Annotated in this window: 51 protein-coding genes and 1 pseudogene (2 of these 52 only partly in view); 29 read left to right on the top strand and 23 right to left on the bottom strand. The window is 74.6% G+C overall.

Going from position 1 to position 57,671, the window contains the following annotated elements; all coding sequences use genetic code 11:
- From GD880_RS09015 to GD880_RS09000, 4 genes are all read right to left on the bottom strand, one after another.
- Positions 1–471, bottom strand: partial view of an alpha/beta fold hydrolase gene (locus tag GD880_RS09015; protein ID WP_152231282.1) — the 5' portion only. 327 nt of this gene lie to the left of the window's left edge; the window shows 471 of its 798 coding nt (coding positions 1–471); its start codon is at positions 469–471; the stop codon falls past the left edge of the window.
- Between the two features lie 86 nt (positions 472–557).
- Positions 558–2,444: a Na+/H+ antiporter NhaA gene (gene nhaA, locus GD880_RS09010; RefSeq protein WP_226909505.1), complete on the bottom strand. Its 1,887-nt coding sequence runs from the start codon at positions 2,442–2,444 to the stop codon at positions 558–560.
- Positions 2,445–2,453: 9 nt separating this feature from the next.
- A complete protein-coding gene (locus GD880_RS09005) occupies positions 2,454–2,942 on the bottom strand; it encodes a nitroreductase/quinone reductase family protein (RefSeq protein WP_152231281.1) in 489 nt (162 codons plus the stop codon).
- A gap of 18 nt (positions 2,943–2,960) precedes the next feature.
- A complete protein-coding gene (locus GD880_RS09000; protein WP_226909504.1) occupies positions 2,961–3,389 on the bottom strand; it encodes a VOC family protein in 429 nt (142 codons plus the stop codon).
- A gap of 183 nt (positions 3,390–3,572) precedes the next feature.
- Between GD880_RS09000 and hrpB the strand changes: the two genes are divergently transcribed.
- Positions 3,573–6,059: an ATP-dependent helicase HrpB gene (gene hrpB / locus GD880_RS08995; RefSeq protein WP_152231346.1), complete on the top strand. Its 2,487-nt coding sequence runs from the start codon at positions 3,573–3,575 to the stop codon at positions 6,057–6,059.
- A gap of 192 nt (positions 6,060–6,251) precedes the next feature.
- Complete coding sequence (locus GD880_RS08990; RefSeq protein ID WP_152231345.1) at positions 6,252–6,623, top strand: RNA-binding S4 domain-containing protein; 372 nt, start codon at positions 6,252–6,254, stop codon at positions 6,621–6,623.
- A gap of 11 nt (positions 6,624–6,634) precedes the next feature.
- Here GD880_RS08990 and GD880_RS08985 read toward each other — a convergent pair whose 3' ends face one another.
- Positions 6,635–7,573 carry a S1C family serine protease gene (locus GD880_RS08985; protein ID WP_152231280.1) on the bottom strand — a complete coding sequence of 313 codons (939 nt, stop codon included), beginning with the start codon at positions 7,571–7,573 and terminating at the stop codon, positions 6,635–6,637.
- Positions 7,574–7,678: 105 nt separating this feature from the next.
- Between GD880_RS08985 and GD880_RS08980 the strand changes: the two genes are divergently transcribed.
- From GD880_RS08980 to GD880_RS08970, 4 genes and pseudogenes are all read left to right on the top strand, one after another.
- Positions 7,679–9,307 (top strand): LuxR family transcriptional regulator, encoded by a 1,629-nt coding sequence (locus GD880_RS08980; RefSeq protein ID WP_152231279.1) that lies wholly within the window; start codon positions 7,679–7,681, stop codon positions 9,305–9,307.
- Between the two features lie 143 nt (positions 9,308–9,450).
- Positions 9,451–10,560, top strand: a complete 1,110-nt coding sequence (locus GD880_RS08975; RefSeq protein WP_152231278.1) for a flavin-containing monooxygenase — start codon at positions 9,451–9,453, stop codon at positions 10,558–10,560.
- A gap of 6 nt (positions 10,561–10,566) precedes the next feature.
- Positions 10,567–10,704, top strand: a pseudogene (locus GD880_RS20695) (DUF5701 family protein); the annotation flags it as partial.
- Positions 10,705–10,833: 129 nt separating this feature from the next.
- On the top strand, positions 10,834–11,757 hold the full coding sequence (locus GD880_RS08970) for an LLM class flavin-dependent oxidoreductase (RefSeq protein WP_152231277.1): 924 nt from the start codon (positions 10,834–10,836) through the stop codon (positions 11,755–11,757).
- 16 nt (positions 11,758–11,773) lie between these two features.
- Here GD880_RS08970 and GD880_RS08965 read toward each other — a convergent pair whose 3' ends face one another.
- The 6 genes from GD880_RS08965 to GD880_RS08940 form a co-directional block, all read right to left on the bottom strand.
- Positions 11,774–13,705, bottom strand: coding sequence for an HNH endonuclease signature motif containing protein (locus GD880_RS08965; protein WP_152231276.1), 1,932 nt, complete (start codon positions 13,703–13,705; stop codon positions 11,774–11,776).
- Positions 13,706–13,812: 107 nt separating this feature from the next.
- Positions 13,813–14,727 (bottom strand): chitosanase, encoded by a 915-nt coding sequence (locus tag GD880_RS08960; RefSeq protein ID WP_152231275.1) that lies wholly within the window; start codon positions 14,725–14,727, stop codon positions 13,813–13,815.
- 110 nt (positions 14,728–14,837) lie between these two features.
- Positions 14,838–15,314 (bottom strand): methyltransferase family protein, encoded by a 477-nt coding sequence (locus GD880_RS08955; RefSeq protein WP_152231274.1) that lies wholly within the window; start codon positions 15,312–15,314, stop codon positions 14,838–14,840.
- Between the two features lie 11 nt (positions 15,315–15,325).
- Positions 15,326–15,754, bottom strand: a complete 429-nt coding sequence (gene arfB, locus GD880_RS08950; RefSeq protein WP_152231273.1) for an alternative ribosome rescue aminoacyl-tRNA hydrolase ArfB — start codon at positions 15,752–15,754, stop codon at positions 15,326–15,328.
- 3 nt (positions 15,755–15,757) lie between these two features.
- Positions 15,758–16,255, bottom strand: coding sequence for a DUF6328 family protein (locus GD880_RS08945; RefSeq protein ID WP_152231272.1), 498 nt, complete (start codon positions 16,253–16,255; stop codon positions 15,758–15,760).
- Between the two features lie 95 nt (positions 16,256–16,350).
- Positions 16,351–17,235, bottom strand: coding sequence for a universal stress protein (locus GD880_RS08940; protein WP_152231271.1), 885 nt, complete (start codon positions 17,233–17,235; stop codon positions 16,351–16,353).
- A 155-nt stretch (positions 17,236–17,390) separates the two neighbouring features.
- Between GD880_RS08940 and pepN the strand changes: the two genes are divergently transcribed.
- The 4 genes from pepN (at position 17,391) to GD880_RS08920 (ending at position 26,180) form a co-directional block, all read left to right on the top strand.
- The gene (gene pepN / locus GD880_RS08935) at positions 17,391–20,030 is read left to right on the top strand and encodes an aminopeptidase N (RefSeq protein WP_152231270.1); all 2,640 of its coding nucleotides are present in this window, start codon (positions 17,391–17,393) and stop codon (positions 20,028–20,030) included.
- Positions 20,031–21,287: 1,257 nt separating this feature from the next.
- On the top strand, positions 21,288–23,582 hold the full coding sequence (locus GD880_RS08930) for a bifunctional polysaccharide deacetylase/glycosyltransferase family 2 protein (RefSeq protein WP_226909501.1): 2,295 nt from the start codon (positions 21,288–21,290) through the stop codon (positions 23,580–23,582).
- A 129-nt stretch (positions 23,583–23,711) separates the two neighbouring features.
- Complete coding sequence (locus GD880_RS08925) at positions 23,712–24,887, top strand: acyltransferase family protein (protein ID WP_226909500.1); 1,176 nt, start codon at positions 23,712–23,714, stop codon at positions 24,885–24,887.
- A gap of 129 nt (positions 24,888–25,016) precedes the next feature.
- Positions 25,017–26,180 carry a glucose-1-phosphate adenylyltransferase family protein gene (locus GD880_RS08920; RefSeq protein WP_152231267.1) on the top strand — a complete coding sequence of 388 codons (1,164 nt, stop codon included), beginning with the start codon at positions 25,017–25,019 and terminating at the stop codon, positions 26,178–26,180.
- Between the two features lie 8 nt (positions 26,181–26,188).
- Here the strand turns inward: GD880_RS08920 and GD880_RS08915 are convergent, their stop codons facing one another.
- Complete coding sequence (locus GD880_RS08915) at positions 26,189–28,264, bottom strand: elongation factor G (RefSeq protein WP_152231266.1); 2,076 nt, start codon at positions 28,262–28,264, stop codon at positions 26,189–26,191.
- A 292-nt stretch (positions 28,265–28,556) separates the two neighbouring features.
- Between GD880_RS08915 and GD880_RS08910 the strand changes: the two genes are divergently transcribed.
- Complete coding sequence (locus GD880_RS08910; protein ID WP_226909499.1) at positions 28,557–29,315, top strand: ribonuclease H family protein; 759 nt, start codon at positions 28,557–28,559, stop codon at positions 29,313–29,315.
- Between the two features lie 197 nt (positions 29,316–29,512).
- Here GD880_RS08910 and GD880_RS08905 read toward each other — a convergent pair whose 3' ends face one another.
- Both GD880_RS08905 and GD880_RS08900 read right to left on the bottom strand, forming a co-directional pair.
- Positions 29,513–30,502: an LLM class F420-dependent oxidoreductase gene (locus GD880_RS08905; RefSeq protein WP_152231343.1), complete on the bottom strand. Its 990-nt coding sequence runs from the start codon at positions 30,500–30,502 to the stop codon at positions 29,513–29,515.
- A 20-nt stretch (positions 30,503–30,522) separates the two neighbouring features.
- Positions 30,523–31,122: a DUF4126 domain-containing protein gene (locus GD880_RS08900; RefSeq protein WP_152231265.1), complete on the bottom strand. Its 600-nt coding sequence runs from the start codon at positions 31,120–31,122 to the stop codon at positions 30,523–30,525.
- Positions 31,123–31,209: 87 nt separating this feature from the next.
- Between GD880_RS08900 and GD880_RS08895 the strand changes: the two genes are divergently transcribed.
- The 9 genes from GD880_RS08895 to GD880_RS08855 all read left to right on the top strand — a co-directional run bounded on the left by GD880_RS08895 (position 31,210) and on the right by GD880_RS08855 (position 38,556).
- Positions 31,210–31,824, top strand: coding sequence for a CDP-alcohol phosphatidyltransferase family protein (locus tag GD880_RS08895; RefSeq protein WP_226909498.1), 615 nt, complete (start codon positions 31,210–31,212; stop codon positions 31,822–31,824).
- Positions 31,821–32,867: a DUF881 domain-containing protein gene (locus GD880_RS08890; protein WP_152231264.1), complete on the top strand. Its 1,047-nt coding sequence runs from the start codon at positions 31,821–31,823 to the stop codon at positions 32,865–32,867. The genes GD880_RS08895 and GD880_RS08890 overlap by 4 nt, the downstream gene beginning before the upstream one ends.
- Positions 32,867–33,199 (top strand): small basic family protein, encoded by a 333-nt coding sequence (locus tag GD880_RS08885; protein ID WP_152231263.1) that lies wholly within the window; start codon positions 32,867–32,869, stop codon positions 33,197–33,199. The genes GD880_RS08890 and GD880_RS08885 overlap by 1 nt, the downstream gene beginning before the upstream one ends.
- 608 nt (positions 33,200–33,807) lie before the next feature.
- A complete protein-coding gene (locus GD880_RS08880; RefSeq protein ID WP_152231262.1) occupies positions 33,808–34,473 on the top strand; it encodes a DUF881 domain-containing protein in 666 nt (221 codons plus the stop codon).
- Positions 34,474–34,574: 101 nt separating this feature from the next.
- Positions 34,575–35,054 carry an FHA domain-containing protein gene (locus tag GD880_RS08875; RefSeq protein WP_152200508.1) on the top strand — a complete coding sequence of 160 codons (480 nt, stop codon included), beginning with the start codon at positions 34,575–34,577 and terminating at the stop codon, positions 35,052–35,054.
- Complete coding sequence (gene ftsR, locus GD880_RS08870) at positions 35,051–35,842, top strand: transcriptional regulator FtsR (RefSeq protein ID WP_193314433.1); 792 nt, start codon at positions 35,051–35,053, stop codon at positions 35,840–35,842. The genes GD880_RS08875 and ftsR overlap by 4 nt, the downstream gene beginning before the upstream one ends.
- Before the next feature lie 59 nt (positions 35,843–35,901).
- Entirely contained in the window at positions 35,902–36,582 is a 681-nt protein-coding gene (locus GD880_RS08865) for a bifunctional nuclease family protein (protein WP_226909497.1), read from the top strand.
- Positions 36,583–36,850: 268 nt separating this feature from the next.
- Positions 36,851–37,372 carry a MerR family transcriptional regulator gene (locus GD880_RS08860; RefSeq protein ID WP_226909515.1) on the top strand — a complete coding sequence of 174 codons (522 nt, stop codon included), beginning with the start codon at positions 36,851–36,853 and terminating at the stop codon, positions 37,370–37,372.
- Positions 37,373–37,521: 149 nt separating this feature from the next.
- Entirely contained in the window at positions 37,522–38,556 is a 1,035-nt protein-coding gene (locus tag GD880_RS08855; protein WP_152231260.1) for a quinone-dependent dihydroorotate dehydrogenase, read from the top strand.
- 73 nt (positions 38,557–38,629) lie between these two features.
- Here GD880_RS08855 and GD880_RS08850 read toward each other — a convergent pair whose 3' ends face one another.
- A complete protein-coding gene (locus tag GD880_RS08850; protein ID WP_152231259.1) occupies positions 38,630–39,646 on the bottom strand; it encodes an aldo/keto reductase family protein in 1,017 nt (338 codons plus the stop codon).
- Between the two features lie 67 nt (positions 39,647–39,713).
- Complete coding sequence (locus GD880_RS08845; RefSeq protein ID WP_226909496.1) at positions 39,714–40,295, bottom strand: DUF3043 domain-containing protein; 582 nt, start codon at positions 40,293–40,295, stop codon at positions 39,714–39,716.
- A gap of 112 nt (positions 40,296–40,407) precedes the next feature.
- Here GD880_RS08845 and GD880_RS08840 point away from each other — a divergent pair, with 112 nt between their 5' ends.
- From GD880_RS08840 to GD880_RS08810, 7 genes are all read left to right on the top strand, one after another.
- Complete coding sequence (locus GD880_RS08840; protein ID WP_152231257.1) at positions 40,408–41,772, top strand: dipeptidase; 1,365 nt, start codon at positions 40,408–40,410, stop codon at positions 41,770–41,772.
- Between the two features lie 2 nt (positions 41,773–41,774).
- Positions 41,775–42,986 (top strand): glycerate kinase, encoded by a 1,212-nt coding sequence (locus tag GD880_RS08835; RefSeq protein ID WP_193314432.1) that lies wholly within the window; start codon positions 41,775–41,777, stop codon positions 42,984–42,986.
- A gap of 162 nt (positions 42,987–43,148) precedes the next feature.
- Positions 43,149–43,499, top strand: coding sequence for an iron-sulfur cluster insertion protein ErpA (erpA, locus tag GD880_RS08830; protein ID WP_152231255.1), 351 nt, complete (start codon positions 43,149–43,151; stop codon positions 43,497–43,499).
- A 114-nt stretch (positions 43,500–43,613) separates the two neighbouring features.
- Positions 43,614–44,588 carry an FKBP-type peptidyl-prolyl cis-trans isomerase gene (locus GD880_RS21100; RefSeq protein WP_152231254.1) on the top strand — a complete coding sequence of 325 codons (975 nt, stop codon included), beginning with the start codon at positions 43,614–43,616 and terminating at the stop codon, positions 44,586–44,588.
- A gap of 404 nt (positions 44,589–44,992) precedes the next feature.
- Complete coding sequence (gene ctaC / locus GD880_RS08820; RefSeq protein ID WP_226909495.1) at positions 44,993–45,895, top strand: aa3-type cytochrome oxidase subunit II; 903 nt, start codon at positions 44,993–44,995, stop codon at positions 45,893–45,895.
- Positions 45,895–47,673 (top strand): aa3-type cytochrome oxidase subunit I, encoded by a 1,779-nt coding sequence (ctaD, locus tag GD880_RS08815; protein WP_152231253.1) that lies wholly within the window; start codon positions 45,895–45,897, stop codon positions 47,671–47,673. The genes ctaC and ctaD overlap by 1 nt, the downstream gene beginning before the upstream one ends.
- Positions 47,670–48,119 carry a cytochrome c oxidase subunit 4 gene (locus GD880_RS08810; RefSeq protein WP_226909494.1) on the top strand — a complete coding sequence of 150 codons (450 nt, stop codon included), beginning with the start codon at positions 47,670–47,672 and terminating at the stop codon, positions 48,117–48,119. The genes ctaD and GD880_RS08810 overlap by 4 nt, the downstream gene beginning before the upstream one ends.
- A gap of 485 nt (positions 48,120–48,604) precedes the next feature.
- On the opposite strand, the gene GD880_RS08805 is transcribed toward GD880_RS08810, so the two are convergent.
- The 5 genes from GD880_RS08805 to ctaE all read right to left on the bottom strand — a co-directional run bounded on the left by GD880_RS08805 (position 48,605) and on the right by ctaE (position 53,764).
- A complete protein-coding gene (locus tag GD880_RS08805) occupies positions 48,605–49,231 on the bottom strand; it encodes a superoxide dismutase (protein WP_152231252.1) in 627 nt (208 codons plus the stop codon).
- A gap of 206 nt (positions 49,232–49,437) precedes the next feature.
- A complete protein-coding gene (qcrB, locus tag GD880_RS08800) occupies positions 49,438–51,162 on the bottom strand; it encodes a cytochrome bc1 complex cytochrome b subunit (RefSeq protein ID WP_152231337.1) in 1,725 nt (574 codons plus the stop codon).
- A gap of 50 nt (positions 51,163–51,212) precedes the next feature.
- Positions 51,213–52,271, bottom strand: a complete 1,059-nt coding sequence (gene qcrA, locus GD880_RS08795; RefSeq protein ID WP_193314431.1) for a cytochrome bc1 complex Rieske iron-sulfur subunit — start codon at positions 52,269–52,271, stop codon at positions 51,213–51,215.
- Positions 52,268–53,053 carry a cytochrome bc1 complex diheme cytochrome c subunit gene (qcrC, locus tag GD880_RS08790; RefSeq protein WP_152231250.1) on the bottom strand — a complete coding sequence of 262 codons (786 nt, stop codon included), beginning with the start codon at positions 53,051–53,053 and terminating at the stop codon, positions 52,268–52,270. Before qcrC ends, qcrA begins: the two co-directional genes overlap by 4 nt.
- A gap of 69 nt (positions 53,054–53,122) precedes the next feature.
- Positions 53,123–53,764 (bottom strand): aa3-type cytochrome oxidase subunit III, encoded by a 642-nt coding sequence (ctaE, locus tag GD880_RS08785; protein WP_152231249.1) that lies wholly within the window; start codon positions 53,762–53,764, stop codon positions 53,123–53,125.
- Positions 53,765–54,126: 362 nt separating this feature from the next.
- Here ctaE and GD880_RS08780 point away from each other — a divergent pair, with 362 nt between their 5' ends.
- Together GD880_RS08780 and trpD are read left to right on the top strand one after the other, a co-directional pair.
- Positions 54,127–54,561 carry a response regulator transcription factor gene (locus GD880_RS08780; protein WP_152231248.1) on the top strand — a complete coding sequence of 145 codons (435 nt, stop codon included), beginning with the start codon at positions 54,127–54,129 and terminating at the stop codon, positions 54,559–54,561.
- Complete coding sequence (trpD, locus tag GD880_RS08775; protein ID WP_152231247.1) at positions 54,558–55,634, top strand: anthranilate phosphoribosyltransferase; 1,077 nt, start codon at positions 54,558–54,560, stop codon at positions 55,632–55,634. The genes GD880_RS08780 and trpD overlap by 4 nt, the downstream gene beginning before the upstream one ends.
- Before the next feature lie 145 nt (positions 55,635–55,779).
- On the opposite strand, the gene GD880_RS08770 is transcribed toward trpD, so the two are convergent.
- Together GD880_RS08770 and GD880_RS08765 are read right to left on the bottom strand one after the other, a co-directional pair.
- Positions 55,780–56,058: an Lrp/AsnC family transcriptional regulator gene (locus GD880_RS08770; protein ID WP_152231246.1), complete on the bottom strand. Its 279-nt coding sequence runs from the start codon at positions 56,056–56,058 to the stop codon at positions 55,780–55,782.
- Positions 56,059–56,093: 35 nt separating this feature from the next.
- Positions 56,094–57,671: the 3' portion of a DEDD exonuclease domain-containing protein gene (locus GD880_RS08765; protein ID WP_152231245.1), read on the bottom strand. The gene runs 201 nt beyond the window's last position; the window shows 1,578 of its 1,779 coding nt (coding positions 202–1,779); its start codon lies off the right edge, out of view; it ends in the stop codon at positions 56,094–56,096.

Below are 57,671 nucleotides of genomic sequence, written 5' to 3'. Positions count from 1 at the left end.
GACGTGCGCGGACCAGCCCAGGTAGTTGTCGTCCATCGTCTCGAGCAGCTCGTCGATCTCGGCCTGGGTGAACCCGCCGCGGTACCCGTCCTCGTCGATGTAGCGCGGGCTGGGGCCGACCAGGACGAGGCGGTCGAACAGCTCCGGGCGCTCGCGCGCCGCGAGCACGCCGATCATCGCGCTGACCGAATGGCCCACGAAGGTGACCGGGCCGGCGTCGAGGGTGTCGAGGATCTCGACGACGTCGGCGGCGTACCCGCCCAGGCTGCTGTAGCGCACCGGGTCGAACGTCGCGGCGTCGGAGCCGCCGGCACCGACGTGGTCGAACAGCACCACCCGGTGCGTGGCCTCGAACTCCGGCGCGACGTAGCGCCACATGCCCTGGTCACAGCCGAAGCCGTGGGCGAAGACCATCGTCGGGGCGTCGGCCCGGCCGCTCGACCGGACGTTGTGGCGTGCCAGGGCGTTCATGGGGCGAGGTTACGGGACGAACCGGGCCGGGCCGGCCGCGTGGCGGGATCGTTGTCGTCCGCCGGCGGGTGGCGGAGGCGGCGCCGTCAGCCGGGCGACGGCGGGGGCGCGGCGACCGGCTCGCGCGCGGCCTCCAGCGCGGGGATGAGGGTCTGGGCGTCGTAGGGCCCGATGTGACGCCGGGAGCCGACGAAGAACGTGGGGGTCCCGCGCGCCCCGCTCGCCTCCGCGCTGGCGACGTCCTCCCGGATCCGGGCGGCGTGGCGTTGGCCGTCGATGTCGCGGAGGAAGGTCTCGACGTCGAGGCCCAGCTCGCCGGCGTACCCGGCCAGGTCGGCGAGCTCGAGCTCGTCCTGGTGGGTGAAGAGGAGGTCGTGCATCTCCCAGAACATCCCCTGGGCGCCGGCCGCCTCCGCGGCGGCCGCGGCCAGCTCCGCGTGCGGGTGCACGTCCGGCAGGGGCAGGTGCCGGAAGACGTAGCGCAGGTCGCCGCCGAAGTGGGCCCGCACCTCCCGGGCCGCGCCGGTGGCCTTGGCGCAGAAGGGGCACTCGAAGTCGCCGTACTCGACCAGCGTGACCGGCGCGACCGCCGGGCCGCGGACGTGGTCGCGGGCGGGGTCCACCGGCCGGTCGAGGACCGTGGGCAGGTCCGCCGTCGTCTCCCCGTGCAGCACGGCCGCGAGCCGGAACACCAGCCAGCCCAGTCCGGTGGCCAGCGGCAGGGCGAGCAGGACGCCGACCGTGGCGTCGTCGCGCAGCGCGCTGCGGTCGAAGGCGAGGCCGGCGATGAGCAGGGCGACGGTGAACCCGATGCCGGACAGGGCCGCCCCGCCCAGCGCCTGGCCCGGCCCCACGCCCTGGGGCAGGCGGCCGAGGCCGAGGGCCGCCCCGCCGAGCGTCGTCGCCCCGATGCCGACGAGCTTGCCCACGACCAGCCCGACGACGACGGCCCAGGTGAGGGCGGAGGCGAGCGCCGCCCCGAGCACGCCGCCGCGCAGGTCCACCCCGGCGTTGGCCAGGGCGAAGAGCGGCACGACGACGTAGCTCGCCCACGGGTGCAGCGCCAGCTGGAGCCGCTCGTTGACCGGCACCGCCCGGGCGAGCGCGACCTGGGCCGAGCGCCCGACGTCGGCCAGCGGCGACTGCCGGAAGGCCCGGAACCGCCCGGCCGCCGTCTCCACCTCGGCGCGGCGCGGCGGGTACGCGGGGATGAGCAGCCCGGCCACCATGCCGGCCAGCGCGCCGTGCACGCCCGCGGCCAGGGTGGTGCCCCACAGCGCCAGGGTGGCCAGCGCGTAGGGCCAGGTGCGCCACACCCCCGCGCGGGCCATGACGGCCAGGACGACGACGCAGGCGGCCGCCGCGGCGAGCCCGGCGACCTCCGGCGGGCCGGAGTAGGCCACGGCGATGACGGTGACCGCGACGATGTCGTCGACGACGGTGAGGGTGAGGAGGAAGACGCGCAGCTGGGTCGACGCGCTCGGGCCCACGAGGGCGAGCGTGCCGAGCAGGAAGGCGGTGTCGGTGCCGATGACGACGCCCCACCCGGCCGCCGCCTCCCCGCCGCGCACGACGAGCAGGTAGAGCACGGCCGGGACCACCATCCCGCCCACGCCGGCGACCAGCGGCAGGACCACCCGACGGCGGTCCGTCAGCTCCCCGACCGCCAGGTCGCGGCGCACCTCCAGCCCGATGACGAGGAAGAACACCGCCATGAGGCCGTCGTTGACCCAGTGGCCCAGGTCCATCGCCAGCGTGGCCTCGCCCACCCGCAGCGCGACCGGGGTGGCCCACAGCCCCGCGTACGCGTCGGACCACGGCGAGTTCGCCCAGAGCAGCGCGAGGACGGTGGCCGCCAGCAGCAGCGTGGCACCGCCGGACTCCGTGCGCAGGTAGCGGCGCAGCGGCTCGGACAGCTGGCCCAGGAGCTGCCGCCGACGCGTCTGGCCACCGCCGTCGCGGGTGAGCCTCACCCGGACAGGCTAGTCACCGCCGACCCGCCCCGGCCCCTCCGGCTCCAGCACCACGAGCGCGATCTCGCGTGCCGTGCGCTCCTGGTAGGCGCGGTAGCCGGCGTAGGTCGCGGTGATGAGGGGCCACCAGGCGGCCCGCTCCGCCGCCGTCGCCACCCGGGCACGCACCCGCCGGCCGCCCGCGCCATTCCCTACCCCCGCGCCGTCGCGCCGGGGGACGCGGCCCTCGCGCACGCGCACGACGGGGTCGGCCTGGAGGTTGAGCAGCCAGTCGGGCGGCCGGTCGTCGCCGCCGCGGGAGGCGACCAGCACCGGGTTGCCCTCCACCCGCAGCGGGACGGTGAGCAGCACGGTGTGCGGCCGGCCCGAGCGCCGGCCGGTCGTGGTGAGCTCGACGACGGCCATCCGCGCCACCCGCCACCCCAGCCGCCCCCGGCTGACGCGCTGGAGCGTGCGGTGCACGGCGTTCAGCGCCGCGAAGGCGAGGCGGCTGGGCACGGCGGTCCGGCGCGCCGCCTACAGCCGGACGGTGATGTTGAGGATGTTGCCGTCCGGGTCGGCGAACCAGACGGACCTCATCTCGTCGTTCCGGGCGACGCCGTCCTCCCACGTCGCGCCGGGCAGGTCGAAGGTCTGGAAGTCGACCTTGCCGCGCAGCGCCGAGATCTCCTCGTCGAACTTCTCGGTGGGCACGTCGAAGGAGACGGCGGTGGCCTTGTTGGTGCCGGCGTAGGCGGAGGGGTAGACGAACACCTGCCCCGAGCCGGCGGTGTACATCACCCCGTCCGGCATCGACTCCTCCGAGGGGGTCAGGCCCAGGGTGTCCTCGTAGAACTTGCGAGCGGCGTCCAGGTCCTTGACCGCGAGCGTGGGAACCGGGTTGTAGGCGGAGAGCATGGCGGCCTCCAGGGCTTGATCGAACGACCGTCGGTCGATCAGCAGCACGACGCTAAGGCTGCTCCCAGGGACCGTCAAGGGTGGCTGCCGCACAGCATCAGCCCCCTCGGGCCGTGCATTCCCACAGGGACCGGCCGCCGGGACGACGAGCGCCGCGCCGGTCCGGACGCCGGCCCGACCCGCGCCGCCGGCTGCGGCAGACTGCCAGGCGTGCCCGACCCGCTCGCCCGGCTGCTCGCCGACCCGCCCGACCTGCCCGTCCGTGCCGGTCTGCCGGAGGTGGTGCGGGCCGTGCGCGACCACGGCGCGGCGGTGATCCAGGCCCCGCCGGGCACCGGCAAGACCACCCTGGTCCCGCCGGCGCTCGCGGCGGCGGTGGGCGGCACGGTCGTGGTCACCCAGCCCCGGCGGCTCGCGGCGCGGGCGGCGGCCCGCCGCCTCGCGGCGCTGCTGGGCGAGCCGGTGGGCCGCACCGTCGGCTACGCGGTGCGCGGGGAACGACGGCGCAGCGCCGCCACCCGGGTGGAGGTCGTCACCACCGGGGTCCTGCTGCGCCGGCTGCAGCGAGACCCCGACCTGCCCGGCGTGGGTGCCGTCGTCCTCGACGAGGTCCACGAGCGCCACCTCGACGCCGACCTCGTGCTCGCCCTGCTCGTCGACGTCCGCGAGAACCTGCGCGCGGACCTCCCGCTGGTGGCCATGTCGGCGACGGTGGCGGCCGAACGGGTCGCCGCGCTGGTCGGCGGCCCCGCGCCGGCGCCGGTGGTCGAGATCCCCGGGGTGCTGCACCCGGTGGAGGTGGTCTGGTGCCCGCCGGACGCGCCGCGCACCGACGTGCGCGGCGTCACGCCCGCCTTCCTCGACCACGTCGCGGCCACGACCCGCCGGGCCCTCGGCGAGCGTGCCGGCGACGTCCTCGTCTTCGTGCCCGGTGCGGGGGAGGTGGCCGCCGTGGCGCGCCGGCTCGCCGGGGTGGACGCGGACGTGCGCCCGCTGCACGGGCGGCTGCCCCACCGGGAGCAGGACCTGGCCCTGACGGAGGGCCGGCGGCGCCGGGTGGTCGTCTCGACGGCGGTGGCCGAGTCGTCCCTGACGGTGCCCGGCGTGCGGGTGGTCGTCGACGCGGGGTTCTCCCGGGAACCGCGCACCGACCACCGCCGCGGGCTGGCCGGGCTGGTGACGCTCAGGGTGAGCCGGGCGGCGGCCGAGCAGCGGGCGGGGCGGGCCGGCCGGGAGGCTCCGGGCGCGGTGTACCGGTGCTGGTCGGAGGCGGACCACGCGCGCCTGCCCGGGCACGCCCAGCCCGAGATCGCCACCGCCGACCTCACCGCCTTCGCGCTCGAGCTGGCCTGCTGGGGCAGTCCCGGCGGCGCGGGCCTTACCCTGCCGGACCCGCCGCCGGTCGCGGCGATGAGCGCCGCCCGAGAGACCCTCGCCGGTCTGGGCGCGGTGGGCCCCGACGGCACCGTCACCGCGCGTGGCCGCCTCATCTCCGCCGTCGGCGCCGATCCGCGCCTGGCCCGGGCGCTGCTCGACGGCGCCGCGGTGGTAGGGGCGCGGCGGGCCGCCGAGGTGGTCGCCCTGCTGTCCGTCGACGCCCGCGCCCCGGGCGCGGACCTGGTCGCGGCGCTGCGCGACGTGCGCCGGGGCGGGCCGGACGCCTCGGCGTGGGCGGCGGAGGCGCGCCGGCTGCGGGCGGCGCTGCCCGAGGGCACGGCCGCGCCAGCCGGCCCCGACCTGCCCGAGGACCTCGCCGTCGGCGCCGTCGTCGCCCTCGCCCACCCCGACCGCATCGCCCGGCGCCGCCCCGGAGGCAGCACCTACCTCATGACCTCGGGCACCGGGGCCGCGCTGCCGCCGGGCTCGCCGCTGGCCGGGACGGCCTGGCTCGCGGTCGCCGACGCCGACCGGGGCGCCGGACGCCGCGACGCCACGATCCGCTCCGCCGCGCCGATCGACGAGAGCGTCGCGGTGGAGTCGGCGCCGGCCCTGGTGCACGAGGGGGAGAGCGTCACCTGGGTCGACGGCGCGGTGGTGGCCCGGCGGGGGCGGTGGCTCGGGGCGGTCGAGCTGTCCTCCGCGCCGGTCGCCGACCCGGACCCGGCGCTCGTGGCGGCCGCGGTGCGCGACGGCCTGGCCCAGGACGGCCTCGCCGCGCTGCCGTGGACGCCCGCCGCGACCGCGCTGCGTGAGCGGCTGGCGTTCCTGCACCGGGCGCTCGGCGAGCCGTGGCCGGAGGTGTCCGAGCAGGCGCTGCTCGCGGGGGTGGGGGCCTGGCTCGGCCCGGACCTGGCGCGCGTGCGGCGCGCGCCGGACCTCGGGCGCCTCGACGTGCTGCAGGCGCTGCGCCGGCTGCTGCCGTGGCCGGCGGCAGCCCGGCTCGACGAGCTGGCCCCGGAGCGGGTGACCGTGCCCAGCGGCACGCAGGTGCGTGTCGACTACGGCCCCGACCAGCCGGTGCTCGCCGTCCGCCTCCAGGAGGTGTTCGGCTGGCACGAGACCCCGCGGATCGCAGGCGGCCGCGTGCCGCTCGTGCTGCATCTGCTCTCGCCCGCCCGGCGCCCCGCCGCCGTCACCACCGACCTCGCCTCGTTCTGGCGCACCGGGTATTCGCAGGTGCGCGCCGAGCTGCGCGGGCGCTACCCCAAGCACGCCTGGCCGGAGGACCCGCTGACCGCCGAGGCGGTCCGCGGCGCCGGGCGGCGCCGCCGGGACTGAGGCTCTGGGCATCGCCGCCGCGGCGGCCGAGGCGAAACGTGCACCGCGGGGCGTGCGGTCGAGGCGAAACCCGCACCGCGGGGCGCGCGGTCGGGGCGAAACCCGCGCCGCCGGGCGCGCGGCCTGTCGCCGTGCCGACCGAGGGTCCGTGCCGACCGCCGGGCGAGGGCGTCGTAGGGTCGTGGCGTGACCGTGACCGAGGCGCCGGAGGCGCGCGTGGACAGCTGGCTCTGGGCCGTGCGGCTGTTCAAGAGCCGGTCCCAGGCGACGTCGGCCTGCAAGGCGGGGCACGTCCGGGTCAACGGCGACCGGGCCAAGCCGGCCACCGCCGTCAAGGTCGGCGACCGGGTGGTCGTGCGCGGCGGCGAGCGGGAGCGCGTCGTCGTCGTCCGCCGCGTCCTCGTCAAGCGCGTCGGCGCGCCCGTGGCCGCCGAGGCGCTGCTCGACGAGAGCCCGCCGCCCCCGCCGCCCCTGGCGCGGGGCGTCGTGGCGCAGCGGGCCCGGGGGACGGGCCGGCCTACCAAGCGCGAGCGCCGCGCGCTGGAGCGCCTGCGCGGGTACTAGCGCCCACCCGGTCAGGCGACGAGCTCGGCCAGGGTGGCGACGACGTCGACCAGCGCCCCGCGGCGGTAGACCGTCACCGGGAACGGGCGTCCGACGGCGGTGCTCAGCATGAGCCGCTGCAGGTCCTGCGGCGAGCGCACCGGGGTCTCGCCCGAGGCGATGACGATGTCGCCCAGGAAGATTCCCGCCGCGGCGGCCGGGCTGCCCGGCACGACCTCGGCCACGCGCAGCCCGGTACGCCGGCCCAGCCGCTCGGCCAGCGTGGGCGGGATCGCCATGGCCGCCCCCGCGATGCCCAGCCAGGCGCGCCGCACCTTCCCGGTGCTCACCAGCTCGGTGAGGATCCGGCGAGTGGTGGAGTTGACCGGCACGGCCAGCCCGAGCCCGATGCCCGCCACGGCGGTGTTCACGCCGACGACGGTGGCGGTGGCGTCGGCCAGCGCGCCGCCGCTGTTGCCCGGGTTGAGGGCGGCGTCGGTCTGGATGACGTCGTCGATCGAGTGGGCGCCGAGGTTGGTGCGCACCGGCAGCGAGCGACCCAGGGCGCTGACCACCCCGGCGGTCACCGAACCGGCGAACCCCATGGGGTTGCCGACGGCGACGACGAGCTGCCCGACCCGGAGCCGGTCCGCGTCGCCGAGCTCGGCGGCGGGGGCGAGGCGCCCACGGGTGCGCAGGACGGCGAGCTCGGAGAGCCGGTCGGAGCCGAGGACCTCGAAGGGTGCCTCCTCGCCGTCCGCTCCGATGACGCCGCCGCCGCTGACGCCGTCGACGACGTGCGCGCTGGTGAGCAGGAGCCCGTCGTCGGTGAACGCTACGGCGGAGCCGGCGCCGCCGCCGCGCCGGCTGCGGACCAGCACCGACAGCACCGAGGGCTGCAGGGCGGCGGCCACCGTGGTGACCACCTGGGAGTAGGCGTCGAGCGGATCCACACCGCGCGGATCGATCATGACCCCTCAACGTCGGCCGGGGCCCGGGCATGCCCGACGGCGCCGGGGAGTAGCCTCGTCGCTGACGGGCCGCGCCTGCTCCGCCCCGGCCCGCACGGGAGCGGCATGAGCGTGCAGCTGCTGGACCAGGGGAGGGCGTCCTTCGCGCAGCAGCGGTGGACGGAGGCCTACGCGCGCCTGACCGCCGCCGACCGGGCCGACCCGCTCTCCGCCGACGACCTCGCCCGGCTGGCCACCGCGGCGGTGCTGCTCGCCCGCGACGTCGAGGGCAGCGACCTCTTCGGCCGCGCGCACCACGCCTACCTCGAGCAGGGCGACGTCGAGGACGCGGCCCGGTGCGCCTTCTGGGCCGGGATGATCCTCGTCGGCCACGGCGGCCCCGCGCAGGGCAACGGCTGGTTCGCCCGCGCCGCCCGCGTCGCCGAGGACGGCCCCGCCGACGGCGTCATCCGTGGGTACCTCCGGCTCCCGGAGGCCCTGCGGGCGATGCGCACGGGGGCCTACGCCGAGGCCCTCGAGGGCTTCGTCGCGGCGCGCGAGGTGGGGCTGCGGTGGCGCGACCCCGACCTCCTGGCGCTGGCACGCCTGGGGATCGGCGGCACGCGCGTGCTGCTCGGCAGCCTGGCCGAGGGGTCCGCGCTGCTCGACGAGGTCATGGTGGACGTCACCGCGGGGCAGGTCTCGGAGATCCCGTCGGGCATCGTCTACTGCGCCGTGATCGGGGTGTGCCGGGAGACGTTCGACCTGCCCCGGGCCCGCGAGTGGACGGCCGCGCTGAGCCGGTGGTGCGAGCGGCAGCCCGATCTCGTGCCCTTCCGGGGCGAGTGCCTCATCAACCGCGCGCACATCATGCTCGCCCACGGGGACTGGCCCGACGCCCTGGCGGAGGCCGAGCGCGCCGTCGAGCGCCTCACCGACCCGCCCCAGCCCGAGCTGGGCCGGGCGGTGTACCAGCAGGCCGAGATCCTGCGCCTGCTCGGGCGGCTCGACGAGGCCGAGACTGCCTACCTGCGCGCCAACCAGCTGGGGGAGGAGCCGCAGCCCGGCCTGGCGCTGCTGCGCGTCGAGCAGGGCCGGGTGCAGGATGCGGCCGTCGCCGTCCGGCGCGTGCTCGACGGCGCGCCGCACTCCCTGGCCCGGTGCCGGGTGCTGCCCGCCGTCGTCGAGGTCCTGCTCACAGCCGGGGACGTCAGGCAGGCCCGGCGGGCCGCGGGGGAGCTGGCCGACATGGCGGCCCGGCGCGACAACCCCTGGCTCCACGCCGTGGCCGCCGGGGCGGACGGGACGGTGCTGCTCGCCGAGGGCCGGCCCGACGCGGCGCTCGCGGAGCTGCGCCGCGCCTGGGGACTGTGGCAGGACCTGGGAGTGCCGTACGAGGCGGCGCGGACCCGGGCGGCCATGGGCAAGGCGTACCGGGCCACCGGGGACGAGGACGCCGCCCAGCTCGAGCTCGACGCCGCCCGCTGGGCGTTCGCCCAGCTCGGCGCTCCCCAGGACCTCACGCGGGTCGAGGCACTGAGCCGGCAGGCGCCCCTCGCGCCCGGCGGGCTCACACCCCGCGAGGTCGAGGTGCTGCGGCTCGTGGCGACGGGGCGGACCAACCGCGCCATCGCCGCCGAGCTCTTCCTCAGCGAGAAGACCGTGGCCCGGCACCTGAGCAACATCTTCACCAAGCTCGACCTGCCCTCGCGGGCCGCCGCCACGGCGTACGCCTACGAGCGCCACCTGGTGTGAGGGCCCTGGCGAGCGAGGTTGCCCGCCTGCACAGAACTACCCATGGCGCTCGCGGGCGGATGGGTAGGCCGCCCGACGTCGTCCCACCGGCCCGAACCTAGCGTCGTGGGTGGAGGCCCCGACCGGGGCCGGGAGGGACACCCATGAGCGAGCAGGTCGAGACGGTCATCATCGGCGCCGGGCAGGCCGGCCTGGTCACGGCGTACCACCTGCGCCGGCGCGGCGTGCCCGTGCTGGTGCTCGAGGGCCGCGCCCGGGTGGGCGACGTGTGGCGGGAGCGGTACGACTCGCTCCTGCTCTTCTCGCCGGCGCAGAGCGACGGGCTGCCGGGGATGGCCTTCCCGGCGCCGCGGGACACCTATCCCACCGGCGCCGCCATGGGCGACTTCCTGGAGGCGTACGTCGCCGCGGCGGACCTGCCGGTCCGCACCGGCGTGCATGTCGAGCGGGTCGCGGGCCGCCCGGGCGGCGGGTTCACGGTGACCACCGACGACGGCGGGGCGGTCGAGGCCGACCAGGTGGTCGTGGCTACCGGCGCGCACAAGCGCCCGCACGTGCCGAACTTCGCCGCCGACCTCGACCCCCGCATCGTCCAGATCCACTCCTCCGGGTACCGCAACCCCGGCCAGCTCCAGGACGGCCCGTGCCTCGTCGTCGGCGCCTCCCACTCCGGCGCCGACCTCGCGCTGGAGCTGGCGGCCGGCCACCGCACCGTGCTCTCCGGTCGAACCCACGGGGAGGTGCCGTACACGCTCGGGCGCCCCTCCGCGCGGCTGGCAAACGTCGTCATCCCGATCGTGTTCCGGCACGTGCTGACGCTGCGCACCCCGATCGGGCGGAAGATGGCGCCCGAGGTGCGCCGCGGCGGCGCCGCGCCGCTGATCCGCGTCAAGCGCCGTCACCTCGCCGAGGCCGGCGTGGAGATGACGTCGGCCCGCACTGTCGGCACCCGCGGCGGGCTGCCGCTCCTGGACGACGGGCGCGTCCTCGACGTCCGCAACGTGCTGTGGTGCACCGGGTACCGGGAGGACTTCCGGTGGGTGGAGCCGGCGCCGCTCGACGAGACCGGCTACCCGCGCCACCACCGCGGCGTGGTCGACGGCGTGCCGGGGCTGTACTTCGCCGGCCTGCCGTTCCAGTACGCGTACGCCTCGATGCTCATCCTGGGCGCCGGGCGCGACGGCGAGTACGTGGCGCGGCACATCGCGGCGCACCGGCCGGTCCGCGCGGCGACGGCACCGGCGCGTCGGTGACCGTGCCGGGGTCGGTCGAACCAGCGGGTGCCCGCCATCTGGATCAGCCGGCGCCGTCCGAAGCTGGGCTGGTGCTGGGAGCGGAATCCGCACACCTGGCTCGGCACGGCCTCTGCGCTCAGGCGGGTGGGCCTCGAAGGCTGACACCGAAGCACCGGGTTCGGGGGCGAGGGCGGCCTCGCACCCGGCAATTCCCCGGAGCGGGCGCTCGGCCACCGTCCGCCCTCGGCGGAAGCGGTGTCGCGGACGCGAGCACTCCACGACGCTGTGCCCATGGTCTCGATCAGCGTCCAGGCGCTCCCCAAGGACGCCACCTCCTGGCTCGACCTGGCCCGCCAGGTCGAGTCCCGCGGTTTCGACGCCCTGTCGGCGGCGGACCACCCGGGCTCCGTCGCGGCGCCGTTCGTAGCGCTCGCCGCGGCGGGGGCCGTGACCTCACGCATCGGGCTGGGTTCCTACGTCACCAACGGCGGGGTGCGCGAGCCGCTCCACATCGCGACCGACGTGGCGACCCTCGACGTCGTCTCCGGTGGTCGGGCCCGCCTCGGGCTCGGCGCCGGCCATACGTGGGCGGAGTGGCGGGCCGTCGGCCGGGAACGCCCGGGGGTCGCGGGGCGCGTGGAGCGCGCCATGGCGGTGGTCCGCGCGGTGCAGGCCCTGCTGGCCGGTGAGGAGGTCACCGTCGACACCTCGCACCTGGCCGTCCGGCGGGCCCGGCTCGAGGCGCCCCGACCGGTGCAGGATCGCGTCCCGCTGACGATCGGCACGTCGAACTCTCGCCTGCTGAGGTTCGCCGGGAAGCATGCGGACGTCGTCGGGCTCAGCGGGCTGGGACGCACGCTGCCGGACGGCCACATGCACGAGGTGCGGTGGACCGCCGACGTCGTGGACGAGCAGGTCGCGCTGGTCGCCGGGGGCGCGGTGGGGCGCTCCGAGCAGCCGGTGCTGGAGGCGCTCGTGCAGCAGGTGACCGTGACCGACGATGCCGAGGGCGCCGCCGCCGAGATGGCCGGCCACGCGGGCGTGAGCGTGCGTGAGCTGCTCACCGTGCCCTACGTGCTGGTGGGCACCGCGGACGAGATCGTGGACGCCGTCGCCGCGCACCACCGGCGCTGGGGCATCACCCGGTACGTCGTCCGTGCCGGCGCGATGGAGGCGATGACGCCGCTGCTGCCGCGGCTGGCCGAGATCGGCTGAGCCGGGTGCCGGGCGGCTAGAACGGCGGGGGATCGTCCTCCGGATCGTCTCCGGGGGGAGGGCCAGTCGCGGTGACCGCACCCGCTGGTGTGGGCGGCGCCCGGGTGTAGGTGTGGCCGCTGGGCGCGGTCCAGTGGATCGCGCCGGTCGTCTCGTCGCGGGCCGCCGACCAGAACTTTGTCGTCTTGAGGTTGTGGTGGCGTCGGCACAGCGCCTGGAGGCGGATCTTGGTGGTCTGCTCGAGCTGTTCCGCCACCGCCGGGTCGTACGAGGCGATGTGGTCGAGGTCGGCCTTCCACGCCGGCTGCCGGCAGCCCGGGAACGTGCAGGTGACGTCCCGGGCGATGACCTGACGCGAGAGGTCCGCCCCCGGCCGGTAGCGGGTGGTGCCGAGCGCCGTGAAGCAGCCCGTCGCATCGGTGAACAACCCGTGCCAGGTGCCGTCGGCGGCGATCTCTCGGGCGAGTTCCGCCGGGATGGGGCCGTAGCCACCGAGCTCGGCCGGGGCGTCGGACAGGCCGAGCAGCGTGCCGGCGGGGATGGTCACCTGGATGTGGGGCTTGTTGCCGTGGAAGGTCGGCAGCTCGGCCCCGGTCAGGTCGACTCCGCGACGCAAGATGGTGGTGAACACATCGGTGAAGACGTCGGCGCGGCGCTGGTCGATGTTCCGGCGGTCGACGCCGGTGGGGCCCTTGGCGGCGGCCGCGAGGGCGTCGAGGCATACCCGGGTGGCCTCGGCGTCGTCGGCGCGGATCAAGGCCGAGACCCAGGCCATGGCGTCGCCGGCGGGCTCGACGAGGACGTGGCGGTCGGCGAAGGCCTTCTCCCGGCGCTTGCGGCCGGCGTCGGCGCCCGCCGTGACGGCGGCGGTGCGCAGATGCGCCCGGAGCTGGGGCCCGGTGAGGTCCTCCACCAGCGGCAGCTTCACGGAAACGGTGTCCGGGACCTCGGCGGCCGCACCCGCCCCGGTTTGGGTGGCGGCACCGGCGGCGTCTGCTGCGACGGTGTCAGTGGCGGCACCGGCGGCGTCCGGTGCGGCGGCGTCAGCGGTCGCGTCGGCGGCGTCCGTCCCGGCGGCGACGGTGTCAGGGGCCGCGTCGGTGGCGTCCGGTGCGGCGTCGACGGTCGGGCTGGCGGCAGAGGTCAGGGATCCGCCGCCGGTCGCCGTCGGGTCCGGTGCGGCCGAGGGCTGGGGTGCGAGCAGGTCGGCCACGACGCGGCGCTGCTCGGGCAGGGTGAGGCCCGGCTCCCGGGCCATGAGGATCTCCGCCTTGCGCCGGTCGAGACGTCCGGCGGTCAGCGCATCGGCGATCTCGGGGAAGTTGTCCAGGCCGAAGGCGAAGTTCAGCTTCGCCTCCCCGGCGTACTGGGTGAGGCCGAGGCGGGCGGCGATCTCCGCGGCGGTGGAGGTCGCCCCGGCCGTGGAGCTCCCGCGCCGGTTGGCCAGCTCCATTACGGCCCGGGCCTGCTGGGACAGCGCCCAGGAGGCCATGCGCTCCCACCCGGCGACGGCCTCGACGACCGTGGCGTCGTCGGCCCGGTCCAGGGCGGTGCCGGCCAGCCGCCGTGCCAGGGCCGGGGAGGGAGCCTGCCGCTCGAGGAAGGTCGCCGAGGGGGAGGTCAGCCCGTACCGCGAGACCCCGAACCGTTCGACGTCGGAGTCCTGCGGACCGGGGCCGTCCCCGGCGCGTGAGGCGTCGAGGAGCTCCTCCACCGTACGGCCCGGCTGGTCGGCGTAGCTGGCCCGGGCCGCCTGGGCGTACTGGTCGAACCAGGGGACCGAGCCCTCCAGCTTCGCCATCTCCAGGGCGACCTCGGCGGCCACCGTGCCCCACGAGCTCAGCGGCACCGACACATGGAGGCCCACGCGCCCCTCGGCCTCGACGACCGACACCGAGGGCACCGGCACGCCCGGCCCGCCCTCGGCGAATGCGTCGTCATCGACCATGACAAGACGCTATCGGGCCCCACCGACATCGCTCGGTCCACCCGCGCGAGGTGGGGACGGACGCCGCGCCATGGCAGGGGCCGACCGGCGTTCAGCCCTCGGCCGACTCAGTCCTCCGGCAGCCGGAAGGTGGTCCCGTAGACGTCCCACTCCATGGGCAGGTTCATCGCCAGGTTGCCCGAGTCGAGCAGCGACCGGAGGGCGTCGATGCGCGACTGCGAGGAGGCGTCCGCGTCGGTCTCCGCGTCCTGGTAGGCGTGATCGAGGTGGTGCAGGCGTGCGTCGAGGAAGGCGTCGAGCCAGGCGGCCTCGTCGTCGTCGACCGGGCCGACGTCGTCGAGGGTGTCCCGGATGATCGCCTGCGTGCCGTTGGCCCCGCCGGAGCCGTGCTGGATCATCGTGTCCCACAAGATCGCCTGGCCGAGCGGCGTGCGGATGCCCAGCTCGTCGGCCATCTGCATCGCCGGCCGGAAGTAGAGCTCGTCGACGACCTCGTCCTGCAGCCTGCGCTGGGCGGGATCCTTCGCGGCCTGCCCCCAGGCCGCGGCGAAGCCGTCCAGGCCCGCCATGGAGTCGCTGCCGTCGACCTCCTCCAGCGCCGGGATGTACTTGGCGAGCACGTTGCCGGGCTTGAGGTCCGCGTACCGCCGCACCACGAGCAGCAGGTCGCCGGTGCCGGAGGTGAACCCGGCACGCCCGGCGGTGATGCCGCGGCCGTCGCCGATGTTCTCCGCGAAGCCGTACTGCAGGTCCAGCGTGGAGTTCTCGAACGTCGACGTGATCTGCGCGGCGCGTGCCTTGCGCGCCGCGTCCACCGTGAGCGACAGGGACGGGTCGCGGGGATCGACGGACGCGCCCGCCGGCGGCTCCGACGGGGAGCCGGCCCCGGACTCGCGCTCTGCCCGGTACCCCAGCAGGAGCGCCACGCCGCCGCCCGCCACGAGCAGTGCCGCGATGACGACGACGACGAGGTGAGCGCGCGACGGCCGGTCGTGCCGGGACAACCGCGGTGCGCGATCCATCGGGGCTCCTTCGCGTGTCACCCCATCATGCGGCACCGCTGACGCCCATGCGCAGCGGACGGGCTGCCGCCGTCGGCGGGCCTCCACGGTCGATGCGGGCAGCTCATGCCTCACGGCCGCCCTCGTGCCTCACGGTCGCCCCCACGCCGGCGCGGCACCAGGCGTGGCGTCGCCGCCGCGTAGGCGCGGTACCGGGCACCGAAGCGCCGTTCCAGCGCCACCTCCTCGAGCCGGGTCTTGCGCGCCAGCACCCCGGCGAGCACCGCCGCGCACACCAGCGGAACGGCGCGACGGCGGAGCACGGCGACCCCCAGCGTGGCCGCCGCCAGGCCGGTGTAGATCGGGTTGCGGGTGAGCGCGTAGGCGCCGGTGGTCACCAGCACGGCGGCCGGCGGCGGCGCGACCCGCGGGCTGAGGTGCCGGCCGTGCGGCAGGGCCCCGGCGACGGCGAGACCACCCCCGGCCAGCACCAGCGCCCCCGCGGCCGCCCGCGCCGCGGTCGGGAGCGCCCACCGCGGCCCGCCCGGCCACGCCACGCCGCCGAGGGCGACCATCTGGGCGACGACGAGGCCGTCGGAGCGGTCCATGCCCGGGCCTGTCAGTCCGCGGGACGGCGGCGGAGCTGCTTGACCTGGCTGCGCCGCTGCTTGGCCTCCGCCCGCCGCCGCACCGCCGAGCGTGAGGGGCGCGTGGCCCGCCGCGGCCGCGGGGGCGGGGCGAGCGCCTCGCGCAACAGCGCGACGAGGCGGTCGACGGCGGCGCGGCGGTTCTGCAGCTGGGACCGCTGCTCGGCGGCGACCACGGTGAGCACGCCCTCGGTGAGGCGGCCGGCCAGCGCGTGCAGCACGCGTGCGCGCTGCTCGGGGCTCAGCGCCGCCGTCGTTGCGAGGTCCAGGCTCAGCTCGACGCGCGAATCGGTGGTGTTCACGCCCTGCCCACCCGGGCCGCCGGCGCGCGAGAAGCGCCAGCGCAGCTCGCGCGGGTCGAGCGTGACGGAGGCGGTGACGCGCAGGTGGTGATCGGTCACGGCTCAGTCCTGCAGGCGGCGCCGGCCGGCCAGGAGGGGCACCACCGCCCAGCCGAGGACGATGAGCAGCAAGATGGCGCCGGCGGCGATCAGCGCGCCGTCCCGGCCCAGCACGACGTCGAAGATGAGCAGCACCGTGCCGGTGACGACCAGGGCGAGGCAGGCGAGCCCGCCGAGCGCCGCCCGGTGCCCGGCCCGGACCAGCTCGGGCTTGAGCCGACGCTGGAAGAGGAGGCGGTGGGCGCTCACCGGGCTGACCACGAGCACGGTGGTCGCCGCCGCGAGGATGACGAGCGCGAGGTAGATCGTCAGCTGGGCGTCGTCGAGTCGGGAGAAGCTTTGCTGGAACGGCAGCGTGAGCAGGAAGCCGGTGAGGATCTGCGCGCCGGTCTGCGTCACGCGGAGCTCCTGGAGCAGCTCGCTCCAGTTCCGGTCCGAACGCTCCTCCGGGGTCTCGTTGCGACCTTGCGTCGATGCGCTGGAACTCTGCTGCGCAGCCACATCGCCTCCCAGATCCAGTCCGCTCCCGCCGGTGCAGTCAGGATAGGGGGCCGGGGCGGGCGGCACCGGACGTGGCGGCGTGCCCGTCGCTTCCCTCAGCCGTGCCCGCCGCCGCGCGGACGGACGACGGCGACCACGGGCGCCTCGTGCAGCACGCCCCGAGCGACCGAGCCGAGCCGCACGCCCGCCAGCCCGCGGCGCCCGCGGGCGCCGACCACGAGGAGGCTCGCCGTGGGCGCCTCGGCGGCGAGGACCTCCGCGGGCCGTCCGGTCACGGTGCGCACCTCCACCGGCACGCCCGGGTGCCGCGCGGCCCACTGGTCGCCGAGCGCGGCGACGAGCTGCTGCGTGCGCTCGGCCTCCCGGTCGAAGACCTGCTGGACGCGCGGGTCGGCGAACTCCGGCCGCACCGCCTCGTGCGCGGACGCGTGCACCAGGCGGACGCCCACGCCGCGGGCGGCGGCCTGGGAGAAGGCGAACTCGAGCACCTCGGGGAAGTCCTGCTCGGGGTCCACGCCGGCCACCACCGGCCCGTCGATCTTCTGCGCGCCCTCGCGGACGATCACCACCGGCCCGTGCGCGTGCGCCGCCACCTTCTGCGAGACCGACCCCAGGAGCCGGCTCGCGATGGGCCCGAGCCCGCGCGCGCCCATGACCACCACGGACGCCCGCTCGGAGGCGTCGACCAGCGCCACCGCCGGCTCCTCGAGCAGCACCTCGGTGGTCACCGCCAGGTCGGGGTGCGCCGCGAGCACCTCGGCCCGCGCCGTGCCGGTGATCTTCTCCCCGGCCTCGACGACGTCGCCGGCCGGCATGAGCTCGTACGCGCGCGCCGAGGTGATCCACGGGAAGGCGTAGAGGACGTGCACCGGCGCGTCCCGGCGGGCCGCCTCGTTGCCCGCCCACACCAGCGCCCGCTCCGCCTTGCCGGTGCCGTCGACGCCGACCACCACCGCGCCGTCGGGAACCGTCGGGGGCATGGGCCACCTCCTCCGTGCCGGACGTCGCGCCCCGGCCTGGCACCGCGTCCGTGGCCCAGCCTGGCACCCTCCCGTCCCGGCCGCACCGACTTCCGCGCCACGCCCCGCCCGGGCCCGGCTGGTGACCCGGCACCGGCAGGTGGTTGAGTGCGGAGGTGAGCACGACGGCGAACCTGACCCGGACCGAGGCGCGCGAGCGCTCGGCCCACCTGCACCTGAGCGAGTACCGGGTCCGGCTGGACCTCACCGGCGCCACCGATCCCGCCCGCGCGACGTTCCCCTCCACCACCCGGGTGCGGTTCACCGCCACGACGCCGACCACGTTCCTCGACTTCCTCGGTGAGGTGAGCGCCGTCGTCGTCAACGACCGCCCGGTCGACGCCGCCAGCGTGTACGACGGCGCCCGGGTGCGCCTGGACGGGCTGCGCACCGACGGGTCGGACAACGTCGTCATCGTCGAGGGGGCCGGCCACTACTCACGCACCGGGGAGGGGCTGCACCGCTTCGTCGACCCGGTGGACGAGCAGGCCTACCTCTACACCCAGTACGAGCCGGCGGACGCCCGCCGCGTCTTCGCCACGTTCGAACAGCCCGACCTCAAGGCCAGCTTCGTCTTCGAGGTGCTCGCGCCGGCCGGCTGGGAGGTGCTGTCGAACCGGGCGCCCGAGCAGGTCGCCGACGTCGCCGTGCAGGGGCCCGCCGTCCGGCGCTGGCGGTTCGCCCCCACCGAACGGATGTCCACCTACCTCACCGCCGTCGTCGCCGGCCCCTACCACCAGGCGGCGGGGGAGTGGTCGGCCGCCCTGCCCGGCGGCGAGACCCTCACCGTGCCGCTGCGGGTGTGGTGCCGCGCCTCCCTCGCCGAGCACCTCGACGCCGATCGGATCCTCGAGGTGACCCGGCAGGGGCTGGGCTTCTACCACCGCGAGTTCGCCTTCCCCTACCCGTGGGGCAAGTACGACCAGGTGTTCGTGCCCGAGTACAACCTCGGCGCCATGGAGAACCCCGGCTGCGTGACGTTCACGGAGAGCTACGTCTTCCGCTCGGCCGCCACCCGCGCGCAGTACCAGGCCCGGGCGAACACCATCCTCCACGAGATGGCCCACATGTGGTTCGGGGACCTGGTGACCCCCCGCTGGTGGGACGACCTGTGGCTCAAGGAGTCCTTCGCGGACTACATGGGTGCCCACGCCTCCGTCGCCGCCACCGAGTTCACCGACGCGTGGACCGCCTTCGCCAACCGCCGCAAGGCCTGGGCGTACACCCAGGACCAGCTGCCCACCACGCACCCGGTCGTGGCGGACATCCCCGACCTCGAGGCCGCCAAGCAGAACTTCGACGGCATCACGTACGCCAAGGGCGCGTCCGTGCTCAAGCAGCTGGTCGCCTACGTGGGCCCCGACGCCTTTTTCGCGGGCGCCCGCGCCTACTTCGCCGAGCACGCCTACGCCTCGACCACCCTGACCGACCTGCTCGCCGCGCTGGAGGCGACCTCCGGGCGCGACCTGACCGCCTGGGCCCGGCTGTGGCTGCAGACCGCCGGCACGGCCACCCTCGCCGCCCGGTGCACCGTGCAGGACGGCGAGATCGTCGAGCTCGTCGTCACCCAGGACGGCACGGACCCCGTCACCGGTGAGGAGGTGCTGCGCCCGCACCGGCTGGCCGTCGGCCTGTACCACCTGGAGGACGACGGCGACGGGCTCGCCCTGGTGCGCAGTCACCGCCTGGAGGCCGACGTCGACGGCGCCGCCACGGAGCTCACCGCGGCCGCCGGGCTGCCCGCCCCCGACCTCGTGCTCGTCAACGACGACGACCTCACCTACGCCAAGGTGCGTCTCGACCCCGCCGGGCTCGAGACGGCGCGGGCGCATCTCGGCGCCCTGCGCGACGGCCTCGCCCGCTCGCTGGTGTGGTCGGCGCTGTGGAACGCCACCCGCGACGCGCTGTTGCCGGCCGGGGAGTATGTCGACCTGGTGCTGCGGCACGGACCGGCGGAGAGCGACAGCGCCGTGCTCGCCGGGCTGACCGTCAACGCCCGGACCGCCGTCGAGGACTACGCCCCGGCCGCCGAGCGCGGCGCGCGGCGCGCGGAGCTGGCGGAGGGGGCCTGGCAGCGCCTCACCGCGGCCGAACCCGGCTCGGACGCGCAGCTGGTCTGGGCACGGGCCTTCGCGGCCGCCGCCGCGGTGGTCCCCGGCGCGGGCGGCCGGGCCCGTGGGCTGCTCGACGGCGCCGAGCGGGTCGCCGGCCTGCCGCTGGACCCCGAGCTGCGGTGGTCGCTGTGGCGGGCGCTCGCGGCCACCGGGTCGGCGAGCCGCGCGGAGCTGGACGCCGAGCTCGAGCGCGACCCCACGGCGGACGGCGTGACGCAGCACCTGGCGGCGGTCAGCAGCCTGCCCGCCGCGGCGGTCAAAGCGGCCGACTGGGACACGCTGCTGCGCCCCGGTGGCCTGACGAACGACCACGTCGACGCCACCATCGCCGGGTTCGCCCAGCCCGCGCACCGCGAGCTGACCGCGCCGTACGCCGAGCCCTACTTCGCCGCGCTGCGTCGCATCTGGACCGAGCACTCCATCGAGATCGCCAGCCGCCTGGTGCGCGGGCTCTACCCGCACCACCAGGACGCGGCCGAGGGGACGGTGGCCGAGGCGCATCCCGCGGTCCGGCGCACCACCGGGTGGCTGGAGGCGAACGAGGACGCGCCCGCGGCGCTGCGCCGCCTGGTCGTCGAGGCGCGCGACCACCTCCTGCGCTCCCTCCGCGCCCAGCTCGCCGGGGCCCGGGCGCTGCGCTGACCCCGCGTCGCCGACCGATCCTTGTGGTCCTGACGGCATGCGTGCTCGTGTGTGCCCTGTTCGCGCGCTGACTCCTCGCTGGCCGCCTGCTGACTGCTGGCTGTTCGCCCGCTGACTCCGCGCCGGTCGCGTGCTGACTGCCCGCTGACTGTCTGTGGGGCGGTGCCCGCGACGGCCGAACGCGACCGGAGGGGGCAGTAGGGGACCGGCGCCGTGCGGGCGGGCGCCAATCGCGACGTATCCCCCTCGGGCGGCCGCCGCGGCGTGCGGGAAGCCGGCGCGCCGACCGCCGCTGTCCGGTGCCGCGGGGTGACCGTGCGCGGCGGGCCGGCCGGCTCTCGTGCTCGGGCCGCGCGGCCGCCCCCTCCTGCTCCATCGGGGACCCTGCCGTCGCGCCTGGTGGTCAGGCCCAGGCTCGGCCTTGCCGGCGGCCCCGCCCCCGTGGTCGGCCCCGGGCCGGAGCCCGGGTGGGCGGCGTCCGAGAGCGCCGGCACGACGTGCTCCGATGCCACCGGCCGCGCGTCGACCCCACCTGGTTCCGCCGGCGTTTGCCCCATGCTGTCGGGCGCCCCGGCCACCCGCGTCGCCGGCGGACGCGCCCGCGTCACGCTGCGCGTCCCCGTAGTACACGCGCCACCCGGGCGGAGGTCACCCCCGCGCCGGTCCCGCCACCCGGGGGCCACCCTCCCACCCTCACCCCCGAACGCCAGCGCCGCTGCGGGCGCGTGTCCTACCGCACCGCACCGCCGCCCGCCCCCCGTTCCCCGGCGCACAGGGCTGGGACTAGGAACCGATGTGGGTCCCGGGACGCGCTCCTTACGTTCGCCTACAGGTGTGGCGGACGGTCCGCCGCTCGGCGGAGGGGCAGCCGTAATGAGCGTTGCGCAAACTCTCGGGAAGCTGGTCAGAGCACGAAGGGGCGACGCCGTCGCCGTCCCGGACGTTTTTCGTGCAGGCGTGCCGACCGACGTTGTCGGCCACGTGAACCCGGTGGAGCTGGTCCACCCGCGGCCCGGCGGTCCGGCTCACGACGACGCGAAGTTCCCGGCTCGCAGCTCCTCGGGGCGCGGCGCCGGACAGACAGCCGGCGACGAGGCCCCGGCTCCCCGGCCAGACGGCACGCCCCCGACTCCCGGGCCAGACGGGATCCCGGCTCCCCAGCGAGACGGCGCCCCCGCACGCCCCGCGGCCGGCACGGCGAGTCCGCCGGCGTCACGGCGCCGTGCCACGACCCCGCGCCACGCCGCCGGGCAGGGCGTGCCGCCGACGTCCCGGCCGATCTTCTTCGACGCCACCGGGCACCGCTGGCAGCGGGTGCGCGCCTCCGTGGGGATCCTTGTGGTGCTCCTGGGCGGACTGACCGCCTGGACGGCGCCGGGGGCCTTCGCGCCGACCTGGTGGCCCAGCGAGAACAAGGGCGTGGGGTACCCGCGCCACCTCGAGGACGAGGGCAAGCTCGACGAGCTGCCGGTCCTCAGCGCGGACGGCGGGGACGCCTTCAACCGGGTGCTCGCGGTGGACACCAGCGCGGACCCCGTCGTCCTCAAGGACCCCTTCAGCGGCGAGGTGCTCCGCGAGCTCGACGACGACGAGATCGCCGAGGTCGGCGACAACGAGTTCGTCATCGACGAGTTCGGCAAGGTCCCCGACCACCAGCTCATGCTCACCTTCGACGACGGCCCGGACGCCACCTACACCCCGGAGCTGCTCAACCTGCTCTCGCGCGAGGGCGTGCCGGCGACGTTCTTCGTGCTGGGGCAGAACGTGGTCAAGCACCAGGAGATCCTGCGCCGGATCGTGCGCGAGGGGCACATGGTCGGCAACCACACCATGCGTCACATCGACTTCGCCAAGAACTCGGACGCGCGTGACCGCGAGGAGCTGGTCGGGACGGACCGGACGCTGCGCGCCGTCGCCGGGTACGGCTCCCGGCTCTTCCGCATCCCGCGCGGGGACCCCTACGCCAACGCCACCGCGGTGCTGCAGGCGCAACAGCTCGGGTACGTCCACGTCAACTACGACCTCGACACCCTCGACTGGGACTACGGGCCGGGCGAGGAGATCCCCGTGCCCGAGCTCGACGGCGAGGGGCACGTCGTCCTCATGCACGACGCCGGCGGGGACCGGTCCGGGACCCTGGCGATGCTCGCGCAGTTCATCGACGACGCCAAGGCGCAGGGCTACACCTTCAGCACGATGGCGCCGATCCTCCCGCCGGAGTACACCCCGGCTCATGACGTGGCCCCGACGGTGGCGGACCGGGCCACCCTCGCGGCGCTGAGCGCGGTGTGGGTCGCACCGGGCTACCTGGTCGGCTGGCTGTTCTGGTTCGGCATCGTGTCGCTGACCGTGATGTCCCTGCTCTACGTGGTCCTGGCGCTGGCCAACCACCGCCGGCAGCGGCGCCGCGGGCCCAGGGCGGAGGGGCCGCTGCCGTTCGTCAGTGTGGTCCTGCCGGTCTTCAACGAGGAACCGGTGGTGGCGAAGACGCTCGCGGCGCTGCGGGCGAGCGACTATCCCGCCTTCGAGGTCATCGTCGTCAACGACGGCTCCACCGACAACACCCTGCAGGTGCTGCGCGAGGCGGCGCGGGACTGGCCCCAGCTGCGCGTGGTGGACCAGCCCAACGCCGGGAAGGCCGCGGCGAGCAACCACGGGTTCGCCCTCGCACGGGGGGAGGTCGTCGTCACGCTCGACGGCGACACCGTCTTCGAGCCGGGCACCATCCGCATGCTCGCCCAGCACTTCGTCGGTCCCGACGGCGCCGGCGTGGGCGCGGTCGCGGGCCACGTCAAGGTCGGCAACCGGCGCAACCTGCTCACCGCGTGGCAGAGCCTGGAGTACATCTCGGGCATCTGCGTGACCCGGATGGCCGAGGGACTGGTGGGCGCCATCTCCATCGTCCCCGGGGCCTGCGCGGGATGGCGCCGCGACGCCGTCCTGCGCGCGGGCGGGTACTCCCACGACACGATGGCCGAGGACGCCGACCTCACGCTGTCCATCCACCGGCTGGGCTACCAGGTGGTGCAGGAGAACGCGGCCGTCGCGTGGACCGAGGCGCCGTACACCGTGCGCGGCCTGGCGCGGCAGCGGCTGCGGTGGACCTACGGGAACATCCAGACGCTCACCAAGCACCGCGGGATGCTCCTGCGCCCCCGCTACGGCGTGCTCGGCCTGGTGACGATGCCGTACACCCTGCTGTCGGTGCTCATCCCGCTGCTGTTCGGGCCCTTCACGATCCTGGTCGCCGCGTTGAGCATCTCCAGCGGGAACTGGCAGAGCATCGCCCTCTTCGCCGCGTTCGTCACGGGCATGCACCTGCTGATCTCCGCCGTCGCGCTGTGGCTGGTGCGCGAGAAGACCTGGCACCTGGCGATCGTGCCGATCTACCGCCTCATCTACGAGCCGCTGCGCTTCTACCTGCTGTACGCCTCGCTCGTCCGCGCGCTCAAGGGCCGGGTGATGGGCTGGTACAAGCCCGAGCGGATGAACACGGTCAGCCTGCCGGTCCCCGCTCTCGCGCCGGCACGGTCGGGAGTCGCCGGTGCGTGACCGATCTGTCCCGTCCGCGACGGACGCTGCACGCGCACAATGGACGGGGCGAGCCGGCGGCCGCGGCCCCGCGTCGAGGGAGGACCACATGGTGAGTGCGGGTGCGGGCTCAGCGAGGCAGGAAGCCCGGTGACCGGCGAGCGTCGGGCACCGGCCGACGTCGGCCCCGGCGCGGCCCGGGCGACGCTGCCCGGCCCCGCCGAGGCGCCGGCGACGCCCGGTGGGGCGCCGGCGGCGGAGGGGTTGCGTGCGCCGCGGCCGCCGCGGCCGCCGCGGGACCGGTACCTGGACCTGCTGCGGGCGGTCGCGCTCTTCCGTGTGGTGACCTACCACACGTTCGGCCTCTCGTGGCTGAGCCTGGCGTTCCCGGCGCTCGGCGTGATGTTCATGATGGCGGGCTCCCTCATGGCCCGGTCCCTCGACCGTCCCGCGCTCTCGGTGGTGCGCGGGCGGGTCCGTCGGCTGCTGCCCCCGTTCTGGTTCTTCGCGCTGTGCGTCCTTCCCGCGATGGTGCTCCACGGCTGGGGCCCGCCGTCGTCGGGAGCCGCGTCGTGGTGGGGGCAGCTGCTCTTCTGGGTGGTGCCTGTGGGGGACCTCCCGCGCAACGCCTGGGGCGAGCAGCTCGTCGAGCCGCTGTGGTACATCCGTGCGTACCTGTGGTTCGTGCTGCTCTCGCCGCTGCTGCTGCGGGTCTTCCGGCGCTACCCCCTGCCGACGCTGGCGCTCTCGCTGGCGCCGGTGGTGGTGCTCACCGTCTGGCAGCCGGACGGCCCCGTCGCGGCGGTCGCCGTCGAGCTGGCGACCTTCCTCACGTGCTGGCTGCTCGGCTTCGCCCACCGGGACGGCGTCCTCGACGCCGTGCGGGGCCTGCCCATGCTCGCCGTCGCCGCGGCACTGCTGGCGCTCGGCGCCTGGTGGGCCTTCACCCATCCCGACCCGGCCGCCGGGTACGACCTCAACGAGATCCCGCTGGGCCAGGCCCTGTGGTCGGCGGGCTTCGTGCTGGTGCTGCTCCGCTTCCGCCCGACGGTCGGCTGGCTGGCCCGGGTGCGCCCGCTGGACCGGGCGGTGACGGTGCTGAACTCCCGGGCCGTGACGGTCTACCTGTGGCACGAGGTGGCCCTCGTCGTCGGCGTCCTGGTCCTCGACGTGCTGTGGAACGTCCCGGCGGTTGCCGACCACGTTCCGCTGGGGAACCAGGGGGTGCTGTTCGCGGTCGCCTGGGTGCTCATCGTCGCCGCGATCGCCCTGTTCGGGTGGGTGGAGGACCTCGCCGCGCGGCGCCGCCCGCGCCTGTGGCCCTGACCACGGCGCTCGCGGCCACCGACGGCGGCCGTGGCCCTCGTGGCGGAGGGAGGGACGGCGCGCGGTCGCCTAGCCTGGGTGCCGACCCCGCTCGCCCCTGCTGCGAGCCCACCCGTGACGGAGGTTCCCTTGGCCGCGACCCGGACGCTGCTCATCGTGCTCGCCGGCGGTGCCGGTGCGGGCCTGGAGACGCTGACGGAGGCCCGGGCCGTCCCGGCGCTGCGCTTCGCCGGCAGCCACCGGCTCATCGACTTCCCCCTGTCGAACGCCCGCAACAGCGGCCTGTCGGAGGTCTGGGTGCTCGAGCAGCACCACCCCGGGTCGCTGGCGGAGCACCTGGGCGGCGGGCGGCCCTGGGACCTCGACCGGACCCGTGGCGGCCTGCGGGTGCGCGCCCCGCAGCCGGGCGGGCGCCGCACGGGCAGCGCCGACGCGCTGTGGCGGGTCGCGGACGCCATCGAGGCCGCGCTGCCCGAGGTGGTGCTCGTCGCCGCCGCGGACGCGGTCTACCGGATGGACTACGCCGAGGTCGTCGGCCACCACCTGGGCTCCGGCGCCGAGCTCACCCTGGTCACCACCCGCCACGACGGCGACCGCTCGCGCCTGGGCGTCGTCACCGCGCGCGACGGCGTCGTCACCGACTACGCCTACCGGCCTACCGAGCCCGCCGGCGACCTCGTCACGACCGGCGTCCTCGCCTTCGACCCGCGCGCGCTTCTCGCCGGCTTGGAGCAGGCCCGGCACGACCGCGGCACCCGCGGCCTGGGCGACGTGGGCGAGCACCTGCTGCCCACCATGGTGCGGCGCGGCGTCGTGGGGGAGTACCGGCACGCCGGGTCCTGGCAGCCGATCGCCACGGTGGAGGGGTACTGGCGGGCGCACATGGACCTGCTCGCCAAGCCGCCCTTCGGCCTGGACGACCCGGCCTGGCCCATCTCCACCTGCGACCTGCGGCAGGCGGCGGTGCGGGTGCAGCCGGGCGCGGAGCTGGAGTCGGTGGTGCTGGCCCCCGGCGTCGTCGTCCAGGGCACGGTGCGGCGCAGCGTGCTCGGCCCCGGTGTGCACGTGGCCCCCGGTGCGGTGGTGGAGGACGCCGTCCTGCTCGACGACGTCCGGGTTGGCCCGGCCGCGCGGGTGAGCCGCGCCGTCGTCGACGAGGGCGCGCGCGTGCGTGGCCGCGCCGAGGTGGGCGGCGAGGCGGCGGACGACGAGGTCGCGCTGGTGGGCGCGGACGCCGTCGTCCATCCGCGCAAGCGGGTGCCCGCCGGCGGGCGGTATCCGGCGGGGGCGTAGCGCGCCCGTCAGCGCGTGGCGGGCGCCTTCGTGCCGGCGGCGAGATTCTCCGGGACCGGCTCGTAACGGTCCGGGACGGCGCGGTAGCGCCCGCGCCCGGCGGTGATGGCCCGCAGGTCGACGGCGTAGCGGCGCAGCTCGGCCATCGGCACGAGCGCCTCGATGACCTCATCGCCGTTCGTGCCGCCGCCGGTGTCGACCACCCGGCCGCGGCGGGTGGCCAGGTCGGCCAGCACGTCGCCCTGGCTGCCGCTCGGCACGGTCACGCTCACCGACCACACCGGCTCCAGCGCCACCGTCCCGGCCTGGGCGAGCGCCTGAGACAGGCCGAGGGCGGCCGCGGTGCGGAAGGCCATGTCGGAGGAGTCGACCGAGTGGTACTTGCCGTCCACGCACTCCACCACGAGGTCGGTGACGCGGTGGCCCAGCGGGCCGCCCTGCGCCATCGCGTCCTCGATGCCGCGCTCGACGGCTGGCAGGTAGTGGCGGGGGATGGCGCCGCCGACGATGGAGTCGACGAACTCCAGCCCGGTGCCGCGCGCGGCCGGGCTCACCCTGAGCTGGACCACGGCGAACTGCCCGTGCCCGCCCGACTGCTTCTTGACCTTGCCCTCGACGTCGGCCGGCCGGGCGATCGTCTCCCGGTACGGGATCCGGACGTCCTCGGTCTCGACCCGGACGCCGAACTTGCGCTCGAGCCGCTCCAGCGCCACGGCCAGGTGGGTGTCGCCCACGGCGGTGACCAGCACCTGGCCGGCCTCCTCGTCCTGGACGACGACGAGGCCCGGGTCCTCCGCGCACAGCTTGCGCAGCGCCTCGGGCAGCTTGTCGTCGTCGGACTGGGTCACCGGCCGCACCGCGCGGGTGAACCCGGCCGCCGGCGCCGGCAGGGTCGCCAGCGCCACCGGCCGTCCGGGCAGCGCGAGCAGGGACCGGGTGGGCGAGCCCGTGAGCTTGGCGACGCCGGCGAGATCGCCGGCCACCACGTCCTCGGCGGTCAGGTGCTCCTTGCCGCGCAGGTAGAACAGCCCGTGGAGCCGCTCGTCGGTGCCGGTGCTGGTGTTCGTCAGGTGCTCGTCCCCGCGCAGGCTGCCGGAGAGGACCTTGAGGAGCGAGACCTGGCCGACGAACTGGTCGGCCACCGTGCGGAAGACCTGCACGAGCGGCTCGCCGGTGGGGTCGGCCGGCACCGCGGTGTCGACGCCGTCGACGAGGACGTGCGCGGGCCGCTGCGCGGGGGAGGGGCCGAGCTCGCAGACGAAGTCGGCGAGGCGGTCGACGCCGATCCCGCTCGCCGCGGAACCGAGCAGCACCGGGAAGACCGCGGCGGCGGCCACCTCCGCGGCGAGGGTCCGCTCGACGTCCTCGGCGGAGATGGACTCGCCGGCGAGGTAGCGCTCGAGCTGGTCGTCGTCGCCGCTGACCACCTCCTCGACGAGCTCGTCGTGGCGGCGCCGCTCGTCCTCGAGCTGGTCGGCGGGCACCTCCACGTCGGCGCCGCGCCCCTCGGCGTCGTACTCCCGGGCGCGGTCGAAGAGGACGTCAGTCACCCCGCGAAAGCTCTGCTGGGTGCCCACGGGCAGCTCGAGGGGGATCACCGCCGTCCCGAAGGCGTCGCGCAGCTGGGCGAGCGTGCCCTCGAAGTCGGCGCCGGCCTTGTCCTCCTTGCTGACGAAGACCAGGCGCGGCAGGCCGAGCTCCTCGCAGCGCGCCCACGCCCGCTCGGTGCCGGCCTGGACGCCGTCGACCGCGCTGACGACGACGACCGCGAGGTCGGCGACCGACAGGGCGGCGTCGACCACCTGGGCGAAGTCGTCGTGCCCGGGGGTGTCCAGGAGGTTGAGCTTGAACCGCTCGCCGCCGGGGGTGGTCCAGTCGAGGGTGGCGACGGCGAGGGTGAGGGTGGTGCGGCGCTTGACCGACTCCGGCTCGGCGTCGAGCACGGACGTGCCGTCGTCGACCCGGCCCAGCCGGCTGGTCGCGCCCGCTCTGTGCAGCAGCACCTCCGCCAGCGAGGTCTTGCCGGACCCGGCGTGGCCGAGCAGCACGACGTTGCGGATGGCGGTGGTGGCGGCGTTGCCCATGGCTCACTCCCGAACGAGCGCGGTCCGGGTCCCGGGTGGCGGGCCCGGCTCTTCGACCGATCCTAATTCGGTGGGGGCCGCCCGGGGAGCGGGTCGGCGGTCCATGATGATCGCGCTCGGGGCGGCGTGCGGCCGGCGCGGCCGGCGGCGTGTGGGCTGCGCGGCCGGCGGCGTGTGGGGGAGCGCACGGCGGCGACGGGCGTGTCCGCCTCCGGTGGGCGCGGCGGCGTAGCAAGGTAGTCCGGGCCGCACGCGCCGGGCGCCGGGAGCGCCCACGACAAGGAGGAAGACGGTGGCAGGAAAGACCTGGTCGACCCAGACGGAGCTCGGCGCGATGTTCGCGCTGACCGCGCGGCAGGTCGGCACGCACCTGACCGCCCTGGGTCTGAAGGACGGCTCCAGCGCCACCGAGCGCGCCGTCGCTGATGGCATGGCCAAGGACGCCAAGCTCCGCGACGGCACGGTCTTCTACGTCTGGCACACCGAGCGGGTCGCCGCGCTGCTCGAGCGGCAGGGCCTCAGCCGCCAGGCGGAGCCGGCCGCGCCGGCGCGCCGGGCCCGGGCCAAGGCCGCCGCTCCCGTCGCCCCGCGGCCGACCGACGGCTACGGCAAGGTCGTCGCCACCGACGGGTCCGCGCTGGGCAACCCCGGCCCGACGGGCTGGGCGTGGGTGGACCAGACCACGGGGGAGACGGGCTCGGGCGGGCTCGCGCACGGGACGAACAACATCGGCGAGCTGCTCGCGCTGCTCGAGGCGCTGCGTCACGCCGGCCCGGCGGTCGACCTGCTCGTCCGGGCGGACTCGCAGTACGTCATCAACATCGCCACCAAGTGGGCGAAGGGCTGGAAGAGCCGCGGCTGGCGCAAGGGCGACGGCAAGGTGCCCGAGAACCTCGAGCTCGTGCAGGCCATCGACGCCGAGCTGGAGGCCCGCACCGGCCGCACGGACTTCGAGTGGGTGCGCGGCCACGCCGGCGACGAGCACAACGAGCGCGCCGACGCCCTGGCGGTCGCCGCGGCCAAGGCCGCCGCGCCGGTGGCGACGCGCTGACGCCGCCGCGCCGGTGCCGGCGCGTTGACGCCGCCGCGCCGGTGCCGACGCGCTGACGCCGCTTGCAGGAGCGCGGGTGCCGGGCATGGGCGGCAGCTCTCGCCGACGGCTGCCGTTCGCGACTCGGGCGCGTGGTCGACCGCCCGCCCGAGTCGCGAACAGCCGCCTGGTGGAACGGCAGCGCCGCAGCCGGCCGCTCACATGAGGGCGGGCATGACCTCGCGCTCGAACAGCTCGATGCTCTCGGTGTCGTACGCGGCGTCGGGGAAGTAGAAGATCCCGTAGGTCATGCCGGCCTCGCGCAGGGCCGTGAGCTTCTCGACGATCTGCTCGGGGGTGCCGTAGGCGGGCAGGTCCTTGAAGCCCCGGATCTGCCGCTCGACGTCGTCCTCGCCCATGAAGGCGCTCAGGCGGGCGCGCAGGCGCTCCAGCCGGTCGGCGACCTCCGCCTCGTCCCGCCCGATCGTGACGTTGTAGTTGGCCGAGCGGGTGATCTGGTCGAAGTCGGTGCCGACCTCCGCGCAGTGCTGGCGCAGGATCTCGCTCTTACGGGTGAAGCCGTCGAGGGTGCCGTCGAAGTTGGTGTACCGGGCGTGCTTGGCGGCGATCCGCAAGGTGACCTTCTCCCCGCCGCCGGCGACCCAGACGGGCACCCCGCCGGGCTGGAGGGGGAGCGGGCGGCAGATCGCGCCGTCGACGTCGTAGTGCTCGCCGTGGTACGTGGCCTCGCCGTCGCGCCAGGCCTGTTCGAAGATCTCCAGTCCCTCGCGCAGCCGCGCCAGCCGCTCGCCGGCCCGGGGGAATCCGTAGCCGTAGGCGCGCCACTCGTGCTCGTACCAGCCGGCGCCGATGCCCATCTCCAGGCGCCCGCCGCTGATGTGGTCCACGGTCGCGGCGACCTTCGCCAGGTACATGGGGTTGCGGTAGCTCATGCAGGTGCACATCTGGCCCAGGCGCACCCGATCCGTGCTCGCGCCCAGCGCGGCCATGAGGGACCACGCCTCGTGGGTGGCCTCCTCGGTCGCGACCGGCGTGGTGTGGAAGTGGTCGTAGACCCACACCGACTCCCACAGGTCGCCGGCGTCGGCCCGCCGGGCCAGGGACCGCATGGTGGGCCAGTGCTGGGAGTCGTCGATGCCGACGAGGTCGAGCCGCCACCCTTGCGGAAGAAAAAGTCCGAAACGCATCTTTGTCATGGGTCGCAAGCCTAGGGCGCCGCCGCGAGCCGCTCCCGCCGGCGCGTGAGCCGGCGTCGCACCGCCAGCACGAGCAGCGCGAGGACGGCCACGACCAGCGCGCCCACCGCGACCGGCAGCAGGACGGCGACGAGGACGAGCGCCACGGCGGAGACGTCCTCGACGGTCGAGACCACGGGCGCCCCGGCGCCGGCCGTGGTGGCGTTCACCGCCGGGCGTGCCAGCGCCTTCGTGCCGTGCATGGCCAGCGCGAGCAGCACCCCGAGCACCACCGGCACCCAGCGCCAGCCCTCCGTCGCCGCCGGATCGGTGACGGTCAGCGTCTGCGAGGCCGACCCCGCCGCCAGCACCAGGCCGCCGGAGGCCGGGCGCACCACCGTCTGCAGGACGTCGTTGACGCTGTCGACGACGGGCACCTTGTCCGCCACGACCTCCACGAGGAGAAGGGCGCCGAGGACCGCCAGCGCGACGTCGCTCTGCAGCCACTGCCACCCCTCGGGCAGGGCGAGCAGACCGGTGAACCGGGAGAGCAGGCCCAGGGCCAGCAGGGGCACGTAGGCGTTGAGTCCGGCGGCCATCGCCAGGCCGGACCCGGTGAGCAGCTCGAGCACCGGCTCAGCGTGCCACGCGGGTCCGCGCCGCGCGCGTCCCCCTGGACATGGCGCCCCGGGCCGGTGGCGGCTGCGTACCCTGGGGCGGTGAGCACGCAGGCAGAGGACCCGACCGCGCCGACGGCGCCGTCGGGCCGGATCTGGACGCTGCCCAACGTGATCTCCGGCACCCGGCTGCTGCTCGTGCCCGTCTTCGGTGTGCTGATCTTCACCGAGCGCGATCTCGCGGCGCTCGTCGTGCTCGTCGTCGCCGGCGTCAGCGACTGGCTCGACGGCGTCATCGCCCGCCGCTTCCACCAGACCAGCCGCCTGGGCCAGCTGCTCGACCCGGCCGCCGACCGGCTGTACATCTTCGTCACCCTGGTCGGGCTGGGCTGGCGCGACCTGGTGCCGTGGTGGCTCGTCGTCGTCATCGCCGCCCGGGAGCTGGTGCTGGCCGGCACCCTGCCGATCCTCATGCGTCACGGCTACGGCCCGCTGCCGGTGCACCTGGCCGGCAAGGCGGGCACCTTCGCGCTCATGTACGCCTTCCCGCTGCTGCTCCTCGCCAACGTGCCGGGCGTCGTCGGCACGGTGGCGTGGACGTTCGGCTGGGCCAGCGCCCTGTGGGGGGTCGGCCTGTACTGGTTCGCCGCCGTGCTGTACGTCGAGCAGGTGGTGCGCATCGTGCGGGCGGACCGCCGGGAGGCAGCCGCCCGATGAGCCCGACCGACGACGGCGCCCCCACCCCCGACGGCGCCAGCGCGCATGACGACGCGCGCCCGGGCTCCGGTGCCGGCGCGGACGACGCGCGCGGGAGCTCCGGCGCGCCGACGCCCCCGCCGGCCGCGGCGCGGCCGCGGCGGCCCGACGAGTCCATGTCCCTTCTGCGCGAGGTGCTCGACAACCCTCTCGACGCCGGGTACCGCCAGTGGGCGGAGCAGACCCGAGGCGCCCAGCCGAGCGCGCCGCTGCGCGGGTGGCAGCGCGTCGCGGTGGTGGCGGCGTGCGCCGTCATCGGTGCGGGGGCGGTGTGGTCCGCCCGGGAGCTGCGCCCGCAGGTCCAGACCGACAGCGCCCGCAGCCTGCTCGTCGAGGAGATCGGGCAGCGCCGGGCGGAGGGGGACGCGCTGAGCGCGGAGAACGCCCGGGCCCTTGCCGAGGTCGATCGGCTCCAGCGCGACGCGCTGGCCGGGGTCGACGAGGCGGTGCTCGATCGTGCCGAGGAGCTCGGGGTGGTCTCCGGCCAGACGCCGGTGCACGGGAAGGGCGTCGTCGTCGAGCTGACCGACTCGGCCGCCGCCCAGCAGGGCGAGCCGGGGACGGACGACCAGCGGGTGAAGGACGTCGACCTGCAGGTGGTGGTCAACGCCCTGTGGGCCTCCGGCGCCGAGGCGATCGCGATCAACGGGCAGCGACTGGGCATGACGAGCGCCATCCGGACGGCCGGGCAGGCGGTGCTGGTCAACCTCGAGCCGATCGTGTCCCCGTATCGCATCGAGGTCATCGGGGACCCGAACGGCCTGCAGACCAACCTGTCCCGCACGGCGGCGGCCACGCACCTCAGCGTGCTGCGCGAGACGTACGACATCAGCGTCGAGATCCGGCGGGCGGACGACCTCGAGCTCGCCGGCCGGCAGGCGCGGTCGCTGCACGCGGCGGTTCCGGTCGAGGGCCGAGCGAAAGTCGCACCGGCGAGCCCCGGTGTGCCAGGGTCTGACGGCGAGCGCGGCACCGGGCCGGCGCCGCAGGAAGAGGTGAGCTGATGCTGGCGGTCATCGGTCTCGTGATCGGAGTCGTCGCGGGGATCCTGCTCGAACCGACCGTGCCCGTGGGCCTCCAGCCCTACCTGCCCATCGCCCTCATCGCCGCGCTCGACGCCCTGTTCGGCGCCGTCCGCGCCCATCTCGACGGCGTCTTCAACGACCGGGTCTTCGTCGTCTCCTTCGTCTTCAACGTGCTCATCGCCGCGTTCATCGTCTTCCTGGGCGATCAGCTGGGCGTGGGCACGCAGCTGTCGACGGCGGTCGTGGTCGTCCTGGGCATCCGCATCTTCTCCAACGCCGCCTCCATCCGCCGGCACATCTTCCGAGCGTGAGCATGACCTCCTCCGACCAGAACGGCACCGCGCGCCGGCCGCCCTCCACCAAGAAGCCACGGGCGGGCAAGCCGTCCGCGCCAGGCAAGAAGCCGGCCGCGCCCCGGGCCGCGTCCGGGAACGCGTCGTCGGATCGGAAGAAGGCGTCTGCGGCCGATCAGAAGCCCGATCAGAAGACGGCCGAGCCCACCACGAAGCCACCCGCGACGGGCGAGGAGCTGCCCGAGGCACGCGCCGAGGCGCCCGCGGCTGAGGCGCCGGCGCGCGCGGCTGATACGGCCGCGCCCGCGGCAGAGCCCGCGGCGCCCGCGGCAGAGACCGCGGCGCCCGCGGCTGAGTCGCCCGCGCCCGCGGCGCCCACGGCCGGGACGCCCGCGCCCGCGGCAGAGACCGCGGCGCCCGTCGCCTGCGAGGACACGCCCCCGGCGCGCACCGAGGCCCGCACAGCACCCGAGGTGACGCCCGCCGCCCGTGAGGAGACGCACCCGGGGGCCGATCACGCGCCCGAATCGTCTGCCGAGGCGGCGGCGGCGGCTGGAGAGACGGCGACGCCACGGCCCGGCTGGCGGGACCTGCTCCGGCCCCGGGCGAAGGCCACCCACGTGCTCGTGGCCGTGCTCTGCGCGGCGCTGGGCTTCGGCGTCGTGACCCAGATCCGCCAGACCCACGACGACGCGCTGTCCGGCATGCGCCAGGACGACCTCGTCCGCCTCCTCGACGAGCTCACCCGCCGCAACCACGAGCTCGACCAGGAGCAGGAGCAGCTGCGCTCCGACCTCGCCGAGCTTCGCTCCAGCACCAGCTCGCGGGAGGCCGCGGCGAAGGCGGCGGCCGAGCAGGCGCGGGTGCAGGGTGTTCTCGCCGGCACCCTTCCGGTCCAGGGTTCCGGGGTGCGGGTGATGATCCAGGACCCCTCGGGGGAGGTCCGCGCCCAGAACCTCCTGAAGATCCTCGAGGAGCTGCGCAACTCCGGCGCCGAGGCGGTGGAGCTCTCCGGCCAGCGGCTGACGGCCAGCAGCTGGATGCTCGACGCCTCGGGCGCCGGCGTCGTCGTCGACGGCACCACCGTGCGACCGCCCTACGAGTGGACCGCCATCGGGGACCCCCACACGATCTCGGTCGCCCTCGACATCCCGGGCGGCGCCCTCGCCTCCGTGCGCAACGCCGGCGGGAAGGCTCAGCTGACCGAATCGGACGATCTGGAGATCACCGCCGTGCGCGAGCTCGAGGCCCCGAAGCACGCCACACCGGTGCCGTCGAAGGACGACGAGTGAGGACGCGGTGCCGTCCGCGGCGCTCAGCCCTCTAGAGTGGACACCAGCAACAGCGGGCGTGACCGAGTGCGCCCTACCGCGCGACCCCAGGAGGCAGGCAGATGACCAGCACCCCGGAGCAGCCCGACCGCCCGGATGTCACCAGCACCGCCCGCTTCGGCGCGGTGGGCTACGAGGCCGACACCGAGCTCACGGCTCAGGGGATGGGCGTCGACGACGCCGCCGCCGTCGAGGCCCTGCCGCCGGCGTCGGCGCTGCTGATCGTCCAGCGCGGGCCGAACGCGGGCGCGCGCTTCCTGCTCGACGCCGAGCGCACCACCGCCGGCCGGCACCCCAGCTCGGACATCTTCCTCGACGACGTCACCGTCTCGCGCAAGCACGCCGAGTTCCTCGCGGTCGAGGGCGGCGGGTTCGCCGTGCGCGACGTCGGCAGCCTCAACGGCACGTACGTCAACCGCGAGCGGATCGACTCCGTGACGCTCCGCGCCGGCGACGAGGTGCAGATCGGCAAGTACCGCCTCACCTACCACCCGAGTCCCAAGCGGGGCGCCAGGCCGGCGGCGGGCGCGGACGCCAGGTGAGCCCCGCCGCGCAGCGCCGCCAGGCGCGCGAGCCCGACGACGCGGCGGAGCAGGCGGCGAGGGAGGGGCGCGACGACGGCCCGGTCTCCTGGCCGCCCGGGGTCTCCCACGAGCCGTCCATGAGCATCGGTGGCGTGCTGGCCGCGCTCAAGCCGGAATTCCCGGCGGTGACCATCTCCAAGCTGCGCTTCCTCGAGGAGCAGGGCCTGGTCGCGCCGCACCGCAGCGGGTCCGGCTACCGCATGTACTCACGTGCGGACGCCGAGCGGATCCGGTACGCCCTGACCGCCCAGCGCGACAGCTACCTGCCGCTGCGGGTCATCCGCGACCAGCTCGCCGACCTCGACGCCGGCCGCTCGGTGGAGCAGCCCGGCCGGGCGCGCGTCGTCACCCGCGACGGCGAGCTCGTCGTCCCGGCCCCGGGGGCCCGGGTGAGCGCCGCGGAGATCTGCGAGCTGACCGGCGCCACCGAGAGCGAGGTCGACGAGATGGCGCAGGCCGGGCTCGTCCTGGCCGACACCCGCGGGCGCTTCCCCGGCCGGGCGGTGCAGGTCGTCCAGGCCGTGCTGGCGCTGGCCCGGTTCGGGTTCAGCCCGCGTCACCTGCGCACCGTACGTACCAGCGCCGAGCGCGAGGCCGACCTCATCGACCAGGTCGTCGCCCCGCTCCGGGCCCAGCGCTCGGGTGCCGCGCGCGAGCGCAGCGCCGCCCAGGCGGCCGAGCTGGCCGAGCTCTACGCGCGCCTGCACGCCGAGCTGCTGCGCACCGCGGTGGACCAGCTGGGCTGACGTGCCCGGCCCCGCCGGTTCCGGGCGCGGCCCGACCCGGGGCGACGTACGGTTGCCGCATGCGCGAGATGGTGGTCCTCGGCGTGCGGGTGAGCGTGCCCGGCAACGAGGTGGTCGTGGTGCTCGGCGAGCCGGGAGGCGACCTGGTGCTGCCCATCGTCATCGGCCCGCGGGAGGGTGCCGCGATCGCCTCGGCGCAGGCCGGGCTCGTCCCGCCGCGCCCGCTCACCCACGACCTGCTCGTGTCCATCCTCGACAAGCTCGGGGTGCGGGTGGTGGAGGTGCGGGTGACCCACGTCCTCCACGGCATCTTCCACGCCGAGCTGGTCCTGGGGAACGGGTCCGTCGTCGACGCGCGGCCGTCCGACGCGATCGCGATCGCGCTGCGTGCCCACTGCCCGGTGCTCTGCGAGGAGAGCCTGCTGGCCCTGGCCGGGGTGCCGGTGGAGGACGCCGGGCTCGACGCCTCCGAGACCCGCGAGGCCGGCGCCGCGTCCGGGACGCCGCCGGCCGCCGCCGAGGCCTCGCCGGAGGTGCTGGAGGAGTTCCGCGTCTTCCTCGAGGGTGTCGAGCCGGAGGACTTCCAGAACCCCGGCAGTCAGCCCGAGCCGGGCGGGCAGGCAGGGGCCGGCCCCGAGAAGGGCCCCCGGCACCGGGCGCCGGACGCGTCCGAGGGGGGCAGTTCGGGCGAGGACGCCGCCGGGCCGGAAGACCCCGGCGAGGGCCCCGAGGAAACCTGAGGCTCGAGGTCCGATGTGATGTGGCTCAACCTGAGGTTGAGGTCAAGACACGCCGGGTCCGACACGCCGGCCCGACTCCGGGCGAGCCTCGTTGACCTCCCCAGGGGCGGGCCCTAGCGTGGGGCTCGTCGGAAAGCCGGGCACGAGTATCCTCAATGGGGGCGAGATTCCGGTGAATGACGACGGACAGCGACGAATGGAGATCCCTGTGAGCGGCACTGATGCGACGGCCGACGCCGTCCCCGGCGTCCCCCAGCGCGCCCAGGGCATGCTGTTCGGCGACACGCTCCCGGACCTCGACCAGGACACCGGCTACCGGGGGCCGACGGCCTGCCGCGCGGCCGGCATCACCTACCGCCAGCTCGACTACTGGGCCCGTACCGGCCTCGTCGAGCCCAGCATCCGCGGCGCGAAGGGCTCGGGCAGCCAGCGGCTGTACAGCTTCCGCGACATCCTCGTCCTGAAGGTCGTCAAGCGCCTGCTCGACACCGGCGTCTCCCTGCAGCAGATCCGGACGGCCATCACGCACCTGCACGAGCGCGGCGTCGACGACCTCGCGCAGATCACCCTCATGAGCGACGGCGCCTCGGTGTACGAGTGCACCTCCGCCGACGAGGTCATCGACCTCGTCCAGGGTGGCCAGGGCGTCTTCGGCATCGCGGTCGGCCGCGTGTGGCGCGAGGTCGAGGGCGAGCTGTCCCAGCTGCCCACCGAGCGGGCGCACGACGAGCCCCTCCCGGACGTCGAGGACGAGCTCGCCCGCCGGCGCGCCGCCCGCACCGCCGGCTGAGCGACACCCAGGGAATGCGAAGGCCCGTCCCGCCGGCAGGCGGAGGCGGGCCTCGTGCCTGCCCGCACCGGCCGGGCGTCTCGCGGCGCTGCGCCGCCGAGCCCCGGACGCCGCGCCGCCCCGTCGGGGGCCGCCGATAGGCTCGCGGGGTGTACCCCCTTCTCTTCCGCGCCGTCGCCGTGCGCCTGGACCCCGAGACCGCCCACCGGCTGGCGATGCGCCTCATCCGCACCGTGAGCCACGTGCCGGTGCTGTCCGACGCGGTGCGCGCCACCCTCGGCCGGCGCCCGGCCTCGCCGGTCCCGCCCGCGGCGGACGGCGGCCCGCTGGCCCGGGCGGTCCCGGGTCGCCTCGGCCTGGCCGCGGGCATGGACAAGGACGCCGACACGGTGCTCGGCATGGACATGCTCGGGTTCGGCTTCGTCGAGGTGGGCACCGTCACCGCGCTCGCCCAGCCGGGCAACGAGCGCCCGCGGCTGTGGCGGCACGTGGACCTGCGGGCGCTGCGCAACCGCATGGGCTTCAACAACCGGGGCGCCGCCGCGGCGGGGGAGGAGCTGCGCCGCCTGCGCGCCACCCGCCGCGGGCGCGCGGTGGTGGTCGGCGCGAACATCGGCAAGAGCAAGGTCACCCCGCTGGCCGACGCGGTGGACGACTACGTCACCAGCGCCCGGGCGGTGGCCCGCTGGGCGGACTACCTCGTCGTCAACGTCTCCTCGCCCAACACCCCGGGCCTGCGCGACCTCCAGGCCGTCGACGCGCTGCGCCCGATCCTCGCGGCGGTGCAGGCCGCGGCCGACGAGGCGGCCGGGCGGCGCGTCCCGCTGCTCGTCAAGATCGCGCCGGACCTGGCCGACGCCGACCTCGACGCCGTCGCCGACCTCGCCCTCGAGCTCGGGCTCGCCGGGGTGGTCGCCACGAACACCACCATCGCGCACGACCTGGGCCCCGGCGGGCTGTCCGGTGAGCCGCTGCGCGACCGTGCCCTCGCCGTCGTGCGCCGCCTGCGCGACCGCCTGGGGGAGGGGCCGGTCATCATCGGCGTCGGCGGGATCGCCTCGGTGGCCGACGCCGACGCGATGCTCGACGCCGGCGCCGACCTGCTCCAGGCCTACTCGGCGTTCATCTACCAGGGGCCGGCCTGGCCCGGCCGGGTCAACCGGGCACTGGCCGCCCGCCGGTAGCGCGCGGGCCGTTCGGCCCCTCACGGCGCCGAGCGCATCCGCGAGCGGCGAGCGCGGCAGCCGGAGGGCGGCGTCAGGTGGGGCGGCGGTGCGGGGCGTTCTCCCACGTCAGCCGGGGGTCGCGGACCACCTTGTCGCCCAGCACCTCGTCGATGCGGGTCATGGCCTCGCCCGGGATCGACACTCCGGCCGCCGCGGCGTTCTCCGCCACCTGCTCCGGGCGCGAGGCGCCGATGATCGCCGCGGTCACGTTCTCGCGCTGGAGCACCCAGGCGACGGCGAGCTGGGCCATGGTCAGGCCCAGCTCGGCGGCGATCGGCCGCAGGCCCTGCACGCGGGTGACGAGCTCGTCGTCGTCGAGGAAGCGGGAGATGAACCGCGCCCCGCCCTTGCGGTCCGTGGCCCGCGAGCCCTTCGGCGGCGCCTGGCCGGGACGGTACTTGCCGCTGAGCACCCCCTGGGCGACGGGGGAGAAGACGATCTGGGACATCCCCAGGTCGCGCGCGGTCGGCACGACCTCCGCCTCGATGACGCGCCAGAGCATGGAGTACTGCGGCTGGGAGGAGACGACCTGAAAGCCGAGGTCGCGCGAGAGGTCGTGGGCGTAGCGCAGCTGCTCGGCCGTCCACTCCGAGACCCCGACGTACAGCGCCTTGCCCTGGCGCACGACGTCGGCGAAGGCCTGCATCGTCTCCTCGATGGGCGTCTCGACGTCGTAGCGGTGCGCCTGGTAGACGTCGACGTGGTCGGTGCCCAGCCGCCGCAGGGAGGCGTCGATGGACTCCATGATGTGCTTGCGGGAGAGGCCGGAGTCGTTCGGGCCGCCCGGGCCGGTGGGCCAGTAGACCTTGGTGAGGATCTCGAGCGACTCCCGGCGCTGCCCCTTGAGGGCCTTGGCCAGCACCTTCTCGGCCTTGCCGTTCGCGTAGACGTCGGCGGTGTCGAAGGTGGTGATGCCGGCGTCGAGGGCGGCGTGCACGCAGGCGGTGGCGGCGTCCCGGTCGACCTGGGAGCCGTGGGTCAGCCAGTTCCCGTAGATGATCTCCGAGACCTTCAGCCCCGAGCGGCCCAGGAAGCGGTGGCTGACCATGTTCCCGATGCTAGGGGAGCGCCGGGCCCGGTGCCCGGTGCCCGGCCGACGGTGCGGTGAGCGCCGGTCAGGACGGGTACTGGCCCCGCTTGACCTGCGGCTTGGGCTGGCGCAGGCGCCGCCAGTAGAAGCTGCGCCCGAAGGCGTAGAAGCCCGTCCACGGCGGGATGTCCTTGTCGCCGAACTTCGCGCGGAGCCGGCGCTTGAGGAAGAACACCAGGATGAGCGAGTCGGCGATCGCGACGAGCAGCACCGCGTACATGCCCAGGACCATGACCTCGGCGAACTGCGGGAAGCGGCTCACGAACATCATCGCCACGATCATCAGCAGGGCGAAGGGCATGAAGAACTCCGCGATGGACCACCGCGCGTCGACGTACTCGCGGGCGTAGCGGCGGATCGGGCCCTTGTCCCGCACCGGCAGGTAGCGCTCGTCGCCGGTGATCATGGCCTGCCGCTGGCGCGCGTAGGCCTCGTTGCGCACCTCGCGGGCGCGGCGCTTGGCCTCCTTGCGGTCGTTGACGACGAGGGGACGTCGGTTCTGCGCCTCGGCGTCCTTGCGCTTCGGCGTGGGGCGCCCCTTGCCGCTCCGCGTTTCCTCGACGGAGGGCTCGGGCTCGGTGGGGGTGCTCTTGCGTCGTCCGATCACCCCAGCAGGATAGGCGAGCGCGGCCCTCCCTCGGGCCAGGAGCCGCCGGGCCGCCCGCCCCGTCGGTGCCGTGACCGCGGTGGGCCGCCCGCCCCCGGGTAACCTCGGCGCCGTGACCACCGTCGACGAGCTTGCCCGGCGCACCCGCGAGGCCTTTCCCCAGGTGCGCGCCGACCTCGAGGACCTCGTGCGCATCCCGAGCGTGTCCTCGCCCGCCTTCGACCAGGCGCACGTGCGCGCCAGCGCCGAGCGGGTCGCCCACCTGCTGCGCGACGCCGGCATGGCCCAGGTGGACGTGCTCGAGGTCGAGCTGCCGGACGGCGGGCGCGGCCGCCCCGCCGTCGTCGCCCACCGGGCCGGCCCCGAAGGCGCCCCCACCGTCCTGCTGTACGCCCACCACGACGTCCAGCCGCCGGGGGAGGCCGCGGGGTGGACCTCCGACCCCTTCGAGCCGGTCCAGCGCGGCGAGCGCCTCTACGGCCGCGGTGCCGCGGACGACAAGGCCGGGATCATGGCGCACGTCGGCGCGCTGCGGGTCCTCGGCGAGGACCTCGGCGTGGGGCTGACGGTCTTCGTCGAGGGGGAGGAGGAGATCGGCTCGCCGACCTTCACCCCGTTCCTCCACGCCTACCGCGACCGCCTGGCCGCCGACGTCATCGTCGTGGCCGACTCCAACAACTGGAAGGTCGGCGTCCCGGCGCTGACGACCTCCCTGCGCGGCCTGGTGGACTGCGAGGTCGAGGTCCGCGTGCTCGGTCACGCGGTGCACTCCGGGATGTTCGGCGGCCCGGTCCTCGACGCCGTCACCCTGATGAGCCGCCTGGTCGCCACCCTGCACGACGACGACGGCAACGTCACCCTGATGAGCCGCCTGGCCGCCCGCGAGCACGCCGACGTGGACTACCCGGAGGAGGAGCTGCGCGCCGACGCCTCCGTCGTCGAGGGCTACCGCCTGGCCGGCACCGGCCCGCTCGCGGCCCGGATGTGGACCAAGCCGGCGATCGCCGTCATCGGCCTGGACGCCACCAGCGTGGCGCACTCGTCGAACACCATCGCGCCGGTCTGCCGGGCCAAGCTGTCCATGCGCATCGCGCCGGGGCAGGACCCGGCCGAGGCGGAGCGGCTGCTGCACGAGCACCTGGTGGCTCACGCGCCCTTCGGCGCCCAGGTGACCGTGACCCCGGGGGAGCGGGGCCAGGCCTTCGACGCCACGGAGGACACCGAGGAGATGCGCAGCGCCCGGTGGGCCTTCCACCAGGCCTGGGGCCGTGAGCCGGTCGACATCGGCGTGGGCGGGTCCATCCCGTTCATCTCCGAGCTCCAGGAGGTCTTCCCACAGGCGAAGATCCTCGTCACCGGCGTGGAGGACCCGGACTCCCGGGCGCACAGCGAGGACGAGTCCGTGCACCTGGGCGAGCTGGAGAAGGTCGTGCTGGCCGAGGCGCTGCTGCTGGCCAAGCTGGCCCGCCAGGTCTGAGCGTGCGGGTGCTCCTGGCGCCGGACCGCTTCTCCGGCGCCCTGACGGCGGTCGCCGCCGCGCGGGCGCTGGCCCGCGGGTGGGCTGCGGGGGCGCCGGACGACGACCTCGTCGAGGCGCCGATGTCCGACGGCGCCGCCGGGTTCCTCGACGTCGTCGCGGCCGCCCGCGGTGGCACGCTCGTGCCCGCGACCGTGCCGGGCCCGCTCGGCGAGCCGGTGCCCGCCGCGGTGCTGCACGTGCCCGGCGCCGGCGGCGGCACCGCCTACGTCGAGGCCGACCAGGTGCTCGGCCGCCACCTGGTGGCCGAGCCGGACCGGCGCGCCGCGGCCACCACCGGCACCAGCGCCGGACTGGGCGCGCTGCTGGCCGCCGCGGTGCGCACCGGGGCGGGCCGGGTGGTCGTCGGCCTCGCCGCCGCGGCCGTGCACGACGCCGGCGCAGGGCTGCTCGCCGGCCTGGCCCGCGCGCTCGGCGTGGGCGGGTTCCCTGACGGCTTCGACCGGGGCGGGACGGCGCTGGCCACGCTGCCGCCCGTGCCCGCCGAAGCGGTGCCCGCGGTCCGCGCCGCGCTGGGCGGGGTCGACCTCGTGCTCGCGCTGGCGAACGACGTCCCGCTCCTCGGCCTGCACGGGGCCGGCGCGCTGCTCGGCCAGGACCCCGCGGTGGGCCCGGCGACGGCGCAAGAGCTCGAGCGCGCCGTCGGGCACGGCGCCGCCGTGCTCGAGCGGGCGGCGGCCGACGTCGCCGTGGCGCGCCCCGCGCTCGCCCTCGCCGGTGGCACGGGCGAACCGGCACGGACCCGGCTGGCCCGCCAGGAGGGCAGCGGCGCCGGGGGCGGCGCGGCGTTCGCGCTGCGCCTGCTCGGCGCCCGCGCCCTGCCCGGCGCGGAGGTCGTCGCCGACGCCGTCGGGCTCGCCGCACGGGTGAGCGAGGCGGACCTCGTCGTCACCGGGACCTCCGTGCTCGACGCCGCCGCCCTGACCGCCTCGGTCCCGGCCACGGTGGGCCGGCTGGCGCTGGTGCGGGGGGTGCCGGTGGTCGCCGTGGCCGAGGCGGTCGAGACCAGCCGCCACGAGGTCGCCCAGATCGGCGTGAGCGGGACCTACGCGCTGGTCGAGCGCCGGCGGGGGCGGCCCGCGCCGGGCCCGGTGACGCCGGTGGCGCGGCTGGAGGAGCGCGCGGCGCGCCTCGCCCGCACCTGGTCGACCTGACGTCCGCGGTCCCGCCGCCGTGGCCCCCGCCACCCGCGGGATCCGTGCACGAACGGGGCCGGAGGACGTACATTGCTGGCCAAGGACGTACGCTGGCGGAACAAGGCCGTCCCGGGCATGGTTCGACTTGTCGAGACGTCCATCGACGAAGCGGAGAGACGAATGAGCGAGACCACCGAGGTCGCCACCCACGGCGTGGAGCTGACCGACGTCGCGGCGAACAAGGTCAAGACGCTGCTCGAGCAGGAGGGCCGCGACGACCTTCGCCTGCGGGTGGCCGTGCAGCCGGGCGGCTGCTCGGGCCTGATCTACCAGCTGTACTTCGACGAGCGCCTGCTCGACGGGGACGCCATCCGCGACTTCGGCGGCGTGGAGGTCGTCGTGGACCGCATGAGCGTGCCTTACCTCGAGGGCGCCACCATCGACTTCGCGGACACCATCGAGAAGCAGGGCTTCACGATCGACAACCCCAACGCCACCGGCTCCTGCGCCTGCGGCGACTCCTTCCACTGATCGACTGACCGGCGTCAGTCGTCGTCCCGCGGCCCCGTGCCGGACCACCGGTGCGGGGCCGCAGCCATGCCCGGGACCGCCCGGGAGCACCACCCGAACCCGACTGGAGATCCTGTGCGCCGTCGCTCTGCCGTCCTGACCTCGCTCGCCGTCGCCGCGGCCCTCACGCTCGCCGGGTGCTCCGGCAGCTCGACGCCCGAGCCGAGCGCCTCGGCGTCGGAGAGCGCCTCCGCGGCGGCGACGCCGGCCGGCACCGAGCTGCCCACGGTGGAGGGCGCGTTCGGCGAGGACCCGAAGATCACCTTCCCGGGCACCGGGGCGCCGGCCGACCTCAAGGTCGAGGTGCTTCATGCCGGTGACGGCGCCGAGGTCGGCGCCGACGACTACGTGGTGGCGAACTACAAGGGCCAGGTGTGGGACGTCGACAAGGCCTTCGACAGCTCCTTCGACCGCGGCGCGCCCGCGGGCTTCAGCCTCAACGCCGTCATCAAGGGCTGGAAGCAGGGCCTGACCGGCACGCACGTGGGCGACCGGGTGCTGCTCTCCATCCCGCCCGACCTGGGCTACGGCGAGCAGGGTGCCGGGCAGGACATCCCCGGCGGCTCGAGCCTCGTCTTCGTCGTCGACGTCGTCGAGGCCTACGGCAAGAACGCGGCGGGCCAGGCCGACGCGAAGCCGGTCGAGCCGGCGCCGGACCTGCCCGTGGAGATCACCGGCAACCTCGGCGCGCCGGCGGAGGTGCGCGTCAAGGACGGCGCGCCCGAGCCGACCAAGCCCACCGCCACCGTAATCGCCACGGGCACCGGCGAGGCCGTCCCGGAGACGCCCGGCACCACCATGCTGCTCCAGCTCGCCGAGACCGCCTGGGACAACAGCGTGTCGAACTCGACCTGGAAGACGTCGGGGCCGACGGACGAGGTGAAGGTGGGCGCCGGCGGCATCTTCGACCAGCTGGTCGGCGTGCCGGTGGGCTCTCGGGTCGTGCTCCAGCTGCCCGCCACCGAGGGCTCGGCCAGCGCCAGCGCCGCCCCGGCGTTCGCCGGCGTCGTCGACATCGTCGGCGTCGTCCCCGTCCCGGCCACCAAGTAGCCGGCGCGCCACCCGGCGGGCGCGCTGGCGCCGGGTCCGGTCGCCCGGTTCCGGGGGCGCCGACAAGCCCGGTGCCGCTCGGCCCCGGGTGAGTCGACACGCCCGACCCCCGGGTGAGTCGACACGCCCGACCCTGCTCGGCCCCGTCCCCGCGTCGCGGGGACGGGGCCGTCGTGGCTCTCCCGTCGGAACCGGACAATCGGGGACGAACCGGCTGGATCTATCTGACGATTCGTCAACACCGCCGTCCCATCCGCGTCGTGGCGGGCGCGACCAGGCGCGAAACCCCGGTAGTGTGAGCCCGAAGGACGTTGGTCCTGGGACTTGCTGCGCGCGCCCACGCGCGCCGGGTCCCGGAGGCCGACCCACCAGTACCACAGCACCGCGTCGGAAGGTCAGATCCCGTGCGATCACCGTCTCTCAACCAGGGCAAGCGCCTCGGGCGCTCCCTGGTCCTCGCCGTAGGGGTGGCGCTCGTCGCCGCCGCCTGCGCCCCTGCGAACCAGTTCCCGAGCGAACCGGGCAAGGGCGTCGACGTCGGCTTCCTCCCGAGCGAGCGGGGCCTGACCAACCACACCGCGGCGGTCATCGACCTGTGGAACGGGTCCTGGATCGCCGCCCTCGCCGTCGGCGTCCTCGTGTGGGGCCTGACGATCTGGTGCGTCATCGCCTACCGCAAGCGCAAGAACGACAACCAGCTGCCCGTGCAGCTGCGCTACCACGTGCCGCTGGAGCTGATGTACACGGTGGTGCCGATCCTCATGATCGGGACGCTGTTCTTCTTCTCCAGCCGGGTGCAGGGCGCGGTGACGGACGTCAGCGCCAAGCCCGACCAGCAGATCGAGGTCTACGGCAAGCAGTGGAGCTGGGACTTCAACTACCTCACCGAGGACACGCACTTCTCCGGCGAGCGGGTGGCCCTCACCGGTAAGCCGGGGGTGGAGGAGACCCTGCCCACGCTCTACCTGCCGGTCAACGAGAACGTGGAGTTCACGATCAAGTCCCGCGACGTCGCGCACTCGTTCTGGATCCCGGCGTTCCTCTACAAGCTCGACGCCATCCCCGGGCGGGAGAACCACTTCCAGGTGACCCCGCAGAAGGAGGGCGTCTACTCGGGTAAGTGCGCCGAGCTCTGCGGCGAGTTCCACTCCGAGATGCTCTTCAACGTCGCGGTCGTCGACCGTGCCACCTTCGACAACAAGATGAACGAGCTGCGGCAGGCGGGCCAGACCGGCCGCCTGGGTGACGAGCTCAACCGCCAGTACAACGTTGCCGGGGCCAACCCCCGCGAAGGGAGTCAGCACTGATGGCGGCCACCATCGAGGCCCGCCCGGAGATCGTGCCGGGGCTTCGCCCCCAGAAGCAGAGCCTGGGCAAGATCCTGGTCTCGTGGATGACCTCCACGGACCACAAGACGATCGGGTACATGTACCTGATCACGTCGTTCCTCTTCTTCATGATCGGCGGCGTGCTGGCCCTGCTCATCAGGGCCGAGCTGTTCGAGCCGGGCATGCTCCTGCAGTCCAAGGAGCAGTACAACCAGCTGTTCACCATGCACGGCACGATCATGATGCTGCTGTTCGCGACGCCGCTGTTCGTGGCCTTCGGCAACATCCTCGTGCCGGTGCAGATCGGCGCGCCGGACGTGGCCTTCCCGCGGCTGAACATGTTCGCCTACTGGCTCTACGTGCTGGGCGGTCTCATCACCATCGGCGGGTTCCTCACCCCCAAGGGCGCGGCGTCCTTCGGCTGGACCGCTTACACCCCGCTGTCGAGCGAGACCTTCTCCCCGGGCCTGGGCGGTGACCTGTGGGTCCTCGGCCTGGCGATGACCGGCTTCGGCACCATCTTCGGCTCCGTCAACTTCATCGCCACGATCATCACCATGCGCGCCCCGGGCATGACGATGTTCCGGATGCCGATCTTCACCTGGAACATCCTCATCACGTCGATCCTGGCGCTCATGGCGTTCCCGGTGCTGGCGGCGGCGCTGTTCGGCCTGGCCTTCGACCGCGTGCTGGGCGGCCAGATCTACAACCCGGACGCCGGCGGGTCGATGCTCTTCCAGCACCTGTTCTGGTTCTTCGGCCACCCCGAGGTGTACATCATCGCGCTGCCGTTCTTCGGCATCGTCTCCGAGATCATCCCGGTCTTCTCCCGCAAGCCGATCTTCGGCTACAAGGGCCTCGTCTACGCCACCATCGCCATCGCGGCCCTGTCGGTGACCGTGTGGGCACACCACATGTTCACCACCGGCGGCGTCATGCTGGACTTCTTCTCGCTGATGACCATGACGATCGCCGTGCCGACGGGCGTGAAGTTCTTCAACTGGATCGGCACCATGTGGCGCGGCAAGCTCACCTTCGAGACGCCGATGCTGTACACGCTCGGCTTCCTGGTGACATTCCTCTTCGGCGGGCTGACGGGCATCATCATGTCCAGCCCGGCGATGGACTTCCAGATCCACGACAGCTACTTCATCGTCGCCCACTTCCACTACGTCGTCTTCGGCACCGTGGTCTTCGCGATGTACGCGGGTTTCTACTTCTGGTGGCCGAAGTTCACCGGCCGCATGCTCGACGAGAGGCTCGGCAAGATCCAGTTCTGGCTGCTGTTCATCGGCTTCCACGCCACGTTCCTCATCCAGCACTGGCTCGGGGCGCAGGGCATGCCCCGCCGGTACCCGGACTACATGCCCGAGGACGGGTTCACCCTGTACCACCAGATCTCCACGATCGGGTCGGTCATCCTCGCGGCGTCCACGCTGCCGTTCCTGTGGAACGTCTACAAGACCCAGCGCGGCCCGCGCACGGTCTTCGTCGACGACCCGTGGGGCTTCGGCCAGTCGCTCGAGTGGGCGACCGCCTCGCCCTTCCCGCGGCACAACTTCACCCAGCTGCCCCGCATCCGCTCCGAGCGGCCCGCGTTCGACCTGCACCACCCCGAGGTCGCGGCGCTCGACCACGCCGAGCCGAACCGCGACGTGCTCGACGCGGTCTACGCCGGCGCGGAGCGTGAGGGCCGTGCCACGGTGATCGAGGAGCGCGTCCAGCGCCGTCAGGGCGACGAGGGAGGGGTCCGATGAGCAAGGATCACGCGGGCGGCCACGCCCAGCAGGAGCAGACCAAGCCCATGCGGGTGGAGGCGTGGCTGCTCAGCGCCGGTGTGCTCTTCTTCGTGCCGCTCGGCATCGTCTACGGGTACGTCGCGGAGTGGGAGCCGGTCGGCACCGTGGGCTTCTTCCTCCTCGGCGGCATGTTCGCCCTGGCGGGCGGCTACATGTGGCTGACGGCGCGCCGGGTCTCCCCGCGTCCGGAGGACAACCCCACGGCGGACATCGAGGAGCGCGCCGGTGACGTCGGCACGTTCGCCCCGCACAGCTGGTGGCCGTTCGTCATGGGCGTGGGCGTCGCCATCGCGTTCCTCGGTGTGGCGATCGGCTGGTGGCTCACCGGCATCGGCGCGATCATCGCGCTGGTGGCCGTGGCGGGTCAGCTCACCGAGTTCTCCCGCGGCCTGCACGCGCACTGACGCGTCGGCCGCACTCCGAAGGTCCCCGGGCGTACGCCCGGGGACCTTCGTGCATCCTGGGGCCCCTCCGGCGGCGGTGGACGGTCCCGGGGTCAGCGCCGCCGGCGACGGACGGTCCCGGCGTCCGCGGGGCGGGGCCGCCGTGCCCCTGGGGCGGCGACGGCGTCGTCGGACCCCGGCTCGCGCGTACGCCCCACGCCCGGCAGGGAGCTGCGATGGTCCGACGGAGGGAGCGCGGGCCGCGGGGCCGCGGCCCCCGACGAGCGCACGAGCCCGATATGTGTCGTACGAGCCGTACGAGCCGTACGAGCCGTACGAGCTGTACGAGCCGTACGAGCCCCGGGAAGCGGCGAACCGGCCGTGCCCGGCCGTCCCGCCATCTGGGTGCGGCAAGGCCCCCAGGATCGCTCCCGGGGGCCTTGCTGACGTCGTCACGGGCGGGCGCCATCACGAGGTGCGCGCGCCCGGCCGGTCCGCCGGATCGATCAGGCGGGGACGATCAGGCCAGACGCCTGCGTCGTGGCCTTGCTCAGGCGGGCGGCGACGTCCTGCCAGTTCACGATGTTCCAGAACGCCTTGACGTAGTCCGCCTTGACGTTGAGGTAGTCCAGGTAGAACGCGTGCTCCCACATGTCCAGCTGCAGCAGCGGGATGGTGCCGACCGGCACGTTGTTCTGCTGGTCGAACATCTGGAAGATGACCAGCCGCCCGGAGACGGAGTCGTAGGCGAGCACGGACCAGCCGGAGCCCTGGATCGCCGTGGCGTTGGCGGTGAAGTGGTTCTTGAACTTCTCGAAGTCGCCGAAGGAGTCCTTGATGGCCTCGGCGACCTCGCCCTCGGGCTCGCCGCCGCCGCTGGGGGAGAGGTTGTTCCAGAAGATGGTGTGGTTGATGTGCCCGCCGAGGTTGAACGCCAGGTTCTTCTCGTGCAGGTTCACCGCGGCGAGGTCGCCGGAGTCCCGGGCCTCGGCGAGCTTCTCCAGCGCCGTGTTGGAGCCCGCCACGTACGTCGCGTGGTGCTTGTCGTGGTGCAGCTCCATGATCTTGCCGCTGATGTGCGGCTCGAGGGCGCTGTAGTCATAGGGGAGGTCGGGAAGGGTGTAGACAGCCATGAATCTCCTCCTGGTAGGTGCCCGCGCCGAGATGACGCCGGCAGGGGGTGTTTCGTCCCGGGATGAACCCGGTCACAAGGGACAACCTATTCCGTCCCGCCCTGTTCCCGCGTGTTCGCCAAGTGAGACCGCCGACGAAGTGGGGGAACGACGACGGCGGCCGGCTCCCTTCCGGGAGCCGGCCGCCGTCGGGCGCAGCGGGACGCTCAGTCGTTCTGGCTGGACCGCGACAGGACCGCGACCGAGCTGCTGGCGGGGATGCCGGGGTCGTGGTGCTCGCGAGGCGCCTCGAGCTCGACCTCCAGGCCGCCGCCGCGGACGTGACGCGCGGGGCCGTCGTCGCCCTCGATCTCGCCGACGTGGTGCACGGCGACCAGCTCGGACGGCGTCACGGGCTCGACCCGGTCCTCGTAGAAGAAGCGGGAGAGCTTGTGCCGACGCAGGTCCTTCTTGTACCCGGGCCGGTCCACGCCGTTGCGGTCGGTGGCCGGCTCGATCTCGATCGGGCGGCGCGGCTCGTGGGCCACGAGGATCCACCGCTCGTACTCGTCGAGCGGCTTGTGGACCTCCATGAAGGCGCCGTTGGGCAGCTGGACGACGCGGCCGGTCTCGTACCCGTGCAGGGCGAGCTCGCGGTCGCGGCGCTGCAGCGCCAGGCAGGCGCGCTTGGTGATGATGAAGGCGATCACCGGGCCGACGAAGAACAGCACCCGGAACGTCCACGTGATGTCGTTGATCGACAGGTGGAAGTGGGTGGCGATGAGGTCGTTGGACCCGGCCGCGACGAGGATGAGGAACTCGGTGAGGATCGCCACGCCGATGCCGGTGCGGACCGGGACGTTGCGCGGGCGGTCGAGCACGTGGTGCTCGCGCTTGTCGTGGGTGGCGGCCGCCTCGATGAACGGGTACAGCGCGAGCAGCCCGAACAGGATGCCCGGCACGACGACGCCCGGGATGAGGATGTTCAGCGGCAGCGTGTAGCCGCCGATGACGACCTCCCAGCCGGGCATGAGCCGCAGCGAGCCCTCGAGGAACAGCATGTACCAGTCGGGCTGGGCGCCGGCGGAGACCGGGGAGGGGTCGTACGGGCCGTAGTTCCACACGTTGTTGATGGACATGAACGTGCCCATCAGCGCCAGGAAGCCGAAGACGATGAAGAAGAACCCGGCCATCTTGGCGACGTACACCGGGAAGGCGGGGTAGCCGACGACGTTGTTGTCGGAACGGCCCGGCCCGGGGTACTGGGTGTGCTTGTGCACGACCATCAGGATGAGGTGCACGGTCACCAGGGCGATGATCAGGCCCGGGATGAGCAGGATGTGCACCGTGAACAGGCGCGGGATGATGTCCATGCCCGGGAACTCGCCGCCGAAGAGGCCGTAGCTCACGTACGAGCCGATGATCGGGATGGCGCGGGCCACGCCGTCGGCGATGCGCAGGCCGTTGCCGGAGAGCACGTCGTCGGGGAGCGAGTAGCCGGAGAAGCCGGCGAGCAGGCCCATGATCAGCAGCGTGAAGCCGACGAGCCAGTTCACCTGGCGCGGCTTGCGGAACGCGCCGGTGAAGAAGACGCGGAACATGTGCACCACGATGCCGCCCATGAACAGCAGGGCGGCCCAGTGGTGCATCTGCCGCATGAGCAGGCCGCCCTTGACCTCGAAGGACAGGTGCAGCGTCGAGGCGAACGCCGCCGACATGCCCACGCCCTGCATCGAGGCGGGCAGCGCGTCCTCGGGGTAGGTGACGTGCTGCATCGACGGCTCGAAGAACATCGTCAGGAAGATGCCGGTGAGCACCAGCACGACGAAGCTCCAGAGCGCGATCTCGCCGAGCAGGAAGGACCAGTGCTCGGGGAAGATCTTGCGGGCCAGGAACTTGACGGCCTTGCCGGCGCCGACGTTGCTGTCGAGGTAGTCGGCGGTTGCCCTCATCGGCTTGGACGGCTTGTACCCGCCGGTACCGGCGCGGGTGGCGGTGGTGCTCACTTGAGACGCTCCCAGTAGCTCGGGCCGATCGGCTCGGTGAAGTCGCTGCGCGCGACGAGGTAGCCCTCGGTGTCGACGGCGATGGGCAGCTGCGGCAGCGGCCGCTTGGCCGGGCCGAAGACCACCTTGGCCTCGTCGGCGACGTCGAACGTGGACTGGTGGCACGGGCACAGCAGGTGGTGGGTCTGCTGCTCGTAGAGGGCCACCGGGCAACCGACGTGCGTGCAGATCTTGGAGTAGGCGACGATGCCGTCGTAGGACCAGTCGGCCCGCTCGGGGCTCTCCTTGAGGATGCGCGGGTCGAGACGGATCAGCAGGACGACGGCCTTGGCCTTCTCCTCGTAGTAGTCCGGCTGTCCCTCGCTCAGCCCCTGCGGGATGACGTGGAACACGGACCCGATGGTGACGTCCGAGGCCTTGATGGGGGTGTCCTCGGGGTCACGCGCGAGCCGGCGGCCCTTGGAGCCGTCGGGCAGCGTGCCGTAGGTGCCGTCCGGGGTCTCGCCCCAGATGGTGTGCTTGAACTTCGAGACGTTCCAGTCCCCGCCGAGGTTGCCCACCAGCGGGACGAGGATCGGCAGCGGGGCCAGGGCCGCGGCGCCGGCCAGGGCGCCCTTGAGCACCGGGCGGCGGGCGATGCCCGAGTCGTTGACGCCGTCGACCATCATCTGGGCGGCGACCTCGCGGGTCTCGTCGTCGGAGCGCTGCGGGTGGCGCAGCTCGACCCGCTCGACGTTGTTCATCAGCGACTTGGCCCAGTGGATCGCCGCGACGCCGATGCCGAGCATGCCGACGCCGATGCCGGCGCCCAGCACGATGGTGGAGAGCCGCACGCTGCCCACGGTGCCGTCCAGCGGCAGGGCGAAGTAGCCCACCAGGGCGCCGATGGAGGCGAGGATCGACAGGGTGAAGAGCAGGGCGACGATGCGCTCGGCCCGCTTGTTGGCCGCCGCGTCGACGTCGGTCAGCCGGGGGAGATGCTCCTCGAGCCCGGGGTTCTCGAACCGGTCCGCCACCTCCGGCGCCCGGGTGACGTTGTACTGGTTGATGCTCACGACGACCTCGCTCCGATCCACACGGCCATGCCGATGAGGCCGCCGATGCCGATGACAAACGCCCAGATGGCCTCGGACACCGGTCCGAGCGACCCGAGGTTGGCGCCGCCCGGGGAGGGCTCACGCTGCTCCATGAGGTAGGCGATGATGTCCTGCTTGCCCTGGGGGCTGATGTTCGCCTCGTTGAACACGGGCATGGACTGCGGCCCGGTGAGCATGGCCTCGTAGATCTGGGTCGGCGTCGACTCGTACAGGGGCGGGGCGTACTTGCCCTCGCTCAGCGCGCCACCGGCGCCGACGGCGTTGTGGCACATCGCGCAGTTGGTGCGGAACAGGGCCATGCCGGTCGCGGGGTTGCCGCCGGCGGGGTCCACCTGGTCGGCGGCGGGCACCGCGGGCCCGGGGGCGAGGGAGGCGACGTAGGCCGCGAGCTGGGCCGTCTGCTCCTCGTTGAACTGCGGCGTCTTCTTCTCGGCCTGCGGCGAGTTGTTCGCCATCGGCATGCGGCCGGTCGAGACCTGGAAGTCGACCGACGCCGCACCCACGCCGATGAGCGAGGGGGCCACGTCCGTGCCCTCGGCGTTCAGGCCGTGACAGGTGGAGCAGTTGGCCTGGAACAGGGCCCTGCCCTGCTGGATGTCCTGCGCGTTGGCCGTAGGCTGCTGCGCCTCCGCTGGGCGGGGGGCGAGCACGGCGTAGAGCGCGCCGGTCAGGATCAGGGCGAGCAGCACAAGGACAGCCGGTGCGTACCGGCTCCTTCTGCTGGCGGCGAGTGCCTTCACGATGGTGGTTCCTCGTTCGGGTTGGGTGGGGCGGGCGGGAAGCGGTGAGCCCGGGGACGGGCCCGGCCACTACCGCAGGACGTAGATGATGAAGAACAGGGCGATCCAGACGACGTCGACGAAGTGCCAGTAGTACGACGTGACGACCGCGCTGCCCGCCTCGAGGTGGCCGAACCGCCGGGCGGTGAACGCCCGGCCGAGGACGAACAGGAAGGCGATGAGCCCGCCGGTGACGTGCAGGGCGTGGAAGCCGGTGGTGATGTAGAACACCGAGCCGTAGGAGCTCGAGGCGATCGTCACGCCGTGCTCGACGAGCTCGGTGTACTCCGTGACCTGCCCGGCGACGAAGAAGGCGCCCATGAGGAAGGTCAGCGCGTACCACTCGATCATGCCCCAGCGCGCCACGTTGAAGATGGAGCCGGTCCGCGAGGCCTGGAAGCGCTCGGCGGCGAAGACGCCCATCTGGCAGGTGACGGAGCTGAGCACCAGGACCGTGGTGTTCGCGGCCGCGAACGGGAAGTTCAGCACGCTCGCGGCGTCGGTCCACGCCTCCGGCCCGGCGACGGACCGGTGCGTGAAGTACATGGCGAACAGGCCAGCGAAGAACATCAGCTCGCTGGAGAGCCAGACGATGACGCCGACCGACAAGGTGTTCGGTCGCGTCACCGAGACGTGGGCAGCACTCGGGGCAGCAGCAGTGGTTGACGACACGCTGTCATTATGGCCCAGGTCGGAGGCCGGATCGCCAGTTGTCCGGCCCTGCGCGTCGCGGAATCGCCCACGACGAGCCTAGTTCCGGGAAAAGTCACCGACCCGCGACGTTGGTCCCGCCGCGTCGGTGTCCGGTTCGTCCGGTACGGGCGGCGTGCGGCCGCGCGGGGGCGCTCCCCGGAAACCCGCCGAACGGGCGGTGATCCGTCGCCACGAGGACCCGCCAGCGGGCGGCGCCGGGGGGCTGCGGCTGTGAGCACTAGCATGACCCCCAGGACGGTGACGTGCGCGCCTGCCGCCCGTGACCACACATGCCGGCGCGGCCCCTGGGCCGGCCGCGGGACCCTGCCTGGAGGACGAGGATGACCAGCACCGAGACCGCATCTGCCCCTACGGCGGACGAGACGGGGACGGTCGACCTGCTGATCTACAGCGACGACGTCGACACCCGCCGGGCGGTGATCGAGGGGGTGGGCCGGCGCGCCGCGAAGGGGCTGCCCCGCATCCGCTGGACCGAGGCCGCCACACACGCGGGCGTGCTGCAGAAGGTCGCCGAGCACGACTTCGCGATCCTCGTGCTCGACGGCGAGGCCGCCAAGGTCGGCGGCATGGCGGTGAGCCGCCAGCTGAAGAACGAGGTCTACAACTGCCCGCCGATCCTCATCCTCACCGGGCGGCCACAGGACGCCTGGCTGGCCACCTGGGCGGAGGCCGACGCGATCGTGCCGGCTCCGCTCGACCCGATCGAGCTCCAGGAGGCGGTGGCCCGCCTGCTGCGCGGGCGGGTCGCCAAGTGAGCGCGGGGCAGCGCCGTCCCGAACCGACCTGGCCGGGGCTGCTCGTGCAGCTCGTCAACCGGCACGACCTCTCCACCGCGGAGACGGCCTGGGCGATGGACCAGGTCATGGAGGGGCTGACCTCCCCGACCGTGCTGGCCGGGTTCCTCGCGGCGCTGGCCACCAAGGGCATGACGGTGGACGAGCTGCGGGGCCTGGCCGACGCGATGCTCGACCACGCCCTGCCGATCGACGTGCCCTCCGACGTCGTCGACATCGTCGGCACCGGCGGGGACCGCCTGCACACCGTGAACATCTCGACGATGGCCTCGCTGGTCATCGCGGGCGCGGGCGTGGGCGTGGTCAAGCACGGCAACCGCGCGTCGAGCTCGTCCTCGGGCTCGGCCGACGTGCTCGAGGCCCTCGGTGTCGACCTCAACCTCGAGATCCCGCGCGTGGAGCAGGTCTTCGCCGAGCTCGGCATCACCTTCTGCTTCGCGAACCTCTTCCATCCCTCGATGCGCCACGCCGCGGTCACCCGCAAGGAGCTGGCGATCGGCACCGCGTTCAACCTGCTCGGGCCGTTGACCAACCCGGCCCGCCCGCGCGCCGGCGCGATCGGCGTCTCCGACGCCGCGGCAGCGCCGCTGGTGGCCGGGGTGCTCGCCGAGCGGGGCACCAGCGCGCTGGTGTTCCGCGGCCAGAACGGGCTCGACGAGCTGAGCACGACGGTGCTCAACGAGGTCTGGGAGGTTCGCGACGGCGCCGTCACCGCGCACACCCTGGACGCCGTCGCCGAGCTCGGCCTGGCACCGGCGACGGTGGCGGACCTGCGCGGCAAGGACGCGGCGTACAACGCCGGGGTGGCCCGCGAGGTGCTGGGCGGCGCGGGTGGCCCCGTGCGCGAGGCCGTGATGCTCAACGCCGCCGCGGCGTTCGTGGCGGAGGGGTCCCTGCCGGGGACCTCCGGCGACGCGCCGCTGCCCGCCCGGCTGGCGGCCGGTCTGGAGCACGCGGCCCGCTCGCTCGACTCCGGCGCCGCCGCCGACGTGCTGCAGCGCTGGGTGGCGCTGACCCAGCCCGCCGCGCGCTGACCCGCCGCCCGGGCGGGTCGCCGGCCGCGCGGTCGGCTGCCTGCCGAGGACGGATGTGCCCCGGCTCCTCACGGAGCCGGGGCACTCGCGCGTCCGCGGACTCTCCGGCGGCCCGGGATCGGTCCGGGACGGCCGGGGCCCGTGATCAGTCCAGGCCGATGTGGAACGCCTGCTCCAGGTCGTGCTGGGAGTAGGCCTGGAAGGCGATGTAGGTCTTCATGCCGCGCACGCCGTCGACCTTGCCGACGTGGTCGGCCACGACCCGGGCGAGGTCCTCGTGCTCGCGCACCCGGGCGATCGCGATGAGGTCGACGTCGCCGGTGACCGAGTACACCTCGCTGATGCCCTCGAGGTCCGCGACCTCCTGGGCGACCTCGGGGATGCGGGCGACGTCGGCGTCGATGAGCACGATGGCGGTGAGCATGTTCACTCCTTGAGTGTTCGGAAATCTCGCTCCCATCATCCTCTGGCCGGCAGGGGGTGTCGTGCCGCCCCGCGCACCGGGCACGCGAGCGGCACCTCGCCCTCCTCGAGATGGACCAGGCGCACCCCGGGCTGCTCCAGCCAGCCGGCGACCAGCTCGGTCTCCTCCACCGGGGCCGCGCCGCACGCCGCCTCCGGGGCGGGCACCGCCTCGCCGCTGGCCCGCAGGGCCGCCACCACCGGCATGGGGTCCGCCCCGCGCGGGGTCACCGCGGTGCCGGCCAGGCGGCCGTGGCGCACCAGCACCAGCTCCCACCCGCCGGCGTCCCGGCGGCGGGCGGCGACGAGCTCCGGGGTGGTCACCAGGGGGCGCAGCCGCTCGGTGCGGCGGGCCCCGGCGAGCAGGGCGTGCAGTCGGTCGCGCTGGGTCGCGGCCTCCTCGTAGCGCTCCTGCGCGGCGAGCTGGCGGATCTTCCCGTGCAGGACGGCCACGACGTGGTCGACGTCGGCGCCGAGCGTGGCCCGGGCGCCGGCGACGACGGCGGCGTAGGCCGCGGCGTCCTGCCCGCCGGTGCACGGGGCGCCGCAGCGGCCCATCTCCGCCAGCGCGCAGGCGCTGGCGGTCGGCCGGGGCGCGAGCGGCAGCCGGGTGGTGCACCGGCGCACCGCCACCGCCTCCTGGACCGCCTCCAGCGCCTCCGTGGCGGCCCGCTGGGAGGTGAAGGGGCCCAGCGCCTGCCCGAGGTGGCGCGCCGGCAGGCGGCGCACCACGCTCAGCCGGGGGTACGGCTCGTCGGTCAGCCGCAGCCAGGGGCGCCGCTCCGGGCGGCGGGAGCGACGGTTGTACGGCGGGTCGAGCTCGGCGATGAGCCGGATCTCGCGCACCTGCGCCTCGAGCACGGTGGCGCAGGGGACGGTGCGCACGCCGGTGGCGATGTCGAGCATCTCCCCGATGCGGGCCCGCTTCTCGGCGGCGGTGAAGTAGCTGCGCACCCGGCGGTGCAGGTCCGCGGCGGTGCCGACGTAGAGCACCGTCCCGTCCGGGCCGACGAACTGGTACACGCCCGGGGTGTGCGGGAGCCCGTCCGCCATCGTCGCCTTGCGCCGGCGCCGTTGAGGCACCGGGTCGGCGGCGGTGCGCAGGTCCTCCAGGTGGGTGACGCCCAGCGGCGCCAGCCGGCCCAGCAGCGCGTGCAGGACGTCGACGGTGGCCCGGGCGTCGTGCAGCGCCCGGTGGTCCGGCGTCACCGCCGTGGAGAACAACGCCGCGAGCGTGCCGAGCTTGTGATTAGGGGCCTCGTCCTTGGTGACGATGCGTCGGGCGAGCTTGACGGTGTCGACGATCGGCGGCCGCGGCCAGGCCAGCCCCATCCGCTCGGTGGCGTGGCGCAGGAAGCCCGCGTCGAAGCCGGCGTTGTGGGCCACGAAGACGGCGCCGCGGTCCAGGCCGGCGAACTCGAGGAACGCCGGCAGCACCTCGGTGATCGGGGGCGCCTGGATGACCATGGCGTTGGTGATGCCGGTGAGGACGGTGATGGTCGGCGGGATCGGCACGCCGGGGTTGACCAGCGTCTGGAACTCGCCGAGCACCTCCCCGCCGCGCACCTTCACCGC

This window comes from Georgenia ruanii, from assembly GCF_009193175.1.
In the GTDB taxonomy this organism is placed as follows: domain Bacteria; phylum Actinomycetota; class Actinomycetes; order Actinomycetales; family Actinomycetaceae; genus Georgenia; species Georgenia ruanii.
The sequence above is the reverse complement of the archived record's forward strand: the minus strand, read 5'-3'. Positions and strand labels throughout refer to the sequence as shown.

Coding starts and splice junctions, on each gene's coding strand:
- GD880_RS08985 (WP_152231280.1), bottom strand. CDS start 7,573: ATGATCGATCCGCGCGGTGTGGATCCGCTCGACGCCTACTCCCAGGTG.
- GD880_RS08980 (WP_152231279.1), top strand. CDS start 7,679: ATGAGCGTGCAGCTGCTGGACCAGGGGAGGGCGTCCTTCGCGCAGCAG.
- GD880_RS08975 (WP_152231278.1), top strand. CDS start 9,451: ATGAGCGAGCAGGTCGAGACGGTCATCATCGGCGCCGGGCAGGCCGGC.
- GD880_RS08970 (WP_152231277.1), top strand. CDS start 10,834: ATGGTCTCGATCAGCGTCCAGGCGCTCCCCAAGGACGCCACCTCCTGG.
- GD880_RS08965 (WP_152231276.1), bottom strand. CDS start 13,705: ATGGTCGATGACGACGCATTCGCCGAGGGCGGGCCGGGCGTGCCGGTG.
- GD880_RS08960 (WP_152231275.1), bottom strand. CDS start 14,727: ATGGATCGCGCACCGCGGTTGTCCCGGCACGACCGGCCGTCGCGCGCT.
- GD880_RS08955 (WP_152231274.1), bottom strand. CDS start 15,314: ATGGACCGCTCCGACGGCCTCGTCGTCGCCCAGATGGTCGCCCTCGGC.
- GD880_RS08940 (WP_152231271.1), bottom strand. CDS start 17,235: ATGCCCCCGACGGTTCCCGACGGCGCGGTGGTGGTCGGCGTCGACGGC.
- GD880_RS08915 (WP_152231266.1), bottom strand. CDS start 28,264: ATGGGCAACGCCGCCACCACCGCCATCCGCAACGTCGTGCTGCTCGGC.
- GD880_RS08905 (WP_152231343.1), bottom strand. CDS start 30,502: ATGCGTTTCGGACTTTTTCTTCCGCAAGGGTGGCGGCTCGACCTCGTC.
- GD880_RS08890 (WP_152231264.1), top strand. CDS start 31,821: ATGAGCCCGACCGACGACGGCGCCCCCACCCCCGACGGCGCCAGCGCG.
- GD880_RS08885 (WP_152231263.1), top strand. CDS start 32,867: ATGCTGGCGGTCATCGGTCTCGTGATCGGAGTCGTCGCGGGGATCCTG.
- GD880_RS08875 (WP_152200508.1), top strand. CDS start 34,575: ATGACCAGCACCCCGGAGCAGCCCGACCGCCCGGATGTCACCAGCACC.
- GD880_RS08865 (WP_226909497.1), top strand. CDS start 35,902: ATGCGCGAGATGGTGGTCCTCGGCGTGCGGGTGAGCGTGCCCGGCAAC.
- GD880_RS08860 (WP_226909515.1), top strand. CDS start 36,851: ATGCTGTTCGGCGACACGCTCCCGGACCTCGACCAGGACACCGGCTAC.
- GD880_RS08850 (WP_152231259.1), bottom strand. CDS start 39,646: ATGGTCAGCCACCGCTTCCTGGGCCGCTCGGGGCTGAAGGTCTCGGAG.
- erpA (WP_152231255.1), top strand. CDS start 43,149: ATGAGCGAGACCACCGAGGTCGCCACCCACGGCGTGGAGCTGACCGAC.
- ctaD (WP_152231253.1), top strand. CDS start 45,895: ATGGCGGCCACCATCGAGGCCCGCCCGGAGATCGTGCCGGGGCTTCGC.
- GD880_RS08810 (WP_226909494.1), top strand. CDS start 47,670: ATGAGCAAGGATCACGCGGGCGGCCACGCCCAGCAGGAGCAGACCAAG.
- GD880_RS08805 (WP_152231252.1), bottom strand. CDS start 49,231: ATGGCTGTCTACACCCTTCCCGACCTCCCCTATGACTACAGCGCCCTC.
- qcrB (WP_152231337.1), bottom strand. CDS start 51,162: ATGAGGGCAACCGCCGACTACCTCGACAGCAACGTCGGCGCCGGCAAG.
- GD880_RS08780 (WP_152231248.1), top strand. CDS start 54,127: ATGACCAGCACCGAGACCGCATCTGCCCCTACGGCGGACGAGACGGGG.
- GD880_RS08770 (WP_152231246.1), bottom strand. CDS start 56,058: ATGCTCACCGCCATCGTGCTCATCGACGCCGACGTCGCCCGCATCCCC.